This is a genomic window from Streptomyces sp. NPDC031265 (assembly GCF_055570295.1).
The window spans coordinates 1-54713 of the sequence record NZ_JBVIHM010000018.1 but is presented as its reverse complement, the minus strand read 5'-3'; the positions used below and the strand labels follow the sequence as shown (position 1 = coordinate 54713).

Sequence of the window (54713 nt, the reverse complement as noted above, 5' to 3'; positions counted from 1 at the left end):
CAGGAGGGTGCCATTTAGGGTTCCGCGAGGTCGTTGAGCCAGTGCAGAGCCCAGCTCGGCGTTCCTCGCCCCGGCCCGGAGCGTCGGGAGAGGCGGGCCACGTCCTCGTCCTTGATGTCGTGGCCCTCGGCGCGGAGCTGGGCGACGGCGGCATCCAGGTAGCGGGTGTTCCACAGGACGACGGCGTTGAGGACCAGGCCGAGGGCGGCGAGCTGGTCCTCCTGGCCCTCCCGGTACGCCTGGCGGGTCTGGCCCCAATCGCCGTGGCAGATCGCGCGGGCGAGCCGGTGGCGGGACTCCTGGACGGTGAGCTGCCGGTTCATCAGACGGCGGTAGGTGTCGTCGACCGGGTCGACCGGGTCGAGGAGGTGCATGGTCTTGTCGATCCCGCCCGTACTCGGCGAACGCCGCGCCGGGCGGAGTGCGGTGGCCCTCGCGGCCGAACATCCGCAGCAGGCCGTAGGCCCGGACCTGGTTGGTGATGGGCGATCCGGCGACCCGGAGCATGTCCGGCCAATGCGTGGCGATCCGCTTGAGGTTCACCTTGTTGCAGGCGACGGCCTCCGGCGGGCCGTACCCGTCCGTGGGGCCGTCCTCCTCGGGCAGGTCGGCCCGCCAGAACGGCTGGTCGTCCAGATCGCGGAAGCGCGGCGTGAAGCGGAAGGCGAGTCAGCCCCCTCGGTCGCCTGTCTCACAGCCTTCCGCGACGCCTGGGACCTGTGACAGCGGGCTCCTGGCCCGCACTTCAGCCAGCCGTGGGGCATTCGGCTGCCGCTGGCGTCAGCGCAGTCAGGGGGCGCTGCTCTGCCGTCGCCGGGCTCGGTGCGCCCGCCGCTGGATTGGCTTGGCCGCGTACCCGCATCCGGTGTGGGGGCGCCTCATCCGCCTTGTGTCAGCTCCCGTTCGGCGACCGTCCGGAAGCTGTGCGGCGGTCGGCCGGTGAGGCGTTGGACGGTGTCGGTGGTGCGGTCCTCGGCTCCCTCGGAGATGGCGCGGTCCATGGCGGCCAGCATCGTGGCGAACTCCGGCGGCATCAGCGTCGCGAGATGATCACGCATGTGCTCGAAGGACAGTCGGCGGTGGGTCACGGGGCGGCCGGCGGCCTCCGTGACGATCGTCGCGATGTCGTCGTAGCTGAGTGTCTCCGGTCCGGTCAGGACCAGTTCGGACTGCGGTGCGCGGTCGTCGGTCAGGGCGTGGACGGCGACGGCGGCTATGTCCTCGGCGTCGACGAATCCGACGCGGCCCGTCCCCGTCGCTGTCCAGATGGTGCTGTCCTCCCGGATGCTGCGGGCGTGTGCGTGGGCGCCGGTGAAGTTCTGCATGAACCAGGAGGGACGCAACACCGCCCACTGGTCGAAGAGGCTGGGCAGGGCCTGGTGCACTGCTCCCACTGCTGGGCCGCCTTCGGGGATGGCTGAGGAGCTGAGGAGGACCGCGCGGCGTGCACCCGCGGCACGGGCTTGTTGGAGGAAGGGCAGCATGACCTCCAGTGGGTCCGGGTCGCCCAGGGGCGGGACCAGGTAGATGCGGTCGGCCCCGGCGAGCGTGTCGCCGAAGGTGGCCGGGTCGTACCAGTCGAAGCGGACCGGTGCTGTGCCCGGGAGCGGGGTGGCGCCACGGCTGGCGGCTTTGACCTGATGGCCGGCGGCGACCAGCTGCGCGGCCGTCATACTGCCGGTGGTGCCGGTGGCGCCGATGACCAAGGTGGTACCGGTGGGGGTCATCGGGCGCTGCTCTTGGCGAAGTTGGTGCCGGGCGCGAGGGCGGCGAGAGGGTTCCAGTAGTCGCGATAGGAGGTGAAGCGCCCGTCCTGGACGGTCACGACGGCGATGTAGGTCATGCCGAAGGGGGCATCGGTCTCGACCAGGCGGCCCACGCTGCGCATCTCCACCACGATGACCTCGGGGTCGGTGGTCTGGTGGATCTGCACCTCGGGGAAGTCGTGCAGGTCGACGTGGTCCGGATACGGGTGCATGTAGGCGGCGATGGCCTCCTTGCCCGCCAGGCGCTCGGGCCAGCCCGGGGGAGCGAAGGGGAACTCCATGGTGCCGTGCTCGGCCCAGAGGTCGATCCAGGCGGGAATGTTCTTGTCGAGCAGCAGGCGCAGGCTGTGGCTGTAGAGGTCTGCCGGTGCGGCGTTGGTGGGCATGGGCTTCTCCATCTCGTACGATACGGACCAGGGGTCCGCTTCGAAAACGATACGGACCGCCAGTCCGTTTTGTAAAGGGAGGGGCGCCACATGACCGAGCGCAAACCACGCAAGGACGCGGTCCGCAACCGGGCAGCCCTCTTCGCCGCCGCCGACTCGCTGTTCGCGCGCTGCGAGAGCCCCGACGAGGTCACCATGGCCGACATCGCGGCAACAGCCGGCGTCGGCAAGGCATCACTCTTCCGCGCCTTCGGTGACCGGACCGGGCTGATCCACGCCCTGTATGAGGCGCGGCTGGAACCGATCAGAGAGGCCGTCGAACAGGGACCGCCCCCGCTGGGGCCCGCCACCGCGCCGCCGGAGCGCGTACCGGCCCTGCTGGATGCCCTCTTGTGCTTCAAACTCGACAACCGCCACCTCGCGCTGGCTCTGGAAGGAAGCGGCGCGGACAGCCCCTACCGGACGGAGCACTACGAGCGATGGCACGCTCTGCTCCGGGACTTGCTGGAGCGGATTCCGGGCCCGGCCGACAGTGATTTCACGGCCCACGCCCTGCTCGCCGCTACCCGGGCCGACCTCGTCGAATACCTGGCCGGGGACAGGCGCATGTCCCGCGAGGAGATGCGGGAGCAGCTGGCCGGCTTCACCGCCACCGTCATCGGCACCCGCATGTGACGGGGAGAGGGCGCCGAAGACTGATCACCGGCCGGGAGGGCGCCGCCAGGCGCCCTCACATGTCGTGGTTCGCCTTGGTGGCTCTGGGATCGGCCCTCCATGGCGGCGCGCATGTGTCGGTTCCATGGCACCTACCGCCCTCGGCCCCGCGCCGATCGGTGCGCACAAGCAGGCGCGCAGCCGCCGCTGCTCGGTGAACCGTCGGGTGCCGTGCGATGTCGCTCCGGAGTGAGGGAGAGTCGACGTCCGACCGCCGCGCCCAGGTGCTGATCCAGCGGCCCGTACTGCTCCAGTCTCCCGCCGAGCTCGACGAGCTGGTCGCCGACCTCGAACCCATTACCGCGACGCTGGTGGCGGCGGGGGCGCAGTGACGAGCAGTGACTGACGGGACGAGGAGCCCGTCGTCCGGTACGGCGAGCCCTCGGCCCGGTGTCGCCCGAGGCGCTCGACCCGACCGTCGGCTTGCTGGCCGCATCCCGATGCCGACGAGTTGGTCGGCCTGAGTACCGCCGGGCCCGACCGCATCTGCGTGCCGCCACACGGAGCGGATCCGAGCGCTCGTTGAGCCAGGTCCCGGCACCGCGATTGTGGTCCCCCGGGGGGGTGCTGGCACTGCCTCGTCGTCGACGAGCCGTGCGATCTCGCCGCCGGTCGTGACGCTACTCTGACGCAACATGCCACCCGAAGCACGAGGACGGACCCCCCTGGGGCAAGGCAGTGGGCTGCTTCATCCTGATCCTCCTTCCTTTTGCGTTCTGGTTCGTGGTGTCTTTCCAGCGCTCGGACGTCCTCCGCTGGTGAACTCGTCGTTCCGGGCCGCAACACCCCACCCGTACCGGCGAAATGCCCCGCACCAAGCCTTCTGCAACACGCTTGAGCGCGGTGTCTGACCGGGCGCCGTTATGCTCGCCTTCGTGGGCGAGATCGTGGTGGTGCGCGCGGGCTGTGGGCCGGAGGTCCTGCTGGTACATGGCGGTGCCGGCCCGCGGACGACGTGGGGCGCTATCGCTCCGCTGGCCGACCGGTGGACGCTGGCATACGTCCATCGCCGTGGCTATCCGCCGAGTCCACCACCGCGGGAGCGTCAGGACTTCGAGGTGGATGCCCTGGACCTGGCGCCGCTGCTCGTCGGCCGCCCGCATGTGGTCGCCCACTCCTACGGCGTCCTCGGGACGTTGATTGCGGCCGCTGCCGCGCCGGGCAGCGTGCGCTCGCTCACGTTGATCGAGCCGCCGCTCAACTACCTTGTTCCTGACGATCCCGAGGTGGCGCGGCTCGAGCGCATCGGCGATGCGGTCCTCACCCACGGGATGGACATGGACCCGGCCGAGCTGCGCGAGTTCCTCCGTCTCGCGGGCGCGCCCATCGGCGACGGTCCGCTCCCCAAGGAGGTGGTCGCCGGCGTTCGGCGGGCGCACGGTGGTAGGCCGACCAGCGAGGCGCGCCCACAGCTCGACGCGATCCGGGACGCCGGCGTCCCGGTGCTCGTCGCGTCCGGAGACCACGCAGATCCGCTCGAGAGGATCTGTGACGCACTCGCGGATGCCCTCGGTGGCAAGCGCAGCGTGCATCCGGGCGCCGGTCACTTCGTCGCCGCAGCACCGGGCTTCGCCGAACAGCTTGAGACCTTCCTGCGCAAGAGCGACACGTGGCGAGGTTCTTCCCGCAGATGAGTGTGGCGGCGAGGGTGAGGGAGACGGCGGACAGGTTGGCCGAGTGTTCATAGCAAGCGATAGCGCGTTCGATACACCAATCGGCACCGCTCTATGCCGTGGGCAAGACCGTTGAGCGCCCGCATGTCTCACGCGGCGTACAGGCAGGGGAGATCGGGACCTGCGGGCCCAGCGCGGTCACAGGCCAGGCTCGGCCGGACGCGCGGTGTACGCGGACCAGGTTCGCCATCCGGTTCGTCTCCCTTGGCAGTCCCCGTCTCAACTTCTGTCAGGTTGTAGTCCAGGGGGTGGTAGATACCGGAGACCGAGTGAAGAATGACCCAGCAGGCGGATGGTCCACCCCAAGGGCGTGGCGCGGGAATCGGAGGCCATAAGACGGGTCTAGGGCTGGGGCTGCGGTGGGGAAGGGGCCCTGGACAGGGTTGTCAGCGGATGTTGGGAGGATGCGTACGTGAGTTCCAGGGTGTTCCAGCGAACGACGGTCGATGGAGTCGGGACCGCTTACCTCACGTCCGGCGAGGGCGAACCGCTGGTTCTGCTGCACGGGGGTGAGGGGCACCGCGGCCAGTTCGACACCTTCCGGCCATGGTTGGGCGACGGTATCCGCGCGATCAGCTACGACCAGCGCGACACCGGCGACACCCGCAACGGGCCCGAGCCGTACGACATGGCCCGGCTGGCCGACGACTGCGCCAACCTCGTTCAGGCACTGGGCCACGAGCGCGTACACGTCCTGGGTGCCTCGTTCGGCGGAATGATCGCCATGCAGCTGGCACTCCGCCACCCGGGACGCATCGCCTCGCTCATCCTGGCCGGGACGACCCCGAGCCTGGCCATGACCGAGAGCCTCACCGACCGCATCGCCGCCCTCCAACCCGGCGAGCACACGCAATTCATACTGGACCTGGTGCTCACCCCCGAGGGCCAGGCAGCCGAGCCGGAACTTGTGGCCGACCTCAGGCGCGCCCTGCGCAGCCGCCCCGCTGACGCCGACGCGCGCCGCGCGGCAGCGGCGCACGGCCATGACTGCACCGCCCGCCTGGCGGAGATCACTGCTCCCACGCTCGTTCTGCACGGGGCGGACGACCCGGTCATCCGGCCCACGGTCGCGGAGTTCACGGCGGCCCGGATCCCGGGGGCGCGCCTGGAGATCCTGCCGCACACTCGGCACGGCGTCACCTTCGAGGATCGCCGACGCGTGGCAGCACTCGTGCGCGATTTCGTCCTGGGCCATCCCGTCGCATAGAGGCGCGGCACCGTCCACGTCTGACGGTGCCTTTGGTCTGGTCGACGCTCTCAGCTTCGCCCGTACGAGCTACCGGCGCATGGGACCGGCTTCTGTACTTCAGCACCACACGTGACCGTACCGAGGCGTACCGCGCCGACGTCGATGTCCAGGCTCAGTTCCCGCCGCTGCCGACGTACTTGGGGCATGTTGATCCGGTCTTGGCCCACCCGTACCTCCGACATATGACCGCCGATTCTTTGCCGCCCGGGTTTCTTCTCGCCGTCGAACAACTCGGCGTCGACCAGGCCTGTGGGCGAGGCCTCTGTGATCCCGGGCTATCCGCGCTCGGGCTGACTGTCTCCGGCCGGCAGCCAGTTCAGCCTGACCGCGCAGGATGAGTGCTCCACTTCGCACGGCGTCCCGTCTGGCCGATGTGCCGGCCGTTTCCCCCCGCCGCCTCGGTGAGGAACGCCACCCGCGCCGCCTGGCCGCTCAGCTCGACGCCCTCGGTTACGACGTCACCCTTGAACACCGGGAAGCCGGTCCTGGCGGGCAGTCAGCGGCTGACTTCCCTCGGGCCGCCGCTGTTGCCAGGGCGTGGGGCAGCCGGGCCGGATGCGGCCCGGTCGCCCCGTGCCCTGTGCGGGAGAGGTCACCTGCCCGGTTTCGGCAGCGAGCAGGTGGCCTGGGCTGTCTTGGCCGGGTCGCTCTCCGAGCGGGCGGTGAGGATGACGGCGCCCGTGCGTTCGGCGCCCGGCTTCGCGGTGACGGCGACGTCGATGGGGACGGAGGTGCCGGCGGCCGCGGCGGCGAGGCGGTTGGGGAGCCAGGCCGACCAGCCGCGTTGCGAGGTGGTGGCGGTCAGGCGGTAGATGTCGGAGGACAGGTGCGGCTGGTTGCGCGGGTCGGGCTGCCCGGTGTTGGCGAGGCTGAAGGTGCACACGGCCCGGCCCGTGGCGGGCGCGCTGGTGACGGAGCCCTTGCCGAGGGCGACTGCGCGGGCCTGCGGGCCGACTCCGTCCATGGACTTGATGCCGATGTCGTAGGAGAGTACGCCGGTGGCGTCGCGTCGCACGTTGAGGATGTAGAAGTGCAGCCGGTTGGCCGCGTCGACGTACTCGTATGAGCTGCCGGAGTCCGCCCCCGCGTGGAATAGCGCGTCGCTGAGCTGCCGGTAGTCGCCCGTCGTGATCTTCTGCGGAGTGCCGTCGGGGCGGGTGAAGTCCACCAGGCCGATGTCTTCGGGGTGGGCGTCGACCACCCAGGCGAACGGCGCGAGGTCGGCGTTCTTGGTCTTGCTGAGGAGGACGCCGCTGTCCGGTGTGAAGGAGTCCATGCCCATGCGGTCGACGACCTCGACGGTGTAGTTGTCGTAGCCGCCGCCGTCGCACAGCGGGTCGGTGGCCCGGTCGCAGGCCGGCGACAGGTCGCGGGCCATGGTGATGTTGACGCCGGTGAGCCCTTTCTCTCCGGGCGGGGCGGAGCGGGCGGTGACGCGGGCGACGACGGGGCCGGAGTCCTTGAGGGCGTCGCGGTCCAGGCGCAGGATGTTCCTCTCGTCGACCATGCCGAGTTTGAGCTTGTCGCGCAGGACGTGCTGGGCGCCCATGGAGCCGCCCGCGGTGGCGGGTACCTGCCAGCGGGTGTGCGGGCCGCCGGGGCCGTTGAACGAGCCGCGCGAGAGCATGCCCCAGATGCCGGTGTAGGAGCGGCTGAGCGGTGTCCCGTAGGGGTTGTTGTAGTTGTCGCCGATGCCCAGGATGTGGCTGAGTTCATGGGCGAAGGTGGCCATGCCGGAGCTCTCGGCCTGGGTGGAGGAGCCGTTTGCGGCGTTGGGCCAGATACGGGCGGCCGCCTGCCAGGACGTCCATGGCACATAGCGGGTCCGTGCCGCGTTCTGTCCGGAGGCGATGGGTGACGGGGGTCCCCAGGCGGCCGGCACGTCCTGGGCGGAGGCGAACTTCATCGGCCCGAACTCCTGCCAGGCGGAGGACTCGTCCACTCCGGCGGTGAGGTAGAAGACGAAGTCGAACTCGCCGGCTTTGCCGGCGCCCACGTCGGCGACCCAGGCTCGTTTGCCGTCGGCGCGGATGTCCTTGCCGCAGGTTTCGCCCACGGGGCAGGCTCCGGGGTTCATGCCGGGCTCGATGCCGTACTGGTAGGACTTGCCCGGCATGCGGTAGGCGCCGAAGGCGGTCAGGCCGACGCCGAAGCGGCCGCCGGAATCCTCCATCCAGTACTCGTTGATGGTGTGGCCGTGGTTGAGTGTGCCGGGCTTGTTGAGGAAGTCCTCGTAGAACTTGGGGAGCTGGGCGCGGGGGATGCCGGACGCGCTGGGCAGTGGATTGCCGAACTTGGCGGCGCCGACGGCCTTGGTGACGGAGAACTCCTCGTCGGAGTAGTCCAGCAGGACGAGAGCGCCTTTGAACTTGCGCCGGGTGGGCTGGCGGTTGGGGTTCGCCCAGTCCGTGCCCGGGACGGAGCGGTATTCCGCCCAGGTCATGTCGTCGGGGTTGCGCCAGTGCTGAGGGTCGACCGGCCGGACCAGGGGCGGCCCCCAAGGCGCGGCATCCGGCGTCGCCCGGGCGGGCCCGGCTGCGACGGCTGCGACGACGCCGAGGAGCAGGGTGACGATACTGAGCCGACGCAGTCGACGTGGTCGTTGCAGGCGTCTGCGGTGCACGAACATGGCTCACCTCTTGCCTGGAGTCATCAAGGTCACGGTGTGCGGTGAATGACAGGGCAGGGAATGGCGCGTTCATGACAAATGTTACGAACTGTGGTGGGGGTGCGTCCCCGGTGCCACGGTAGAGCCGTGGACAGGCATGACGCCAGAGCGCCTGCGCGGCCCCCGGCCGGAGGCGCGCCACCGCGGCCGGAACACCACCTGCCGGGCAGACGGTGCTCCGCGAAGCGGTCGCGAGGCCGCGAGCGTGACCGGTCCGGAGCCTGGACGCTGTCGTACGCCGGTGGTGTCCTTGAGGCGCGCCATCGTCCAAGCGGCCGGGGGATGGAGCGGCAGGCACTGCGCGGCTGGTCGGGCGGGTGCGCGAGGTGGCGAGGCTGGACCGGGCGGTCCAAATACACGAGGCGTCGGTGTGCAACGCGCAATGGAGGGTGGCAAGTTGCCCCGGTGTGATCGAGAAGGTCTCGTTCGCGGGGACGCTTTCGGTCTTTGGGAAGGTGAGGTCGTATCGGTACGGTGAGCCGGTGCCGGCCGGGCTCTTACCGGCCCATATCACCTGGTGGTCAAGCTGTCCGACCGCCCGCACCGAGCCCCGCGTCGGGCGCTGCGCCCGGCAAAAGCCCTGGTGGCGCGATTACGGTGGGTCCCAGTCGCGGTGCGTCTAGGGTCGGTTGCTTCGGCATGATCGCCGCGCAGTGCCCCAAGAGATGGAGTTGAATGTGGAACCGTCGCCGCCTACCCGTGCAGCCGACCGAACGGGTAGCACCGTGGGCCTCTTCTGGGTCAGCGGGGAAAGGGTGTACCTGGGCACGCCTCCCGCAACAGGGGAACCGGGTGTGCTGCTCTCCCCAGTGGGCGTGCGGATCACCGGCCCCGCTCCGCAGGCGTGGCGCTGGTCGGCTGTGATGGATCTCCAAGTGACGGAAGCCCCGGTCCGCTCCACGCTCGTGCGGTGGGCGACCCGCGGACTGTCCGTAGCCGCCGCAGCCCTCGACGCGTGGGTACCCGGCAGCCCGGCCGAGATGACAGTCGCCATCACCACGACGCAGGGGGACCGTATCGAGTCCCCGGTATTCTCCGGCGCCGCGACCGCCTATACCCAGCGAGAAGTCGATCTGTCTTTGGGGCTGCTCGCCCGTTTCACGCGCGGCGAGTCCTCGCCTGCCGCCCTGACGAACTGGTGGAACGACGCCCAGCCCGGTGAAGTCCTGCGATCCCGTGAGCGCGAGGCCGTGCTGGAAGGCTGGCTGGGCATGGCATGACTCCCGCGAACCCAGGTGCAGGCCATCCGGTGCTCCGAGGCAATGGCGGTGCGCAACGCTTCCTCAGCTGCAGCCAGTTCTCCGAGTGTCAGCGTGAGTCGGCCCAGACAGGTGTGGGTCTGGGCACTCACCCTCGCGTCGCCTGCGGCCTCGGCTTGTTCGTAGGCGGCGACCGCGCCACGGTGAACGGCGACACGTCGGTCCGCCGCCTGTGGATGTACGCGGCGAAGGGCAACAAGGGGGGTGTACCGCAGCATCAACGCCGCCATTTCGGCCTTGCTCTCGTCTGGTCTACCGTCAGGTGGCGTGTAGCGCTGAGTAACTGCTCGGGACCGTCATCGCGCTGGTGGAGACCGCGCGGAGGTGCGCCTGCAGCAGGTTCTCGTCGGCTCTGTGGATCACGCTGCGGATCGGGGTGAGTTCTTGGAGGTGCGCCGCATCGGCTGCGGTGGCACGCCCCTCGGGAGAGTCGAAGGCCGCGCGTAGTTCCTCCATCGGGTCCCATTCCAATTCGGCGACCAGGTAGTACGGTTCGCCGCCGCGGACGGCGACCACTTCGCGGCCGAGCGTGCAGCGGCGCAGTCCCGTGACTGGGCTGTCCATCGGGCGGCCGCCCCTGTGACGCCCGGTCAGGTCAGGGATGGCTGTGGAGATCCATCGAGCATGTGTGGGGTAACTCCCGATCAGGGGCGGCCGCATTCAAAGCCTGGGCCGCTATTCCGTGACGCTGCGGACGCATGCCGTCAGCTCTCCCAGGGACCAGTGGCCGAGGCCTGTCTCATCGTCGGATACGAGGTCGAATACGAGGGTGATCCCCTCGATCCCCTCTTCGACGACGCCCACTTCTGATCCGCACCTTGGAACGGACCCCGATCGCGCCGCGCTCGCGCTTGACCTCTCGGAGCGTGCCCTTCAGCGACTGCTCGCATGGGCCCCGGCCATCCCGAAGGACCTCGTGAACTCCTTCGGGACAGGTGGCGATCACGAGAGTTACTTCCGGGACCAACCTACCGACTCCCTGCTGGCGTGTGGTCGCGCCTTCACCAGCCTTCTTCGTGGAGAGCTCCCGCCCGGATACGACAGTTCGGCGTGCTGATCTCGCTCGGGCAGAGACTCACACCTGGTTGAGGACGGGCATCCGGAGGAGTCGGAACGACGCCCAGCCGATGCAAGGCGCGCCCGGTACTGCGGGACGGGCACGCCGAGGCGGCGGCCTGGATCGAACCGGTGGTGGTCGCGGCGGTCGTCCTTGTCCCGGCGGTCCTCTCGGTGGTGCCGGACCCGCGCGGGCTGGTGCTCTGATCGGCGGGGGAGGACAATGGGAGGTATTCCCCCCCAATCCCCCTCTCCCTCATGTTCTCCGCCGTGCGGCTGGTGCGTCGATTGTTGATGGCGGTACTTCTGAGCGCCGCGATCAGCGTGGGACCCCTCGCTTTTACGCCCCTGGCGGTGGTCGGCACGCAGCTGAAGGTGGAGGAGCTCTCCCTGTCCACCCATGAGGGCGATCCCGGAACAAGTGTGTCGGTCACCGGCACCGGCTTCGAGGTCTGTGGCAGGGCGACGCTCACTTTCGACGGCCAACACGCGACACCCGCGACGGTGAACGTCCCCCAGATCTCCGGCACCATCGTGGTTCCGCAGGACGCCACCGTGGGGCCGGATCACACGATCGAGGCGGCCTGCGACCCGGACGTCGACTCCGGAAACGCCTACCACGCCCAGGCTCCTTTCACCGTGACCAGCGGTGACGGCACCACGCCCGCCGAGACCCGGACGCTGACGCTCGACCCCGACCACGGGCCGGTCGAGACCCGGATCGACGTCCAGGGCAAAGGGTTCACGCAGTGTTCCGCCAAGAGCGTCGACCTCTACGTGGTCGACGACGGCACCCTCATCAAATCCAGGATCGCCGTGGCGGACAACGGCGACTTCTCGTACACGGAGGTCGTCCCGAGCGAGGCGATCCCGAAGACGTACACCTTCCGGGCTGAGTGCACCGGCGAACGGGACATCTACGCGGACGCCGACCTCGTCGTCGAGAGCCCCGCGAACCCGGTACTCACCCTCGACCCGGCGCGGGGCGCGAAAAACGCGACCGTACAGGCGGACGGCACCGGGTTCAGCTGCCCGGACGTCGACTTCCAATGGGACGGCGGAGAGCCGCCGTTCGCTACCGTCCCAGCCGCGGACTCCGACACCTTCACCGCCGAGATCACGGTCCCAGCCGACGCACAGCCGGGCGCGCACACGGTGCGGGCCGTCTGCACGGCCTATCCCGAGCAGTACGCCGAGGCCCCGTTCACAGTCACGGACGAGGGTGGTACGGAGACCGGTGGTACGGAGACCGGTGGAACGGAGACCGGTGGAACCGAAACCGGTGGTACGGAGACTGGCGGTACGGAGTCCGGCGGTACGGGCACCGGCGGCACCGACACCGGTGGTACGGGCACCGGCGGCACCGACAACACCAGCGCCGTCGCCTGGGTCGTCGGCCCTGCCTCCCTCGGCGGCGCACTGATCCTGGCCATCGCGGCAGCCGTCTACTTCGGTCGGCTGCACCGCGGCCCGCGCTGGGTCCGCGGCCACGTCCGCGCCACCCTCCGCCCGGCCACCGCAACCGCCGACCTGACCGAACAGAGCCCGTCCGGCGAACCCCCCACCCGCACGATCCGGCTCGACCCCCACGCGGACCCCGGCTCTTCGACCATCGACGAGGTGGACCGATGACGACCTTCACGACCGCGACGACGGCCCCGCCCCCCTTGACCGTCCGCTCGTTCCTGCTCGGCGCGGGCGGGGATCTCGACACCCCGCTGCGCGCCCATGGAACGGCTGGTCCGCTGCTCGGCCCCGTGCGTGGCAGGACTCCCGCCGCCGACCGGGCCGTCGAACACGAGCTGGCCACCGTCATCGACGACTTCCTCAGCCTCGACATGCTCGACCTGGTGGCGGACGGCTGGCGGAGGTACGCCGCCCTGTGTGATGCCGCGCGCCGCACCCGAGACGCCCCGGGCAGCGAGGAGGTCGTCGCGCTGGCGACCCACCGGGTCACCTCGGTGCACCGGCCCTACGTCGATGTCTTCGTGGACAGCGTGAAGATCGGCACGCTGGAGGTGGAGCTGACCGTGGTCTTCTGGATCTCCGGTCTCGTCTGCGTCATCCGCGATGCCCACCTCACCGGCGTCCGGTCGGGGGAGTGCGGGATCGACGCGAGCCTCGCGGTGCAGGGGGTCACGCTCACCGAGCAGCGGGGCGGCCGGCTCGACCTCCCCGGCGCCTTCGCCCTGCGCGCCCCGGTGCCGTTGCTGCGGGACGAGCCGGACCCCCGTCAGGCGCCGACCGTCCCGGGTGCCGGCACTCGATGAAGTTCGCGACGGGATCCGGCGGCGCAGACCGAGCAGGACCTTGATGCCGATCACCGTCGACATCGACGTGATGCTGGCCAAACGCAAGATGTCCGTCGGCGAGCTCGCGGACCGCGTAGGGATCACTCCCGCCAACCTGGCGGTACTCAAGAACGGCAGAGCCAAGGCGGTGCGCTTCGCCACGCTCGCCGCGCTCTGCGAGGTACTCAAGTGCCAGCCGGGCGACCTGCTGCGCTGGGAGACCGAGGACGCCGCAGACCAATGACGTGCCCTTCCAAGATCATGGAGTTCTCGGCGCCCCGTGATCTTGGTGGTGCCTCTGTCCCGGCGGCCGGGCGGCGTGCACGCGTTCAAGATGATCATTCCCGCTCAGCCGAGACCCCGAACCGACCCTGCAGACCCACGAGGGTTTCGAATGGCTGGTACGTACTCAACGGTCGCCTGCGGCTCGTGCTCGGCGAGCGCGACTTGACGTTGCCGCCCGGTGAGGCAGCCGAGTTCGACACGTCCTTGCCGCACTGGCTGGGCAGGGCCGACGGCGGCGGGGTCGAGCTTCTCATCCTGTTCGGCCTGCACGGGGTACGTGCGCACGTGCCCACCGACCCTCATCGCAAGTCGCAGGCCGGGAACCAGCGGTAAATCAGCGTGCTTGTGTGTTCGCGCGGGCAGCGAGCCCTCATCGCCCCATAGCCCGGTCGACAACGCCGCGTCCCCGGAGACCGACCAGGTCGAACGCGGTTGGAGGCCTCAACGCTGCACTCAACACCCTGGCCGCCGGACGGGCGGACAGGGAAAACACCTCGTGGAGCGCAGGCAAGACCGAAAGCCCCGGCGCCGCGTGATGAAGCAGGAACACACCGAGACGGCCAGGCGACCGTGGCAGGAATCTCCGGCCTTTGGGCCGGGCCAGCCTCGGGCGGTGCTGTCAAGGTCAGCAACCGGCAGTCCCGAATAGTCGTAAACCCCCGCTCTCGGCGTGCGGCTTCCTTTTGGCAGACGGACCATGAAGCCAATGAGCGGAGTAGCCGTGACCAAGGAAAGTCCCACCCCGGCCACGGGCGATCTGGTCGTGCTGAGCAACGTCAACAAACACTTCGGCGAGCTGCACGTCCTCCAGGGCATCGACCTGACCATTGCCCGGGGTGAGGTTGTCGTCGTTATCGGGCCGTCCGGGGGCGGGAAGTCCACGCTGTGCCGCGCCATCAACCGCCTGGAGACCATCGATTCCGGTGAGATCGTCATCGATGGAAAGCCCCTGCCCGCCGAAGGCCGCGAGCTGGCCGCGCTGCGGGCCGATGTGGGCATGGTCTTCCAGTCCTTCAACCTCTTCGCGCACAAAACCGTGCTGCACAATGTAACGCTCGGCCAGGTCAAGGTACGCAAGAAGGACAAGAAGGCCGCCGAGGAGAGGGCGCGCCAACTACTCGACCGGGTGGGTGTCGCCTCCCAGGCGGAGAAGTACCCCGCGCAGCTCTCCGGTGGCCAGCAGCAGCGCGTCGCGATCGCCAGAGCGCTGGCCATGGACCCGAAGATCATGCTTTTCGACGAGCCGACCTCTGCGCTCGATCCCGAGATGATCAACGAGGTGCTGGAAGTGATGCAGCAGCTCGCCCATGACGGAATGACCATGGTCGTCGTCACTCACGAGATGGGATTCGCCCGTTCGGCCGCCAACCGCGTGGTGTTCATGGCGGATGGCCGCATCGTGGAGGAGGCGACGCCCGCTCAGTTCTTCAGCAACCCGAGCAGCGAGCGGGCCAAGGATTTCCTTTCGAAGATCCTTCACCACTGATCCGGGGCCCTTGAGCACTAGGAATGATCACCATGAAGCTTCAGAAGGTCACTGTCGCGGCCGCCGCTGCGCTCATGCTGTCCCTGACCGCCGCCGGCTGCAGCTCAGACGACGGCGGCGACACGAGCTCGGGCGACAAGAAGGTCACCATCGGGATCAAGTTCGACCAGCCGGGCATCGGCCTGAAGACCCCTGACGGCAAGTACACGGGCTTCGACGTCGACGTGGCCACGTACGTCGCCAAGGAGCTCGGCCATGATCCGGGCGACATCGTGTGGAAGGAAGCCAAGAGCGCCGACCGCGAGACGCTGCTCCAGCGCGGCGATGTCGACTTCATCGCCGCCTCGTACTCGATCACCCCCAAGCGCGCGGAGAAGGTCGATTTCGCCGGCCCCTACCTCCTTGCGCACCAGGACGTCCTGATCCGGGCGGACGACGACTCCATCAAGAAGCCCGAGGACCTGAACAACAAGAAGCTCTGCTCTGTCACCGGCTCGACCTCGGCGCAGAACGTCAAGACAAGGATCGCGCCGAAGGCTCAGCTGCAGGAGTACGGCGGCTACTCGGAGTGCCTGACCGGGCTGGAGAACAAGGTCATTGACGCCCTGACCACCGATAACTCGATCCTCGCGGGTTATGCCGCGCAGCCCGAGTTCAAGGGCAAGTTCAAGCTCGGCGGCTTCAAGATGAGCAATGAGAACTACGGCATCGGCGTCCAGAAGGGCAGCGATCTCAAGGCACAGATCAACACCGCCCTGGAGAAGATGGTCAAGGACGGCTCCTGGGCCGCGGCCGTCAAGAAGAACTTCGGTCCGGCCAACTTCCAGAGTGGGCCCGCACCCAAGATCGGCGTCATCGTCAGCTGAAGCGGGTGACCCACGGACGGCGCGCCGCCCTCGAAGCGGCGCGCCTCGCCCTTCACTCACGCGGAAGGCCGGGAGACCGTGTTCGATTTTCTTGAGGGCTACAACCTGCTGGGAGCCTTCTGGGTGACGGTGCAGCTCACCTTCTACTCCGCCGTCGGCGCTCTGATCTGGGGAACGGTGCTGGCTGCCATGCGCGTCAGCCCGGTGCCCCTGATGCGTGGCTTCGGTGCCGCCTACGTCAACGTGGTCCGGAACATCCCCCTCACCGTGATCATCGTCTTCACCTCGCTGGGCTTGTTCCAGACGCTCGGCGTCACGCTCGGCGCCGACAACTTCACGACGATCAACTTCCGGCTCGCCGTGCTCGGGCTGATCGCGTACACCTCGTCGTTCGTCTGCGAGGCGCTGCGGTCGGGCATCAACACGGTGCCCGTCGGTCAGACGGAGGCGGCGCGTGCCATCGGCCTGAACTTCCCCCAGGTGCTACGGCTCATCGTCCTTCCGCAGGCCTTCCGTTCCGTGGTGGGCCCGCTGGCGAACGTGCTGATCGCCCTGACCAAGAACACCACGGTGGCCGCCGCGATCGGTGTCGCCGAGGCTGCGGCGCTGATGCGGGAAATGATCGAGAACGAGGCTCAGCTCATCCTCATTTCCGCCATCTTCGCGTTCGGGTTCATCTGCCTCACCCTCCCGACCGGGCTGTTCCTCGGCTGGGTGAGCAAGAAGGTGTCGGTCAAGCGATGAGCTCCTCGTCCGCCCTGTACGACGCACCGGGGCCGCGTGCCAAACGGCACAACGTACTGCTCACGGTGGTGTTCCTGTTGGCCCTCGCCGCCCTCATCTGGTGGGTGGCGCGGAGCCTCGCTGACAAGAACCAGCTCGAATGGGTCAAGTGGCGGCCCTTCTTCACGGACTCCCGCGCCTGGCAGACGTACCTCCTGCCGGGGCTCAAGAACACGCTCATCGCCGCCTCACTCGCCATGGTCATCGCGCTGCCGCTCGGAGCGCTGTTCGGCATCGCCCGGCTCTCCGACCACTGGTGGGTGCGGGGTGCGGCCGGCACGGTCGTGGAGTTCTTCCGCGCCATCCCGGTGCTGATCCTGATGCTGTTCGCGAACGCGGCGTACTCCGAGTACACCGATGTCAGCTCCGACAGCCGGCCGCTGTACGCCGTGGTCACCGGTCTCGTCCTCTACAACGCCTCCGTGCTCGCGGAGATCGTACGAGCAGGAATCGTGTCCCTCCCCCAGGGCCAGACCGACGCGGCCCAGGCGATCGGTATGCGCAAGAACCAGGTCATGCGCTACGTGCTGCTGCCGCAGTCGGTCACCGCGATGCTGCCGGCGATCGTCAGTCAGCTGGTGGTCATCGTGAAGGACACCGCGCTGGGCGGTGCGCTGCTCGGCTTCTCCGAGCTGCTGGCGTCGGTCCGTCCGATGAGCGCGAACTACGGTGCGAACACCATTGCCAGTTTCACCGTCGTCGCGGTGATCTTCGTCGTGCTGAACTTCGCGCTCACGTCCTTCGCGAGCGGGTTGGAAGGCAGGCTGAGGCGGGGCAAGAGGTCCACCGGCGCGGTGGTCGGCGCGGACGCGGTCGACCAGCTGGCGACGCCGGGCGAGCACGCGAGCCATGACGATCTCGGCGGAGCGGGCGGCACCTCCGGTAAGTGACGACCGGCCGCGTGATCCACAAGTTCAACGAGATCGTGTTCGGACTTCGACGCCAAACTCGAGCAAAGCGAGTACGCGATCAACGAGCGGCCCGACCGCACCTTCGCCTTCGACGAGTTCGGGCCGCTCGGTAGCCGTCCGAGCGCGGGGTCGTGCTGGGCCGAGCGCCGTCACCCCGACCGGCTGTCGGTGACTTTCACCGCACCCACGGCCCCCACCTAGTTCCACGGTGGGTCTTGGACACGTATGGCATCCGGCTCCGGCCGGAGCAGACGCTCATGGGGTGTCAGCTGAGGGCTGAGCGCCGAGGGGCGGAATGACCCCGAGCTGTTGCAGGAGGTGGAGGTTGTCCTTGTCGGACCACTTCTCGACGAGCCGGCCGTCCTCGATGCGATGGATCACGGTCGCCGTCATCTCCAGGTGGTTGCCGGTGGCCGGGATGCCCGGGAGATCGCCCTCGTGCACACCGCGAGCCGTCATACGGGTGACCACCTTGTCGCCCTCGGCGATCTGGTCCTCGATGTCGTGGGTGCCGGGCGTGGCGTCCCAGAAGAGCCGGAACGCCTGCTTGACGCCCTCCCGGCCGGGTGGGACGGTAAATGGCGGCGGGCTGTGGTCGATGTAGTCCTCGGCCACCAACTCGTCCATGGCATCGATGTTGCCCTCGTCGATCTCGCGATAGAAGCGGCGGACCAGCTTCTTGTTGTCCTCGGTGGACATGGGGGAATGCCTCCTGGGATGGCTGCGGCGGTTGCCCCCGGTCAGCAGCCGCCGGTGGCGAGCTTCGCGGCTCGTCCGCCACGGCCGTGCGAGACACGCATGTGGTGCTTGTGACTTCACTCCCATGCCGAGCGACCGTGTCCGTGGGGCTGCGGAAATTCGGGTGCGCCGGGGCCGGGTGTCGTACGACGATCGGGCATGACCTGGCATCTCACCGACGACATCGACGCCTTCCAGGCGGCCGCGGACCCCTTCCTCGCCGCCGACCCGGCCCGCAACACGGTGCTGCTCACCGTCGCCGAGCAGGCGCGCGGCGGGCACTGGCCGGGCGCGCGGTTCGGCTGGTGGACCGGACCCGGCCCGGCGGTGGGCGGTGCGTACGTCCAGACCCCGGGGATGCCCCTGGTGCTGGGCACGATGCCGGACGGCGCGGCCCGGGAGCTCGCCGGGGCGCTGCGCGGCGACGCCCTGGTCGGGGTGAACGGCGCGACCGCCACCGCCCGGGCCTTCGGTAAGGCCTGGGGGCCCTACCGGGTGGACCGTCAGGAGCGGCTGTTCCGGCTCGCCGAACTCGCCGACCCGGCACCGGTGGCGGGCCACGCCCGTCTGGCGACCGAGGCGGATCTGACGCTGGTCACCGCGTGGCTGACCGCGTTCCTCGACGAGGTGGCGCTGCCGCCCGGCCTCGGCGCGGCGGCGGCCGCCTTCCGGCGCACGGCGGCCGGGCAGCTGATGCTGTGGGAGACGGACGATGGCCCGGCGTCACTGGCCGCCGCCTCCGGGGTGCTGGCCGGCCAGTCCCGTATCGGTCCGGTCTACACCCCGCCCGCGCGGCGCGGCCACGGCTTCGCGGGCGCCGCCACCGTGGCCGCGACCCGGCTGGCCCTGGGGTGGGGAGCCGCGGAGGTGGTGCTCTTCACAGACCTGGCCAATCCGACGAGCAACGCGCTGTACCAGCGGCTGGGGTACCGGCGGGTCCAGGACCACCTGGTGCTGGACTTCACGGACTGAGGCGGCTACGGCGGCTGGGGGCTGGGCAGCTGACGGACCGCGGCTCACCCCCCAGCCGCACGAGACATCCGAAGCTGACTCGCCGACTGGAACTACAACCCACGTCCCTTCGTCTGGACGAAGACCACCGACGACAACCTTGACAAAGTCGCCGCGTACTGCCAGCGAATTGCTGAGCCCGCAGGTGAGCGACCAACTCACTGTCGGATCACGGCCATCGATGAGGCCGTGGCGGCGGCCGGAAAGCCAATCTCGCCTCCACCACGTCGTGTTCACCGTTTATGGGGCATCAGCCAACCACACGCCCAGACCAACGATCAGATGATCCGAAAGAAAATGATCGAGCTCAGTCGGAGTGCGCGAGCGGGGACCATGCGCCGAACCACTGCTCGGCGCCGTTCTCCTCGAACCGCTCCATCTCGGTGAGTGCGAACGAGCGGCGGAGCTGCGGTGCTGACCAGTCGGCGGGAATGCCTTTCGGGCAGCCCAGCACGTCACCATGGCCCGTACAGGACCGCTCTGGTGCCCCGTCAGGGGCGTCTGCCGGCACGGGCGGGACCACTGCTCGGCGCTCTCGGCCAAGGTGTGCGCCACCAGGGCATGTGACTCCACGCCCGCCCTCTTCCAGGCGGAAGCAGGAGCGGCGGCGAGGAGCACGGCGGCACCAGACCGGGGAGAGGACGCAGCACGTCGCAGGGGAGGAGCGGCCAGGGTCACTAGGTGTTGCTCCACCCGGCCGTGCTGGAATACGAGTCGAGCAGGTCCACCACGAAGACCAGGGTCGAGCCCGCCGGGATCAACGGCGAGGGCGACTGATTGCCGTAGCCGAGACGCGGGGGAACGATGATCTCGCGCCGACCGCCGACCTTCATTCCCCTCACCCCCCGGTCCCAGCCCTTGATGACCCTGCCACTGCCCAGGGCGAACTTGAACGGCTCGCCCCGGTCCCAGGTGGCATCGAACTCTTTCCCGGACTCGAAGGTCACCCCGACGTAGTGGACCCTGACCACCATGCCCGGCTTCACCTCAGCCCCGTCCCCGACGACCAGGTCCCGGATGGTCAGCTCGGTAGGAGCGTCACCCTCCGGAACGTTGACCGCGGGTTTCGTCAGTTCACTCATTGCAGCCTCTTCACTCTCCGTCGAGCCCGCGCACGGACCAGCCGGACACATGGTGTCGTTGTCGCTGACCCCCTCATGGCCAGCGCCCTCCGGTCCGCTGGAGTCTTCCCCGGCAAAGACAAGAACGCTGCCGCGAGACAATGGCTGTGACAACGATCCCAGGCCGCTGGGTAAGTCGGTTGCCGCCGCACGATAACCCCAGCCATGATCGACCTGGCACGAGGAAGCTCTGCGGAGGAGCGCCCGGCTCTGATCCCGGGTGGACGTAGGTTCGAATCCTACCCTCGTCGTCTCTTTAAGACGTGTCAGAGGAAGCCTCAACGAACGACCGTCTCAAGGGCACCGGCTCCCTCTGGTCGATCGGGTCGGTGAGCGTACAGACCCAAGCCCGGACGGCACCCTGGTCTCCGCGAGGGCCGGGCCTGCGCCTCTGTCGGGGGCCGACATGTGGAGGGATCTCTGACGAGCGGTCAAAGCCGTGCTCTTGAAGCCACCGCGCCAACGAGCGGGTCAGCCGTGGTCAGGGTGGGCGGTGGCGGAATAGCCGTCGTGCCAGGCGGCCTTGGCGCCGGAGTCGCCGATCCGGTAGACCTGCACGCCGGCGCCCACCCCGATGGCGAGGGACAGCACCGCGGCGGCGATGCGCAGCGGTGCGGCCACCGCGCTGCTGGTGGAACCCGCGGCGTCGGCGGCGCGGTGGGCGGTGCGGCGGTGGGACCACCACTGCGCCGTGGCCATGAGGAACAGTGCGACAGCCCAGGGAAGCAGTCCGTCGCCGAGTTCGGTGTGCTTGCGGACCAGGGCGTTGCTGTCCACGTGCCGCTCCAGCCACTCGCCGGCGTGGGTTGTCAGCGGCACGCTGAGCAGGGACACCAGGGCGAGGGCCGGGAGTGCGAGACCGAACCGGCGCATCACCGAGGGGAGGGCGGCGCACAGGATCAGGGCGAGGGCGGTGAGGGGTACCAGGACTACGACGACGTGTACGAGCAGGATGTGCGCGGGTATGCCGTTGATCAGATTGAGTCCCACAGAGGGCTCCTTCGGGGTTGGTTCCACGCTGGACGCTGGATGAGGGACGCCCTGGTTCGGGCGGCGCCTTCGACGGGCGGCCCGCGGCCGTGAGGGAGAGGCGCGGTCGCGGGGGCGAGTCACAGGCCGGCGAGGGAGGTGCCCGGTCCCGGCGGGTGGGAAGGAGCCCACGCCTCTTCTCATGGTCCATATCGGTGGAATCCCGAGGTGCGCCACTCCCGGCCGTCGGGCAGGACGGCGAGCGCTTCGTAGCCCTCCAGCGTCTCCAGCCACTCCCGCGCGCCGTCGCCCCTGGCGAAGGCGGCGGTGGCGTAGGTGTTGGTCAGCGTCAGGCGCGGGCCGATGAGGGTGAGGGAGGCGAACGCCGTCACGGGTGTGCCGTCGTGCGGGTCGAGGATGTGGGCGCCGCGTTCGGCGGTGCCGGAGGTGGCGACGGCCAGGTCATGGTGTGCGGTGATGGCGGTGGCGAGTTCGCCGGGGCGCAGCGGGTGGGCGATGCCGATGCGCCAGGGGGTGCCGGGGCCGGCCTGGCCGCGGAGCTGGAGGTCGCCGCCGCCGTTGACGCAGGTGTGGTGCGCGCCCGCGTCGTACAGGAGTCGGGAGGCGGCTTCGACGGCCCAGCCCTTGACGAGTCCTGAGGGGTCGAGGGCCGCGCCGGGGACGATGCTGAACCAGCCGTCGGTGGCGTGGGTGGCCCGGGCGCAGAGGGACAGGACCTCGTGGACCTCGGGAGGGCAGTCGTCCAGGCGGATCTCGCCGCGGTCGAGGCGGCTGATGTGGCTGTCGGCCCGGTAGGTGGAGAACACGGCGTCCACCCGGTGGAGGTGTTGCACGGCTTCTGCGAGGGCGCGGCGGATGGCGGTGGTCGGCTCGTCGCGGATGTCGAAGGAGAAGACGGTGCCCATGACGTGCTCGACGTGGCGCAGTCCGTGTGCGGTGTCAGGCATGGGCCTGGTCCAGGGCGCTCTGCAGGGACTGGATGTAACCCTGGCTGGTGTAGCTGGCTCCGGAGACGGCGTCGATGCGCGCGCTCTGCGCGCCGATGGCCTCCTGGGTGAGCAGGGGCAGCGCGCGGGCGGCGATCTGCCGGTCGCGGCCGTTCTGGTCCGGTGCCCGCAGGACGTCGACCGAGGTGATCCTTCCGTTGGCGAAGGTGGCGGCGACCTGCACGGTCCCGTACTGGGTGTCGACGGGATCGCCCGTGAACGTGCCCGTGCCAGAGGAGGGGCCCGGTGCGGCGGACCGGCCCGGTGCGGTGTCCGCGGGGGTGCGGGGGGACGAGGGGACCGGGGTGGAACGGGGCGCTGGCCCGGCGACGGAGGGCAGCCGGTGGGGTTTGAGGGCGAGCAGCGCGACGACGAGGGCGCTGATCGCGGTGGTGGTGAGGACGGCTCGGCGCACGGTGGTTCTCCTCAGAACGCGAACGACTCGTGGTGGATGCGCCGTGTCGGCACACCTGCCCGGCGCAGGGCCCCGATCGCGGCCCGGGTCATGCCGGGCGGCCCGCACACGTACACGTCGTGCGCGGCCAGATCCGGCACCAGGGCGCTCAGGCCTTCGGCGGTCAGGGGCGAGGCGTGGCGGGCCGGTTCGTCGACGAGGTAGTGCACGACGGCCCGTCGGCGGGGGGCGATCGCGTCGATCTCACCGCGCAGCGCGAGGTCGTCGGCACGGTGGGCCCGGTAGACGAGGGTCACCTGCCCCGGCAGGGTCTCGAAGAGCGTGCGAAGGGGGGTGATGCCGACGCCGCCGGCCAGGAGCAGCACCTTGGGGGAAGTGCGGCGGCTCGCGGTGAAGCCTCCGTAGGGGCCCTCTGCCCACACTCGCGTGCCGGGCGTGAGGCGGGCGAGCGCCGCACTGTGGCTGCCCGTGGTCTTGACCGTGATACGCAGATGGCGGGGGTGTGCGGGAGCGGAGAGGGAGTAGGGGTTGGCGGTCCACCACAGTCCGCGGGCCAGGAAGCGCCAGCGAAGGAACTGCCCCGGCTCACCCCCCAGCTCGTCCAGGTGCTCACCGGTGAGGTGGACGGAGAACACCCCCGGCGCCTCGGGGCGGACTGCGGTGACGCGCACGTGGTGGCGCAGTCCACGCCGGACCGGGGAGGCGAAGCGGTGCCAGGCGACCAGTGCCGCCACGCCGATGAAGAGTGCGTACCAGGCTGCCTGGGCGGTCCGGTTGCCGACGAAGTCGGCTCCGTTGGAGAGCTGGTGGCCGAAGGCGAGGAAGACGGCCAGGTAGGTGGCGAAGTGCAGGTAGTGCCAGGTTTCGTAACTCATCCGGCGGCGGGCCGCGCGGGCTGAGAGGACTCCTGTCGCCAGGAACAGCAGGAAGCCGGCCGTGCCCTTGAGGAGGTCGGGGTAGTGCAGGACGAGGGTGGCCGTCTGGCCGACCACGTCCGTACGGGCGGCCACGGAGTATCCCCAGACGATCAGCAGGGTGTGGGCCAGGGCCAGCGAGACGGTGCAGCGGCCGCCCAGCGCGTGCCAGCGGGCGAGGCGGTCGGTGCCGATGGCATGGTCCAGCAGCGGCACGCGCGCCATCAACGCGAGCAGGACCGCGCAGGCGTAGCCGGCCAGCAGCCCCGTGATGCGGCCCGCGCCGGTCAGCCAGTCCGCCGGGCCGACCACCGCGGCCGTGTCGCTCCACCACAGCGCGAGCACCCCGGCGGCGCCGGTCCAGATCGCCAACGGCGCGAGGACGGGGACGACGCTGCGGCGTCGGCGCCGGTGGCGCAGACCGGGGCTCGCATACGCGGCGGTGGTGAACGAGGTGGTCATGAGGCTGCTCCGGATGGGACTGGCTCCGGTGATGGGCGGCCAGCCTCACAACCCAACCTCTGTGTACCTTCTGAAAACGCGCCGCCGACCGTCCTCAGCGCGGATTCAGAGGAAACTCAAAGACGCGGCTCACCCCCGGGCGGTCCGCCCCGGGGGATGCTGAGGGGACCATGGACGAGCAGCACACCACCCCGCCTCTGCACCGCCCCGACGGAGGACCCGTACGGATCCTCGTCGTCGACGACGAACCGGACGTCACCGACGTCCTGGCCGGGGTCATGACCGGCGAGGGCTGGCAGGTCATGACCGCCGCCGAGGGCGCGACCGCGCTCGCCACGGCCCGTGACTTCCGCCCCGACGCGGTGGTCCTGGACTGGATGCTGCCCGACCTGGACGGGCTGCAGGTCCTGCGCGCCCTCAGACGCGAGGCACCCCGTGTGTGCGTGCTGTTCCTGACCGCCCGCGACGCGGTCGAGGACCGCATCGCGGGCATCACCGCGGGCGGCGACGACTACGTCACCAAGCCTTACAGCCTCGAAGAGGTCCTGGCCCGGCTGCGCGGACTCCTGCGGCGGGCCGGGATGACCGCCGAGCCCGGCGCGCACCGCCTCACGGTGGGAGACCTGACCATGGACGAGGAGGCCAGGGAGGTCAGACGTGGCGGGAGCACGGTCGACCTGTCACGGACCGAGTTCGAACTCCTGCGGTTCCTCATGCGCAATCCGCGCCGGGTGCTGTCCAAGGACCAGATCCTCGACCGGGTCTGGGCGTACGACTTCGGCGGCCGCGCTCATATCGTCGAGCTCTACATCAGCTACCTGCGCAAGAAGATCGACGCCGGACGCACCCCGATGATCCACACGGTGCGCGGCGTCGGCTACGTCCTCAAGCCGGACTCCCCGTGAGATGGCCGCCGCCGCGCACCCTGCGCGGCCAGCTCACCGCGGGGCTCGTCACCCTGCTCGCCCTCGCCTGCATCGCCGTCGGCATCATCACCGCCCTGGCCCTGCGGGGCTTCTTGATGGGGCGTCTCGACGAACAGCTGTCCGCATCCGGCGGCAGGTTCGCCGCCAGCCTGGAACACGAGGCCCGGCCCGACGCCGACAACCGCCCCGACACCCGGGGCCAGGCCGAAGCGACCTTCGGCGCTCGCCTCCTGAACGGCACCGTCACCCAGGCGGCCGTCGTCGACGACGCCGCCGACCGCCCCCTCTCCCTCACTCCGGGGGACCGCCGCGCCCTGGCCGGCATCCCCGCGGACGGAAACGGGCACAGCATCCGCCTGTCCGCTCTGGGTGTCTACCGCGTCACCGCTGTCCTCGGCGACGACCGGGACACCCTGGTCACCGGCCTGCCCCTGCACCCGGTGGAAGAGACCGTCCACCGCCTCGAAGCGGTCGAAGCGGTGCTGTTCGGCGCCGCCCTCGTGGTCACCGGCACCGCCGGAGCCCTGTGGGTACGGGTCTCCCTGCGCCCCCTCCAGCGGGTGACCGCACGGGCGGTGGAGGTGGCCGGACTGCCGCTGGCCAGCGGCGAGGTCGCCATGCCCGGACCCCTTCCCGACACCGACCCGCGCACCGAGGTCGGCCAGGTCGGCACCGCCCTCAACCACATGCTCGGCCACGTCGAGGACGCCCTCACCCGCCGCCAGGCCAGCGAGGAGCGGCTGCGCCACTTCGCCGCCGACGCCAGCCACGAGCTGCGCACCCCTGTCGCCAACATCCGCGGCCACGCCGAGCTCGCCCTGCGCCACCACGGCCCCGTCCCCCCGGACGTCCGCCACGCCCTGGAACGCATCGGCAGCGAGTCGCAGCGCATGACACGCCTCGTCGACGACCTGCTCCTCCTGGCCCGCCTGGACGCCGGGCGCCCCCTCGAACACGAGCCGGTCGACCTGACCCTGCTGATCCTCAACGCGGTGGACGACGCACGCGCCGCGGGGCCCGGCCACCGCTGGCTCCTCGACCTCCCCGAGGATCCGGTCACCGTCACGGGCGACGCCCACCGGCTCCAGCAGGCCATCGGAAACCTCCTTGCCAACGCCCGCACCCACACCCCGCCCGGCACCGAGGTGACCATCGCCCTCGCCACCGGACCGGCCGGCGCCCGCGTGAGCGTGAGCGACAACGGACCGGGCATCCCCGAAGACCTCCAGCCCGAGGTCTTCGGCCGCTTCGTCCGCGCCGACCACGCCCGCTCCCGCAGCACCGGCAGCACCGGTCTGGGCCTCGCCATCGTCCACGCCGTCATCACCGCCCACGGCGGGACCGCCGCCGTCACCAGCCGCCCCGGGCACACCACCTTCCGCCTGACACTCCCCACCTGACGGTGTCCGGCGGTTGTCGGTCGCCATCGCGTGGCCGAGGCCACGCGATGCCCCGATGACGAGTGCGGTCGGCGTGTGCTGATCTGTGCCAGTCGATGACATACGGCGTCATCTCCGTTCTTTCGCGGCGAGCTGACTTCGTGCACCGGGGTGCCGTGGTCAGCGTGCTGCTGGGCTCCTGAGCAGTGCTTTGCAAGTCTGTTCGCCGCGCTGTTTCCGGAGCGAATCGTCGGACCCCTTTCGTGGGATTCTCCTCATGCAAGGGATGTCAGTGTGTGCATCTGGCGTGGTGCAGCCCGATGATGTGCGAATCATTCGCGCACTGCAGGTCGCCCCGCGGGCTTCGTTTGCCTCGATGGCGAACGCGCTCGGCCTCACGGAGGGCTCGGTCAACCGCCGCTACCGGCGCCTGCGCGCCGACGGCGTCGTCCGCGTCGCGGGCATGGTGAATCCGGGCGCGCTGGGACACAGCAGGTGGCTGGTGCGACTGCGCTGCCGCCCCGGCAGCGCCTCAGCGATCGCCGACGCACTCGCCAAGCGCGACGATGTCAACTGGGTCGCCGTGAGCGCAGCCGGCTGCGAAATCACCTGCGCGCCCCAGTCACGGACTCGTGAGCAGCGCGAAGACCTGCTCGGTCAACGGCTTCCGCGCACAGTGGCGGTAGTCGACATCAATGCCTTCGCCATGCTCCGTCAGTTCATGGGAGGACGCGGCCACTACTGGGCTGCTCTGCGAGGCGCCCTGTCCCCGGAGCAGGAGGCCATGTTGGGCAGTGAAGGTTCGCCCTTCACTGAAGCCCCGGTCGTCACCCGCGATCCTGTGCACCTCACCGAGGAGGACGAGAAGATCCTCGGCTCTCTCGCCGCAGACGGCCGCGCCAGTCTCGTCGACCTCGCTGCAGCGGCGGACTCCACTCCAGGGCGGGTGTCACGCCGCCTTCACGCTTTGCTCGAGCGTCGGGTCGTCCACATCGACGTCGAGATCGCCGCGGCCGCTCTGGGCTGTCACGCTCGGGCGAACCTGTGGTTGCGCGTGCATCCGTCGGCGGTGAAGAGCGTCGGACGCACGCTTGCGCAGGAACCCGAGATCGCCTTTGCTGCGGCCGTGTCCGGGCCCCACAACATCCATGCCGTCGCGCACTGCCGAGACCTCGGCGAACTGTTCGAGTTCACGACAGACCGCGTCGGCTCCCTGGCAGGCTTGCAGAGCATGGAAGTCTCACCTGTGCTCCAGCACGTCAAGCAGGCCGGCACCCTGCTCTCCGGCGATCGCCTCGTCGAGACGCGACGTACCCGGGCGTGAACCTCCGCGCACCCGGCCCGAACCGAGTACGGCGGCGGCCGCGTGCCCGGCGCGGCGCCCGGCCGAGAAGGCGCAGGGTGACGCCGTCCACCCCCGTTTCCCCAGGCCGACAACACAGGGTCACCTCCGTGTTGTTGGCGAGCTGGCGGGTCAGTTGCCCGTGCCGGGTGTGGTGAGTGAGGTGAGGGCGGCATCGAGGCGGCGGGTGGCCTCTTCGGCGACCGGGCGCAGCGCGTCGAGTTCCGTGAGCGCGATCATCGTGTTCGGGTCGAGGACCTGTACTGCGGTGTGGTCGCCGTCGCGGCGGACGACGACGTTGCACGGCAGCAGCAGGCCGATCGAGCGGTCGGTGTCCAGGGCGCGGTGGGCCAGGGAGGGATTGCAGGCGCCGAGGATGACGTAGTCCTCCATATCGTGGTCGAGCTTGGCCTTGAGGGTGCCGGTGACGTCGATCTCGGTGAGGATGCCGAACCCCTGCTCCGCGAGGGCGTCGCGGATGCGGGCGACGGCGGTGGCGAAATCGGTGTCGAGCTGCACGGTCCGGTCGTAGCGCATGGCGTTCGGCCTTTCTCGTCGTGGGGGGGGGGGGGGGGGGGGGGGGGGGGGAGGGGGGGGGGAAGGGGGGGGGGGGGGGGGGGGGGGGGGGGGGGGGGGGGCGGAGGGGGGGGGGGGGGGGGAGACCCCCCCCCCTCCCCCCCGCTCCCCCCCTCCCCCCCCCCCCCCCCCCCCCCCCCCCCCCCCCCCCCCCCCCCCCCCCCCCCCCGCGCACATGGGGTGCTTCCAGGGCTCTGCGGATCGCGGTGGTCGACCAGGACGAGGACCGCGTACCAGCCCGGCCTGATGTCCGTGCCGCTCGAACCGACCCTGCCACATCACCCACTGCGAACTCGCCCCAGATCCCGCTCGGTCTCCGTCACCCCGTCTGCCCGTCGTCCTCGGCGCTGACGTTCGGGTGCGCGCACCGAGCGGTGCCACCGATTCCGGCCGCCGGTCTCGCTCCTTCGGTGTCGAGAACGTCGGTTACCGTCACAGCCACGCCTTCCGTAGCGCACAGACGTGACAGGGCGGCGCCGATCCCGCCGGCTCAACCGATGACGATCGCCCACTCGTTCGCGGAGACCTACCACCACGACCTCCTGAACCAACGTTCGACGAGGATTCGCCGTGATGACAGGCCGGTCAGCGTGCCGCGCAGACCGCTTCGACGAAGTGGCCCACCTGATGCTCGGGCAGGTGACGTGCCAGGTCCGCCTCGCTGATCATGCCGACGAGGCGATGGTTGTCGGTCACCGGCAGTCGGCGGATCCTGTGCTGCTCCATGGTGTGCAGGATCTGGTCGGCATCGGCTCTGGCGTCGATCGTGATCGGCTTGCCCTGTTCGAGCTGGCCGGCGGTCATGGTCCTGGGGTCCTTGCCCTTGGCGAGACACTTCACCACGATGTCACGGTCCGTGATGATCCCGTGGAGCCGGTCGTCGGGCCCGCAGATCGGCAGGGCTCCCACGTTCAGTTCCTTCATCTTGCGCGCCGCGTCCTGAAGCGTTTCGCTCTCCTGAACGCAGGTGGCACCGGCGTGCATGATCTCCTGGGCAGTCGTCATGGTCGTGTCCTCCCGGCGTCGGTGCCGGCCAGGGAGGACACGTGGGCTCTGACCCGCCCCGGCCGGTCTCGTCCTCATGACCAGTGTCGGCGCCTCGCTGCCCACGCGCATGCCGGGCAACAGCCCTGCGCATGCCGGAGAACAGGTGGTCACGTCGTCGCGTGGCGGTGCGTAGGTGTCCACCAGCAGGGTCACCGGGCCGGGGTGGCACCGGGCGAAGGCGCGGAACGCGTCCTCTTCCGAGGCGAACGCCTCCACGAAGGAGTGGGCCATCGTGCCGACGGCGGGGATGCCCTCAGCGGTGGCCGCCGCCACGTTGCTGGTCCCGGCGAAGCCGACCATCGCACCCAGACGCGCGGCTTGGAACCCCGCCTGCGGACCGTGGGTGCGCCGCAGGGAGAAGCCGACGACCGGGTGACCGGCCGCCGCGAGCACGCAGCGTGCGGCCTTCGAAGCGATCGCCGTCTGATGGCTGAGCAGGTTGAGCACATACGACTCGACCAACTGTGCTTGCGGAAAAGGTGCGGTCACCTCCAGCAGCGGCTCACCCGCGAATACGATCCGCCCCTCCGGGACCGCCCGCACCTGGCCGGTGAAGGTGAGGCCGAGCAACGGCTCCAGGTCCCCCGGCGGCCTGTGCAGCGCGGAAGCGAAGGCGTCGACGTCCTCGGGGCCGACATGAAGGCCGGCCAGGTAGTCGAGTGCCGACTCAAGCCCCGCCGCCACCAGGAAGCCGCGCTCAGGGGGCAGGTCGCGGACGAAGAGGCTGAAGGTCGCCGGGCCGGTCATCCTCCCGCAGGTAGGACATGGCCATCGTGACCTCGTACAGATCGGTGGTCGTCGCGTCCGACATCGGTGTCACCTCCTGGGCCTCCATCCGGTCTCCTGCTCGTCACCGGCGGAACCGCGCGGACCACCGCGGTTCCACCAGGTCCCACTCGGCGTCCCACTGCGCACACCTTCTCCGGTCCAGGACCAGGCGCATGCCCGCCCAGGCCGCGCAGGACCCGGCGGCGACGCCGAACGCCGTCATGCCCCCCACCATCCAGCCGCTGGTCCTCGCGTGGAACGTGCTCGCCGGCGCACTGGTGACCGTTCCGTGCCGTGTCACCCACACACGCACGGTGGCGCCCTTCGGAGCTCCCGGCTTCACGAGGGCCGTGCCTGTCCGCACGACACCGCTGGTGTCGGTCCAGCGGACCTGCGCCGGTCGCCTCGCCCAGTCGTCGCCGTTCCTGACGCCCGCCGTGAGTCGGGCGGTGACCTGGTGCCGCTCCGCTGCCTGGGCTCGCACGGTACGCATCGACGCCTCGTACGCCGTCAGCCCCGCGCCGACTGAGGCTGCCGGCAGCCCGAGGACGAGAACGACCATCAGGACGCGGCGGAACCAGCCTTCGAACCTGTCGGACGTACGGCTCAGGGGGTTCGCGCCCTTGGGCGCGTTATCGCCGCGCCCGGGCGGCGGACCGGATGCGGACGGCGAACCTTGTGCACTCATGACTCCGGTCCCAGCCACTCGTCGGCCGTCCCCCACCACCTGCTCCCACCGTCGTCCGCCAGCGGGTGCGGGGCACTGGGCCGAAAGTCCCTGTCGGAGCGGTTTCCGGCCTGGTTGGTCTCCGCGGACCACGTGTCGGTCATATCTGGGGTACGACCGCGGCGGGGCACGGCGCGTGATGCAGCAGTGCGTGATTGATCAGGCCCAGCTGCAGGCCCGGGTGGCCCTGGCGCCTGCGGGCGCCGACGACCAGCAGATCCGCTTCCGACGCCGCGTCCAGCAGCGCTCGGCGGGCCGGGCCCTCGATCACCCTGGCGCTCACCCGGGCGTCGGCATACCGCTCCGCAAGGCCGCGCAGCGCGTCGTCGAGGACCTGGGACGGCGGGCGCCGATGGGCCTCCATGGCGTACCACGAGGGAGCCGGCCGCGTGCTGAGAGCTCTGGACGACGGATTCCAGGCGTGCACCGCCGTCAGCCGGCAGCTCCGCACGTGAGCCTCCCGCAACGCGAACCGCAAGGCCGTGCCGCTGCCCTCCCCCTCCTCGACACCGACGACGATGTTCCCGAACCGGCCGTCCCGGTGCTCCGCGCCACCGCGCACCACGACGACCGGGCAGTCCGCTCGTGCCGCCACGGCCAGGCTCACCGCGCCCAGGAGCATTTCGGCGAGGTCTCCGAGCCCTCTGGACCCGAGCACCAGCGCGAAGGCGTTGCGTCCCTTGTCGACGAGGGCAGCGGCGGCGTCCTCGTGCAGCACCTCGCTCGACAACCGCACCGTGGGCGCTCTTTTCCTGGCGCGTTCCACAGCGGCACTGATCACGTCGGAGGGCTCGCGATCGTCGGCCGCCGCATGCAGGAGGTGGAGCGACACGCTGTGCCGGACCGCCTCGTCGGCGGCCCAGTCCACCGCCTCCAGGCTTGGTTCGGACCCATCGACGCCGACCACCAGGGGAATCGCCACGGCACCTGTCTCCTCTCGTGGCGGGTGCCCTGCGCCCGGCTCCCCCTCCATGGCTCCACATGCGCCGGAGAGGGGATTGGGGTACTCCTCGAAGAGAAGCACCGCGCTCGGCACGTCGGCGACGTCCGGAGCACGCGCGCCTTCGGACTCGTTCACCATCACCCACCGTCGTATCCAGCTTCGTACGAGACGGAGGCCGCCGCCATGCAGCCAGTCATCACCGTGGGCCTCGACGGCTCACCCGAGAGTCTCGCCGCCGCCCGCTGGGCCGCCGACGAGTCCGAGAAGCGCGGGCTCATGCTGCGCCTGCTGCACGCGTGGCCCCTGCTCGCGCCGGAACCCGCCCACGCCCACTCCGAAGTCGATCAGAACTACTGGGCGAGGCGTCTCGTGCACACCGCGCGGGCCGAACTGCAAGCCCGCCACCCGGGCCTGACCGTTGTCGGAAACCTGGTGGCCGACGACGCCCGGAACGCCCTGCTCCAGGCGGCGTCGGAATCCGAGATGACCGTGCTCGGCTCACGGGGGCTGGAGCCCGTCGAGAGCTACTTCCTGGGCGACGTCAGCATGCCGGTCGTGGCCCGGGCGGAGCGGCCGGTGGTACTGGTCCGCGCCGAAGCCCGCGTGGAGGGAGCACCTCCGGCACCCGCGGGCCGCGTGGTCGTGGCCCTGAAACTGAACGGATCCTCCGACGGCCTGCTCGACTTCGCGTTCCACACCGCCGCGGCCGGGGAGGCTCCGCTGGTGGCCGTGCACGGCCGAAGCGTGCCGCTCCACGCGCGCGTGCCCTGGGGGTTGGAACACGACGTGACCCAAGAGATGACGCGGGACGCGCAGAAGGAGCTGACCAAGGCCCTCCACCCCTGGCGCGAGAAGTATCCGGAGGTGGACGTGTCCGACAGCATCCGTCTCACAAGTCCCGCCAAGGCCGTCGTGCGGGCCGCCGAAGGCGCCGCGCTGCTGATCGTCGGCCGGCGGGCACACCGGCACGGTGTGGCGCCCCACCTGGGTCCGGTCGCCCAGGCCGCCATCCATCACGGGAGCTGCCCCGTCGCCGTCGTCCCCCATGACTGAGCCCGGCCACCGCGGGCCGCCGCCCCCGCGCGCGGAGGTGTGCGAGACCCACACCGCGATCGTGTTCTTCGCCGGGGACCGCGCCTACAAGGTGAAGAAGCCGGTGGACCTGGGATTCCTGGACTACACCACGCGGGCGGCGCGCCAGGACGCCTGCGAACGCGAAATCGCTCTCAACCGCCGCTTCGCCCCCGACGTCTACCTGGGTCTGGGCGAGTTCAGCGGCCCCGACACGGAGGCGCCCGAACCACTCGTGGTGATGCGCCGCATGCCCGCGGACCGGCGTCTCTCCCGCCTGGTACGGGAAGGCGCCGTCCTGGACGACGTCCTGCGGAACGTCGCCCGGCACCTCGCCGCGTGGCACGCGGACGCGCCCCGCGGTCCGGACGTGGACGAGCAGGGCACCCGAGACGCGCTGTCGTCGCGCTGGGAGGCAGGCTTCGCGCAGATCCACGCGTTGGCCGGCGAGGGCTTCGTGCCCGAGGGGACGACGGAGACCGAACAACGCGTGCGCCGCTATCTCGCAGGCCGCGAGCGGTTGTTCGCGTCCCGTATCGAGCAGGGGCGGGTGGTCGACGGCCACGGAGACCTGCTCGCCGAGGACGTCTTCTGCCTCGACGACGGCCCTCGCGTCCTGGACTGCCTGGAGTTCGACGACCGGCTGCGCTACCTCGACGGGCTGGACGACGCCGCCTTCCTCGCCATGGACCTGGAGCAGCTCGGAGCCCCGGAGGCCGCCGCGTACTTCCTGGCGCGGTACGGCGAGTACTCCGGTGATCCGGCGCCCGCGTCACTGTGGCACCACTACGTCGCCTACCGCGCGTTCGTCCGCGCGAAGGTCTCCGTGATCCAGGCCCGTCAGGGCGCGCCCGGCGCGGAGGCGGCGTCACGAAGGCTGGTCTCGACGGCGCTTCGCCACCTGCGCACCTCCGCCGTCGGCCTGACCGTCGTCGGCGGGATGCCGGGCAGCGGGAAGTCCACCCTCTCCGGTGCGCTGGCCGACCGGATGGGGGTCACCCTGCTCAGCAGCGACCGCGTCCGCAAGGAACTGGCCGGTATTCCCGTGGAGCAGGCCGTGGCGGCCGGCTACGGCGAAGGGCTGTACACACCCGCGTGGACCGCCAGAACCTACGCCACCCTCCTCGACCGGGCGGCCGCCCTGCTGTCCGCCGGCGAGTCCGTCGTTCTGGACGCCACCTGGTCCGACACGGCACAGCGTGAAGAGGCACGGCGCGTGGCCGAACGCACCAGCGCCGACCTGGTCGCCCTGCACTGCCATGTCCCGGACGACGTGTCGGCGGGCCGCCTGAGTACGCGCGCCCCCGGCCCGTCCGACGCCGACCTCGGCATCGCCACCGCCATGGCCGCCCGGGAACCCGCGTGGCCCGAGGCCGTCGCCGTCGACACCAGTGGCCCGTTGGATGCCGCGGTCACCCGGGCGCTGGCAGCCGTACGCCCCTGGGGCACCGGACAGGCCCCGGTCTTCCGCCGCCCCTCCATGGAGCCGGACTGACGGGAGGCGCACGACGACGCGGCGGTCCGTGTTGCCGGGGTGTTCCGCCGGGGTGACCGTGGAGGTGGGGGAGCGAGGAAGTGGGTGCCGTGCGAGCACTCGTCTATCACGGCCGGAGCACATCTCCTGGGACACCGTCCCGGACCCTGTGATGCAGGAGGCGACCGACGCGATCGTGCGCGTCGAGGCCACCACCGTCTGCGGCAGTGATCTGCACATCCTGCGAGGAGACCTCCCCGAGGTGGAACCGGGGACGGTCCTCGGCCACGAAGCCGTGGGCGAGGTCATGGAGGTCGGCCGTGATGTCCACGACCTGCGCCCCGGCCACGAGGTGATCGTGTCGTCCGTCTCGTCCTGCGGCCGCTGCCGGCCGTGCCGGGACACCATGTACGGGCAATGCCGCGGGGGCGGCGGCTGGATCCTGGGAAACCAGATCAACGGGACCCAGGCCGAGTTCGTACGGGTCCCCTTCGCTGACCACTCCACCCACCGACGGCCTCCCGCGATCCCGCTCGACGACGCCCTCCTGCTCGCCGAGATCCTCCCCACCGCCTTCGAGGTCGGGGTACGGAACGGACACGTCGGCCCTGGAGACGTTGTCGTCGTGGTGGGCGCGGGTCCCGTCGGTCTCGCCACGGTCGCCGTCGCGCGACTCTACTCACCCCGCCGGATCATCGTGGTGGACCTGTCCAGCGCCCGGTTGGAAGCCGCCGCCCGCAGGGGGGGGCCGACGCCGCCGAAGTGCCGGGGAAGATGATCGCCGAGCTTTCCGAAGGACCGGGCGCCGACGTCGCCGTCGAGGCATCGGGCGAACCGGATGGCTTCGTCCTGTGTACCCGGGCCGTCCGGGCGGGAGGGCACATCGCCAACATCGGGACGCACGGCAGACCGGCCACGCTGCACCTCGAATCCCTGTGGCGGAAGAACGTGACGATCAGCACCGGCCAAGTGGACACGTCCTCCACACCGTGGCTGCTGGAGCTGCTGAGGTTCGGACGCCTGCCCGTCTCCCAGCTGGTCACCCACACCTTCCGTCTCGACCGGATGGAGCACGCCTACGAGGTGTTCTCGCAGGGCGCCACCACAGGTGCCCTCAAGGTCGTGCTGCACCGGGAGTGAGCGGAGCCCGGAAGCCTGAGCCCGAACGGGCCGGCCGGTCCATGGGACGTGGGAGCCGCGTTCCGTCGGCCGAGGGGTGAGTGAGAGACGTGCCCGACCACGTAGTGACCCCTACCGACTGCCGACTACCGACGCGGGCCCCTTTCCACCCCGGCCGCGAGGCACGCATGGTCCAGCCTTCACTGCACGCTCTCTGGTCCAGCCGGAGCGGCGGACTCGCCGACGAGTTGGGGATCGACGTCCACGACGCCCTCCACGGCGCGCACGAGGCGCACGGCGACCGAGATGAGCGAGGTGTCGCGGATGTGTCCGCGGAGGGTGACGACTCCCTCCTGCACATTCACGTGGATGGCGTGGCTGAAGGCCGGGAAGAGGTAGGACACCACAGTGCGGCGGACTTCCTCCTCGATGTCCTCGTCCGGCCGAAGGAAGACCTTCAGCAGATCGGCACGGCTGACGATGCCCTGGAGCATCCCGATGTCGTCGACCACGGGCAGACGCTTGACGTGCCGGACGGCCATGATCCGGGCAGCCTGGGCCAGGGTGACGTCGGGGTGGACCGTGATGGCGGGGGTGCTCATGAGCTCCTCCGCCCTGGCTGCTCCGGCCTTGGCGACGTCGGACAGACGTCGGCCTTGCTCGGAGAGGCTCGGGTCGCTGTCCCGGAACTCCTCCTTGGGCAGCAGGTCGGCTTCGGAGACGACACCGATCACGCGGCCTTCGCCCTCAAGGACGGGCATGGCACTTACTTTCCACTGTTCCATGGTCCGGACGATCTCTTTGAACGGCGCGTCGCGTCCGACAGCCACGACCGTCCGGGTCATCACATCGCTCACGATGTGCGGGGTCTGCGGCACTTCGAAGCACCTCGTCTCGCCTTGTCAGGGAACCTCGCCCGCACCGTAGGGGGCGTACAGGTCGAGCAGTCGCACCCGGGCCGACCTGAGCCGGCGCGCGAGCACGCCGGAGACATACGTACACAGCTCGTGATCCAGCCCCGGGTCCTTCGCGCACATCTCACGAACCGCCGCCGCGTCGAACTCGTAGGCACGCACCGGGCTGCCGGCCTCGGCCCCCAGATGCCAGTGATAGGGAGGGACCAGCCAGGACCAGCCCAGCAGCCTTCCGGCGCCGAGGGTCTCGATGACCGCTGCCTGCCTGCCAGGCACTTGAAGGTCGAGAGCGACCGTGCCCGTGTGGATGATCCAGCAGCGGTCGGCCTTGCCACCCTCGTTGAAGATGCGCTCGCCTGCCGCGAACGACACCTCACGGGCGAGCGACATGAGCTGTTCGCGGTGCTCCTTGGTCAGGGCGCCGAAAACGCCGGTCCTCGCAACCACGGTGACCGTCCTTTCTCCGTGACCTCGAAGTGGAGACGGGCTCCTGTCCGGTCACGGACGTCTCAGCACGCGGCGATGCGAAAGTTGTGGCGGGGCCGGGACCCGGCGGCGTCTCGCTCCCGGCCGCTGACTCCACCATCGCCGCAAACCGGCGTGGCGCAACCCGGGCGGAGGCACTCCGCGAGTCGGAGCGCGTGTCGCGGTGGGCCCGGGGCGGTGCGACGGTATTCAGAGGGGCCCTCGCAGTGGCTCGACAGGCTTGCGTGAGGAATGGCTGCCAAAGCCATGAGAGGAGGCGGACCGTCATGCTGAGCAAGGTGCTGGTCGCCTACGGGACGACGAGCGGGGCGACCGCGCAGATCGCGGAGGCCATTGCCGATGTCCTGCGCGAAGAGGGAGTGACGGTCGAGGCGATGCCCGCCCGGTCCGTGACGGATCTGGAGTCGTAGGACGCCGTGGTGGTCGGCGGCGGCCTGTATGCGGGACGGTGGCACAAGGACGCGCGCCGCTTCGTCCGGCGGCACGCCCGCGAACTGTCCCGGCGTCCGCTGTGGTTCTTCAGCAGCGGTCCGCTGGACGCTTCGGCCTCGGAACGCGACATCCCACCTGTTCCCGGCGTTCGCCGCGCCATGATCCGGCTCGACGTCCAGGAACACGTCACGTTCGGCGGTTGTCTCGAAGAGGGAGCGAAGGGATTCATCGCCCGGAAGATCGTCTCCTCCGGGAAGGGCGGGGACTTCCGCGACTTCGATCGGATCAAGGCGTGGGCGGCGCGCATCGCCGGCGAAGTGAACGAGTCGCCCAGGATCTGAATCGGACAGCGGGCACCGTCGCCGTCCTCCACGCCCTCGCCGGGTGACCAGGGCGTGGAGGGAAATGGACAGGAACCCGAGTGCGGCCGCTGGCGCGGCGACTACGCCGGCTCCTGCGCAGTGGTGGTCTCCGAGCCGCCCAGGTCCAGGCGGAACGGTGGGTACTCGTCCGTCATCAGAGTGGCGTACGCGGTGACTCGCAGGACCCACCGGTTGAGGCCGATGATCAGGTCGAAGAGATCTTTCGGATACTTCTCGGTGAAGGCCAGGACCACGGCCGCGATGACCGTCAGCAGGACGATCAGGCCACCGGACCACCAGCCGAGGTGGGCGCCGCCGAGGAAGAAACCGATGACCATGTAGTGCGGGATGGCCAGGAGCCACCACTTCACCAGCACCAGGCCGCGGGAGAGCCTCTCCGGGTAGGCGATGTCCAGCCGTGCCGGGTAGTCCGGTTCCTCGCCCAGGCTGAACGGGGGATATCGGTCGGTGCCCAGGGCGTCGTACGAGTAGTACGAGACCCGCCAACTCCAGCGCAGTACTCCTAGGTTGAAGTCGAACAGGGCGCGGGGATAGCGCTCGGTGAACAGGATGGCGAAGAACGCGATCACGGTCACCACGGTGAAAGCGATCCAGAGGAAGAACAGCACCACGTAGTGCGGAATGGCGAGGAGCCACTTCACGAGCCACAGCCATCGGGACAGTGGCGAGTCGATGTGCGCGTGCACCTGGACCGGGCGGTTGTGGAATCCCACCGGCGTCGTCATGGTGATCAGCTCCCTTCCCCCGGCGTGTGCGTCGCCGGGAGGGCTCATGACCAGCCTGGCTGCTTCCGCCCCACCCCGCGAGGGCAGGTGGGTCCATTCCCGTGGCCCATCGGCCTACGCAGCCGCCGGCTCGGGGGAGGAAGTGCAGGCCCGGGGCCGTGCGCTGCGGCGGCACTGCGTCCCGCGGCTGCGCGACGGCCCTGCGGGGCCGATCTGGCGGCGGAGCCGAGTGAGCATGACGACGGGGTCCGGCGGCGTTGGGCCACCGGGCACCTGCTCGCCCGGGGTGATTCCAGTCGGTCCTTCCTGAGAACCTGACAACCGGTGGCCGCACGCCCGGGACCCCACGGCTGTCATTGGAACGCTTGGATCCCCTGCTCAGTGGCGGTGTGGAGACCAGGAAGAGGTGGTCGTCGGCTCGGAGTGCGAAGGCCGGTGCGGGGACGGTCGCTTGTCCGTCGCCGATGACGGTGTCTTTGCCTATCGGCAGCGGCACATCGGCGGGGGTGTGCCGCTACCAAGCGGTAGACCTTCCTGGAACTCGGCGCCGACCGGACGCGGGTCTGCTCCTGCCACCCCGGTGTCGTACGTATCGCGATGACAGCCGACATTCTCCGGACAGCCTCTCCTGCGTTTCGGGGAGCTGGACGAGGTCGCCCGCATGGTCGTGTGCATCGGCGCCGAACGGCCTACTCCACGGGCACCGAGTTCGTCCTGGACTGCGGCGCGACCTCCGGCACTCCGGCTGTTCCGCCGTCCATCAGTCGACGAGAAGCCGGGCTCCGCCGAGCCGGCCGCGTGGGGCGGCGGGCGAGCCCGTCCGAGGAAAGAATGGAACGGGGCAGGACGCATGCAGGACCTTCGGCCTGCGGACGGAGGCTTGCCGGACCTGGCTCTCGTGCGGCCGCGATGACAGCGTGAACGGTGTGCCCTGTCCAAGCGTCACTGGGCGGGGCATGGCCGAGGGCATTACGGCGATGCCGAGCCCACTCGTTGCAGTGCGTCCCCGACGACGGCATGAGGCGGCAGGAGGAGCCATGAAGAACACCGCTGTACGCAACGAGGTGATTGTCGGGATCGACCCACGCCAGCAGTCCGTTCCGGCGCTCGCCTGGGCGGTCGACGAGGCTGTCCGCAGGCGGTTGTCCCTCCGGCTGGTGGCGGCGGTACCGCCCCTGCCCGGCGGGCAGCACATCGACGCACCCTGGCGTCGCACGACGCTCAGGGCTCAGGGCGAAGACGCGCTTGCTGAGGCGGTCGCCACGGTGCGGGCACTGCACGCGGAAGTGCCTCTGGCGACGGAACTGCTCGACGGCACGCCATCGGCGGTGCTCTGCCAGAAGGCGGCGCGGGCCCAGATGATCGTCGTCGGTTCCCGTCGGCTCACTCGACCGGAGGAGCTCTTCAGCGTGGGCTCGGTGGCCGTTCCGGTCAGTGCCCAGGCGGACTGCCCGGTCGTTGTGGTCAGGGAGCCGGAGCAGGCGGGGGAGCGGCACCCCCATCTCGTCGTGGGCGTTGACGGCAGCGAATCCTCCAGGGCTGCCGTGGAGTTCGCTGTGGAAGAGGCAGCGCTGCACGGCGCTGCCCTGCGGGCCGTGTGGGTGTGGCGGCGGCCCGTCGTGTCCTTCGGCGACGAAGCGGCGGGCCTTGAGGAACGGCGCCGGATGCTGTCCGAGACCGTGGCGGGATGGGCGGACAAATACCCGGATGTGCAGATCACCCATGAAGTCCTGCGCGGCCATCCAGTGGAGGAACTGGCACTCGCTTCGGTCAGCGCGTTACTGGTCGTCGTCGGCAGGCAGGGGCGTGGCGGGTACTCCGGCATGAAGCTGGGGTCGGTGGCTCATGGCCTGCTGCACCGAGCGGAGTGCCCGGTGATCACCGTGCCCGAGTCCGGGCACGGCTGAGCCGGGACTCGGACCGACGCGTGAACCGGAACCGGACGGGAGAAGCCGTGTCACCTCGCCGGACCGACACCGCTCCGGTGTCGGGCGCCGGTGGCACCGGGCCCAGCCATGAAAGGTGCGCGTCGCCTGACTCGGTACGGTCCCGACGAAGTGACCGCCGAACGCGCTGTTCGCCTGTGAACACCCGTTGTGGCGCAGCTCCGCGATTCGCTGATCAAGGCGTCGGCCGAGGTCGCCATGGGCGGCGAGCCCGTGTCACCGGGAGCCATGGGCAGAACACCACGTCCTCCTGGCCAGCACGTGCTGGTGACGGACCGTGGCAGCGGATGCTCTTCCTCGCAGCGGTGGTGACCGCCGGGTCCCTCACGGCGGGGCTCGCGGCACGCGCCATGGACGTGCCCTGGCAGAGCGTGCTGTTCCTGTCTCCGCTCGCGGCGACAGCTGGGCGTCGTGCTCGGGCTTGCGGGACCGTCTGCTGACCTGGGGGAACCGGGTTCCTGCCGGTGGCAGTGGCCGTCTCGGCCGGGCTTGCGGCCGCTGCCCTGTGTGTGCCCTTCCTCCGCGCGGTGCTCAGCACGGTCGCGCTCGACCGGACAGAGACCGCCCTGGCGGCCGCGGCACGCGGACTCGGCCATCACACCGCGCGCGAAGGCGGGCGTGGGCAAAGGAGGTGGTCGTCGATGTGAGGGCGACTTGCGGTGAGGCGCTCCGAGCCAGTGGTGAGGGATCGACGCCGATCGGATCCATGAGGTCGGCAGGTCAGCGGGCCGGACTCGCTCGGGACGGTTGGGGCGCCGACGGAGTGTGGCCGATGGGCGTTGGGACCGGACGTTCATGCCGACCATTCCCACTCTGCTCCAGCTGACAGCTGACAGCGGTGGGCGGTGATGGCGTCGCGGGCGATGATCGCGGCGCCATCTGCCCATGGAGAGTTGTGTCAGTTCCCCTCCTTCACATGAGTGTGGGCGAGGCACGTGATCTCGTTTACACCGAACGAGTGTTGGTGTTTGCCTTGGAGGGCGTGCCCCGCCGCCCTTGGTGTGAGACGAGGTGCAGGCTGCTGGTATGCCCGATGACGAGGCGCAGCTGACCCCTCCGGAGTCACTGCTGCAGGTGATCGACAACCTCTCGAAGTTCCATCGCGAGCATGAGGAGTACTACGCGCAAGCGCCCTTGCAGCAGGCGGGCGAGCTCCAGGCGCGGTCTCGGGCGCTTAAGTCACTGGCGGACCGGTGGAGTGTGGTCGAGGCCGGTGAGCAGACGTCGCCGATCGCGTTCGCCGGCACGGAGGACCTGAACGCGCCAGGGGTCGTAGCGGGGTCGGGAATCCTCTTCATGGAAGGGGAGGGCGAGCCTGCCGAACTCCAGAGACTGAAGAGTGAAGTCGCCCTGCTCGCCGATGAGACCCAGCAGGGCGGTGACTGGCTGGCCCGGGCGATGGAGCAGGCGTGGGGCATGGCGGGAGACCTGGCTGCCTATCCGGCCCTTGCCGACCTGCTGGGAGAGCGGCACCGGATCATCGCCAATGACTGGCAGTCGGCGGGCATGCAGGCTCTGGTCGCGCGACTGCTGCGCCGGGCCCTGGACCTGCTGGCCCTGGTCGACTTCTCGCCGACAGCACTTCGGGCCGACCTGCGAGGCGAGCGGAAGGCCCCCGCCTACCTTTATTCGGCTTCCGAGCTGCTCGACAGGGCTGCCGACCTGATGGCGGAATCAGCAATTCTTGTGCATGAGAACGAGAGGCGCTGGCGCGTGTTCCGTGCCCGAGTTCGTGAGCTGCAATCCGAGTAGGCCGACGACCGCGGTAATCCCATTCCCCAGTTTTGGGACCGCGGCTGTCCCGCAAGCTGACCCCACGGCGCCAGGGGGTGGATTCAGGCGGATAGGCCATACCTGCATGCCTTGCCTGGCAGGCCGAGGCTTGGGGGGGGGGGGGAGAGAGAACACCAACACGAACCTCACACCGAGAGCCAACGGGTGAAAGCCATACCCGGACGACATACGCGCAGTTCCCTCCGTCGCAGCCCCTCCATGATTACAGACCGCCGCACGGGAGGCTCAAGAACCAGATCAGACATCGGACTTACGAGTCGGTGCGTGGAGCGGGCGGAACATGCTCTGATCGTGAGGGGCATGGCTGATCGGGCGGTACTGGCACATCCGTTGTTCACGGACGTCTCGATGGCGCACCTGGCCGCTCTGGTCGAGAAGTTGGCTCGCCCTTGACGGCGGTAGCCGGGAGGGCGACGTCTCCAGGCACGCGGCGTGCACCGGGTGCGGGCGCCCGGTATCAGTAGGTGTTCGTGGACCGGCTGGTGGCCACGCTGATCCAGCCCAAGGCCGTCCGGGCGCACTGCTCAGAACTCGACGCCCTCACCGGCCACGTCCGCTCCTTCTCGACCATGCTCACCGAGCGCCAGGGCGAGCGCCTGCCCGACTGGCTCGACGCCGTCCGGCGGGACGACCTGCCCAGCCTCCACGCCCTTGCCGCAGGCATCGACCGCGACCGCGACGCCGTCATCGCCGGCCTGACTCTGCCCTGGAGCTCAGGCGTCGTGGAAGGCACGTCAACCGGATCAAGATGCTCAAGCGCCAGATGTTCGGCCGCGCAGGCTTCGCCCTCCTACGGAAGCGCGTCCTCATGTCCTGATCACCGACGACGGGAGGAACTCGATGGCAGCGGCGGCGGATGTGCAAGCCTTCCCCTTCCAGATGCCGACGGAGAAGACCTTGATGACCAGCGCCAGCGACGACGCCCTCGATCAGTTCAGACACATCGCGCGTGAGAGGGCACTTGGCAGGCATGTCGGGTCGGACCGGCTCATTCAGGCAGGTCTGGACGCGCTGATAGCTGGGGTCGAGAGCCCGTCCCTGGCCATGCTGGCTGGACTCCTCCGGAGCGAAGAGCCCGAAGCGCCAGACCTCTTCGACCGAGTACTGGAGGAGCTGGGACTGCTCTTCCACCCGCCCGCGGACCCCCGGGCCGCAAAGTGGGCGATGGCCTACTGGATCGCCGGTCAGATCGCCGACGGATCCCTGGATCCCGCCGCTGGCACTCACCTCATCTGGGCAGACATCGCCTATGACCTCGGCTACCCCGAAGAGCTAGAACCCCTTGTGCACTGCGCGCACAACCTAGACGGCTGGGAGGAGAGCTGGGGAGTCTCCGTCGAGGAACTCAACGGAGAAGCGGTTGAGGCAGCGAAGCAGTTCCTTAGCAAGAGGTCTGCAGCCGAGGCGGGGGACCAACCCGGGGTTCGTTCTCGCCATCGGGATCGGTCAACCGCGAGCTGATCCGCTCACTCAACGTGGCCGCACCACAGAACCTGAGCCAGAACCGGTTCTCGTTGCCCGGGCCCCGTGCGCTGCTCAATGCCGGTCTGAGTCCGCCTGGGAACCAATGTCCTTTGTTGAACGTGTCCTTGGTGAAGATGCCGCAGTCGGGAAAGGGCATGGCAGTCTGGTCGTGGTCATAGGGAAGCCGATGGACTGGAGGCAGTGAATGTTGGCTGAGGGGTTGGTGGCGCTCGCCGCAGCGGGGGGTACGGCGGTGGTACAGGCCGCGGGTACCAGTACATGGCAAGGGTTCCAGCAAGCCGTGGCCCGATGGTTCGGCCACGGGAACGAGCAACGGCTGAGCGTCGAGCTGGACCGCAGCGCGAACGTCTTGGCGGCCGCTGACGATGCCGAGGCGGACGGCGTCAGACGAGCTCAACAGGCTGTGTGGCAGGCGCGTTTCGAGGCGGCGCTGGAGAGCCTTGGTGACCGTGAGCGGCAATTGGCTGCTGAGGGACTGCGTGCTCTGCTCCATGCGCATTCCCGTGCTGATGGGGTATCGGCGGCCGGTGGTGGACAGGCGGTGGTAGGTAACATCGATATCCGGGCTGATCACGGGTCCGTGGCTGCCCTGCGCATGGGAGATGTCACGTTGGGAAACCCTCCGCAGCCGGGCCCGCCTCAGGGCTGAGCGCGCCCGACGGCACCTCGGCCCTGCACGTCAGTGCCCAAACTGCTATCACCGCCTCCAGCGGAGGGGTGGCGGTCGGTCACGCTGACCAGGTCACCTTCTACGTCTTACCGCCGGAACTGCCAGGCGTCGCCTGTGGACGCGATGCGCGGTTCGAGTCCTACCTCCGTGCCGCCTCGCGTAGCGCCGAACGCCATCCTTATCCCAGCCTCGTCGAGGGTCCCACTCCACTACCACTGGCCGAGGTCTACGTCCGTCAACTGGCCGAAGACCAGCACCCCGGCACCCCGGACTTGGACAGCTCCGATTCCCGCACGCCGACCGCGATCAGCCTTCCGGTGCCTGCCGATACCGTCTTCGCGGGGGACAGCCGCGTACGGGTGCTCCTTGCCGCCGCCGGCGGCGGCAAGTCCGCCTTGTTGCGCCGCCATCTGGCCAACGGAGCCAGCCATTGGCTGACCAACACGAGCAGCAATGGGGTGCATACGGCGGTCCCGGTCCTGGTCCGCGCCGCGGCCCTGGCCAACGCCCCTCTCCTGGTCCGGGCCCTCGAGACCGCCGTCACCGAAGACCTCGGCCCCTACGGGCTGCGCGACACACCAGCCGCGGACGTCTTCGGCCAGCCGCCGTCCCCTCAAGTGCCCTGGCTGGTCATGGTCGACGGCCTCGATGAGGTCCCCGACCGTGCCACCCGCGTCGCCCTTCTGGAACGACTGGCTCGTGAGGCCGATCAGGAACGGTCGGCGTACCGGTTCATCGTGGCGACCCGCCCCCTGCCAGCCGGAGAACTCGACCGGCTGGGCCCCGACGCCGACCGCTTCGAGCTACAGCCCTTCACCCCGGCCGACCTGCGCACGTACGCCCGAAGATATTTCCGCGACCTGCCAAACAGCGCCCGTCACGTCAGAGTGTTCACGGCGCGACTCAGCAACTCCGGGCTGGCCGACCTGGCCCGCACTCCGCTGGTGGCCTCCATGCTGTGCCAGCTGCATGCGGCCGATCCCTCCCGGTACCTGCCCGAAGGCCGCGCGGGGGCCTATCAGTCCTTCGTCGAGCTGCTCTACGAGCAGAACACCCACAAGAGCATCCGTAGCACCCACGACGAGGTCATCCGCGTCCTGAAGGACCGCCATCAGATCCCCCGGGACCAACGGGCCGCCGAGCAGGCCGCGCAACTGGTGCGCGATGACCTGCCCGGGCTGATCGACCACCTGGCCCACGAGAGGATCAACGGAAACACCGCCCCAGTCGTCGAAATCCTGGCCCGACATCTGGACGTCCAGCGCCCGGCGAAAGTGAAGACACCACTCTGGAACGCCTTCCTGGGCGACCTCCTGCGACCCACCGGCCTCCTGTCCGAGCGCTCCGGCGACTTCCACTTCCTCCACCAAACCCTCCTCGAATACCACGCAGCCCGCCACGCCACCCGCGACGAACAGGCCCGCGCCAAACTGCTACAGAGCCTGTTCCGCCGTGAACATGCCTCTGCTGGCGGCCATGCGTCGCTCCCTGACGTGGAGTCGTCCTACCTCGGCTTCCTCCTCGACGGACTCCTCGCCCCCGCAGACCACATCGCGGCGGAAACCCTCCAGGCACTGGACGACCTCACCTCGCGCAACCCAATCGCCGCCTGCCGTCTCTTGGCCACGATGGTGAAGCTGCGGACCAACCTCCCTGCTGACCGCACCGCACACCAACTCGCCAAACTCGCCCTCCTTCAAGACCTGGCCGGCTGGCGCCTGGTGGCCGCCAAGTACCTGGTCGCCGTGGACGGGCACTGGGAGGAAGGTGCCGGGCTCCTCGCCCGGCTCGTCGACGACACCACCCTCAGCTTCAAGAATCGCGTGAAGGCAGCTTGGACTCTGGCCCAGTTGCGCGGGCACCGGCCAGAAGCCGCCGGGCTCCTCCTGCGCCTCGCGGGCGATAAGTCCCTCGGCTATCAGCGCCGGTTGGATGCGGGCTGGGCCCTGAGCCAAATGAAGGAGTGCCGAGAAGAGGTCGTCCGGCTGTTCGCCCCCTACGCGTACAGCACCTGGAACCACCACCACGATCGAAGGGATGCGGCCGGGCTCCTGGCCGCGTTCGGCGAAGAACGCGCCATCGAAACGCTCTTCCGTGAGGCCACCGGAGGTACCTTCGGTACCTCCGACATCCGCAACCGCGCGAGAGCTGCTCTTTACTTGACCGCGCTCGGCGACGAGCGTCTCGCCGAGCCCCTCGCCGCCATGACCGAGTATGACCCCGAGGGCGACATCCTTGGTCACGCGCTCGCAGCCAAAGCACTGTCTCAGCTGCCCCGGCACCGAGAGGAGGCTGCCGAGGTGCTGGCCAGAATCGCCAGCGACCCGGCTGTCTGGGCTGGCCCTTATCGTGTAGAGGCCGCCGAGTACCTCGCGGAACTTGACGGGTACCGAGGGAAGGCGGTTGAACTGCTCACACTCCTCGCCGAGAACAACATTTCTCGCAACCATGCTGACCAGGCACTGGCCAAACTCGGTGCGCCTCGGCACCCCACTGTCGGGGACCGGCGATTCTGATCAGAGGGGGAGCCCGTGACCTGGAGTTGTTCAGTTGTACTGGGCGGCGCTGAGTCGCAGTTGCTCGGTGAGGGTGGGCAGAGGGCGGCAGTGGCATGTCTTTGAGTTGGTGCGCCGTGTGTGGTGCTTGAGCAGGATGAGTTGGCGGGTGCGCATCGTCACTGGGGTCGGGCACCTGTTCAACCCGCCGCGCGGGTCACTTTCATGATGACGCGGCCGCGCCATTCGTTGCTGCTCTCACCGACCTCGTACAGGCCATGGCGGACCGCGTGGACGACGGCCGGTTCCTTGGCCTGCCTGAACGGATGGAGATCCGGCAGCGCCACCTCCCGCCCCAGCCGCGGCCGGCCGAGTGACGTTCGCGCTGTCTACAACCTGGGAGAGGAAGAGCGTGAATGCAATGGAGCCGATCAGGACTGGCTACACCCCGTCGTCGGAATGGAGCTCATCATCGCGCTGGCGGAGACCTACGCACGTGCCAGGCCAACGCTACTTCTCCTGGACGGCGTGATGGAGAACCAGGTACATCATCAGGCGTTCCACTATTTCAGCAAATTGCTTAGCTCACCAGCGAGGACCTTCCAGACAGTGGCAGTGAGCGCGTACCAAGGGGCACTTCAGAATCCGGACTGGACGGTGACACATTTCATCCCAGGCAACAGCGATCTCTGCCGTAGCGGCCGCATGATTCCCGCTCAGCTGCTGCAGGACGACGATCCACTGGACACCTACGCTGCATGGCAGCGGGGTGAGGGGATCGGCGATTGGGTAGCGCGCCGTTCTACCGGACAGAGGGCCCGAGGTCGTCCGGGCTCTCGCGCCGCTCACGCCTTTTTAAGCGAAGTCGATGGCGGCCAGCGCGGGGCCGGCGAACGCCAGCACGTATTGCAGCCTGACGGCCCTGCGCCGCGCTGCGTGGCTCACCGTGGTGCTGGGCAGGCAAAGCGCGAACAGCCCCGCTACTGCGGACAAGCCCATCGACCATTGGGCTGCGTCCACCAAGGGCCCGCTTGCCCCGTCTCCGCTGTATGCCTGATTGAGGACGATGACGAGGAACGCCCCGTAGGCGAAAGCGAGCGAGAGGAGGCCGAGGCCCGCGAACACGCGCACCGCTGCCGTGGACGGCGCGAACGGGTCGGTCGACGCCACGGTGGGGGCGGTGGTGGGGTACGGGTCGGGTGCAGTCATGACCACCATCCTGGCCTGCGCGTGCCGGCCGGTCATCGGGGCGAATACCTATGAGCGCAGAGAGCACATACTCAAAGGTCAACTGCGATCTGGAGCTTATGGCGAGGCGCTGACATCGTGATCGGCCTGGGTGCCTTCCTGCCACCCCTTTACTGGCGCGCGGCCAGGTCCTCGCCCTGAGCCTCCTCCATCGCGGCACGGAACTGCGATGCCGGACAGCCTCGTGACCTGGGCGAAGACATACCTGAACCTGACGATCAAGACCGTCAGCCGCCCGAAGAGCACCCCTGGGTTCGTCGTCCAGCCCCGGCGTTGGGTCGTCGAGTGCTCCCACGCCTGGGTCATGCCCGCCCGGCGGCACGCCCGCGACTACGAACGGCTCATCCAGCACTCCGAGTCGCTGATCACCTGGGCCGCAATCACCCTTAGAGCTCGCGCGGAATGGTCCGGCGGTGAGGCATGGGCGGCGCTTGGCCGATCGGGCACGGTGTGCCACCGTAGGGCGACATGAACGATGATCACGAGAGGGCCGCGGCGCTGGCGCGAGCGGTTCAGTTGCGGGAACAGGGTCAGGCTGGGCAGGCCCGGGAAGAACTGGTGGAGCTGGCCGGGCGGTATCCCGAGGATGCCGAGATCGCCTACCAGACCGCTTGGGCACACGATGTTCTCGGCTTGGAGCGCGAGGCTGTGCCGTTCTATGAGCGGGCCCTGGGCGGTGTTGGCCTGTCTCCGGAGGATCGTCACGGAGCTCTCCTCGGGCTGGGGAGCACTCACCGGGTCCGGGGCTCCTACAGGGAGGCCGTGCAGACCCTGCGGCAAGGACTCGATGAGTTCCCGGACGATCCTGCACTGCGGGCTTTCCTGGCCATGGCGCTGTACAACGAGGGTGAAGGCCGCGAGGCGGTGCGGCTGCTGCTGAAGACGCTGGCCATCACCAGCAGCGACCGTCGGGTGCAGGACTATCGGCGGGCGATCGAGCACTACGCCGATGATCTGGACGGCGTGCAGCAGACGAACGAGGAGTCGCAGGAGAAGAGTTGAGTCACGGGCGGCGGCGCGGGCGGCCGTCCCAGCGGTGAGTGGTCCACGCCCGTCGGATCAGACTTCGGACGGTGATGACGGTGTCGGCGAGGTCAAAGAAGGCGTTGATCACCATGGTGCGGCGTTCGTAGCAGCGGGCCAAGCGGCGGAAGGCGTTCTGCCAGGCGTGGGTGCGCTCGACGTGCCAGCGCCGGCTGGCCTGGATCGGTGCCTTCTCGCCCTTGTGGGCGATCTGTCCGTGCAGTCCTCGCCGGTCCAGTTCGGTGCGGGTGCTAGCGGAGTCGTAACCGGCATCCAGGTGCACGGTGATGTCGTCCGGGAGTGGTCCCCGTCGAGCAGGTCGAGGGTCGGGGCCAGGAGCGGGGAGTCGTGACGGTTGGCACCGGCCAGGACGCGGCCTATCGGGATGCCGTAGCCGTCGGTTATCCCGGAGCGTTTCATGCCCTGCTTGCCCCGGTCGACAGGTGACCGTCCGGCCGCCTCGCCGCCGCCCGGGGCCTTGGTGCTCGCGCCGTCCACCGCGATCTGGTCGAGGATCAGGCCGACGATACGGTCGTAGGCCTCCAACGCGATCTGCTTCAACCGGGCGAACAGGCCCAGTCGTATCCACTCGCCGCGGCGGCTTCGGATCGTGGTGGCCGAGCAGGTCGTGTCCGCAAGCGCCTCATAGGAGCAGCCGAAGCGCAGGACCTGCAGCAGCTTGTCGAACACGATCCGGTCGGCGACACGGCGTCGATGACAGCCCAGCGGATGGGCCGGATCGAACTCCGACCGCGGCGGCAGCAGAGCAGCGAACTGGTTCCATAGCGGTTCGGTCAGCCATGATGGCAGCGCAGGCACAGGTCTCCTTGATGATCACGAGCGTCGCAACTCCATGATCACTGAACCTGTGCCTGCCTCATCTGCCACCCCGCCGCACGCCAATCCGCGCGACCTCTTATGACCAGGCGAATCACCCGCCGGAGTTCCCGCAGAAGCGGACAGCCGGCCTCCCGCGAGGCACAACGCGACTGATCGTCTTGGCGTTGTCGGTCAGCAGCCCCACCAAGAGGTCACCGGGCCCTCAAGCCGCCTTGGTTCTCAGACTCCGTCGCCCCATCCGAAGGTGACGTCGTACGCGCGCTGGAGTGCGTGCCGGCCATGGTCCCCGTCGGCGTAGGCCCATGCGAGAGCTGCGGCGAACCAGAGCAGAAAGACTCCGCTGACGACGCCCAGAGCGACCAGCTTGCCGTACCAGCTGAGGAGGACCAGGGCGATGGTCACAATGGCCGCACCGACGTGGGCTCCCCGCGAGTCGAGCGACGCAGCCTCGCGTGCCGCTCTGCTTTCGGCTCGTTCTGCGGCGAAGCGTTCCTCTCGAACAGACTGCGGTTCGTTCTCGTCGAAGTTCATCTCAGCCCCCTGGCGCTGACGCTACATGGACCCGGACCGCGTCGGCAGAAGAGCACCGCAGGGAATATGGAACAGGTACTTACGTTATCCAGTGTGATGCGCCAGAAATCCTGGTGATTAGTTCTGCTCTGTTATCTGGCCGGTGGTTGCGACCTTGGTGAGGTAGTCGGCGAGGGAGTTGAGGATCTCGTCGGCTGTCTTGGTCCAGGTGAACGGCCGAGGGTTCTCGTTCCAGGTGTCGATCCACGCAGTGATGTCGTCCTCCAGTGCCTTCACGGAGGTATGGACGCCGCGGCGGATGAGCTTGTCGGTCAGCAGGCCGAACCACCGCTCCACCTGGTTCATCCAGGAGGAGTCGGTGGGAGTGAAATGGAGCCCGGCCATCCGCGCTGCGGCGAAAGCGCGACGCCACTTGCCCACCGTCTTGGCCTGGACGCCGACGACTCGCGCCACACCCGCGTTTGACATGGCGTCAGCGCACGCCAGGATGATGCGGGCCTTCTCGGCCGAGCGCCGGTGCGGCATTTTCGTCCGGCGCACCAACTCAGCGCGCTCAGCCCCGGACAGCGTGATCTCCACAGCAGAAGGCCCGGGATGCGACATGACAACAGGGTATTGGCTAATCCCCAGGATTTCTGGCGCATCACACTAGTGATGGACCGTCATAAGCGTTCAGAGACCTCGAAGGAGACGGCCAAGAAAACGAGTCTGGACGGCACGCCGGACCAGGGTTCCGATCAGGAGGGGACTCCGATTGACCGCGGCGGGGCCCGTGGTGGTGGTCTGCCGGGTCGATGACGCGACGGCGGGCATGGTGATCGAGGAGCTGATGGAGGCATCGTCGCAGCACGCTGAGAGCCGGGCCACAGGGTCTTTCGTCCGTTGCGGGGCCAGAGCGCCACGGCGTGGAACATCAGCTCCAGCGCGAACGGGCCGCCAGCGACGGGCACGGAGCCGTGCGGTCGCTCCGTCCGATCGCACGTCGGTGGCTCGTGACATCGAAAGAGGTTGGTCCGGCCGCGCCGCAGGGCGGCGAGGAGCTGAACTCGGCCGGAGCGTCGAGCCGTAGCGGCCCGGCCCTCTACGCACCTCGTTCCGGCGTCTGCGTCGGCTGCGGGGCTGTCCAGCTGGTGAGGAGTCGCAGAGCCTGGGTGGTGTCGGAGCCGGGTTCGACGTTGTAGACGCACAGCGTCTGGTCCGTGTCACCGGGCACTTGGAAGGACTCGTAGGAGAAGTACAGGTCGCCGACGAGGGGGTGGTGGTAGTGCTTGGCGCCGTGCGTCCGGCGCAGCACCCGGTGGTCGTTCCACCATGTGGAGAACTCCGGGGACTTCAGCGTGAGTTCGCCGACGAGATCAGCGAGCTGGCGGTCATGCGGGCTTCGGCCGGCTTCCAGGCGGAGGATGGCGACGGTTTCGGCGGCGATCTGTGCCCAGTCACCCACCCGTTCGCGGGCGTCGGGGTCCAGGAGGTAGTAGCGGGCCAGGTTCCGGCGGGGCGCGGGCAGGGCGTCGAAGTCGGTGAGGACCTCGCGGGCCAGGCGGTTGGAGGCCAGGACGTCGGTGCGCCGACCGAGAATGAACGCGGGCACGTGGTCGAGGGTCTGCAGCATCAAATGCAGTCCGGGGCGCACGCGCTGAGGGCTGGCCGGAGCGCGACGGGTCGATGTGGGACGTGCCAGGAGGTCAGTGAGGTGCTCGCGCTCGGAAGCGTCAAGGCGCAGGGTGCCGGCGAGGGATTCGAGCACTTCGGGGGAGGGGTTCTGCGCCCGGCCCTGCTCGATGCGGGTGTAGTACTCGGTACTGACTCCGGCCAGTCTGGCGACCTCGTCGCGGCGCAGCCCGGGCACGCGGCGGGCCCGGCCGTCATCGGGCAGCCCTGCCTGGTCGGGGGTGACCCGGGCACGGCGGGTGCGCAGAAAGTCGGCGAGCTCGTTACTACGGTCATCCATACCCCCAGTGTGGCGGGTGCGAGCGGGCCATGCCTCGGGCTGGGTGGTACTGCCAGTACCTTCCTTGCGGATACCTGCCTGGTCAGGGCCTTCTCCGGCGCCCCGTGAGGCGTCTGTGGGTGGTGTTCTTGTGATGGAGCCGATGGCGACAGGCCGCGGTCCCGAACCCCTCAACTCACCCACCTTGAAAGGTGTGCCTCATGACCACGCAGACTTCCCCCCGCCCCCTCTCCAGCCGTGTCGCGGTCGTCACCGGTGCCTCCAGCGGTATCGGCGAGGCGTCGGCCGAGCACCTGGCCCAACTCGGCGCCCGTGTTGTCGTCCTGGCCCGGCGTGCGGACCGGCTGGAGCAGCTGGTGGCCCGGATCGGGAAGAACGGCGGCCAGGCCCTGGCCCTGGCTGTCGACGTGACCGACGCGGCGGCGGTACGGGCGGCAGCGGACCGGGTCGCGGGCGAGTTCGGCGGCGCCGACCTGCTGTTCAACAACGCGGGCGTCATGCTGCCCGCCCCCATCGAGGAGCTGGCCACCGACCAGTGGCAGCACCAGATCGACCTCAACATCACCGGCCTGATGAACGTCATCGGCGCGTTCACGCCGCAGCTGGTGAAGGCCGCCGAGGAACGCGGTGTTGCGGACCTGATCAACACGTCATCGATCGCGGCGCAGAACATCTTCCCGAACTTCGCCGTCTACTCCGCGACCAAGGCGTACGTCACCCACCTCTCTCGGCACCTGCGGGCCGAGCTGGGTGCGAAGAAGGTACGTGTCTCGGCGATCGAGCCCGGCATCGTCGCCACTGAGCTGCAGAGCCACGTCACCGACGACGGTGCTCTTGCCTGGCTTGAGGGCTCGAAGGAGACCATCGAGTGGCTCACGCCCGAAGACATTGCGCAGACCGTCGCCTTCGTTGCCTCCCTCCCCCCGCGGGCCAACCTCCAGCAGGTCACCATCATGCCGACCGCCCAGGCCGTCTGACCGTTCCCTGCCGGTCCACCCCGGCCCGGGCCGTTACGGCCCGGGCCGGCTGGTCCTGGGTCTCCGCGCCTGGGCGCGCGGTGACAGACGAACTACGCGGCCAGATCGAGCACTTCACCGCCGCCCTCGCCGAGACCGAAGCGCGTCTCGCGGACCTGGCCACCACTCGAAAAATCATCACGGAGGTCGCACCACCAGGAGCCGAACCCGATCCACCCGAGGCGAACACCGCCTACCAGGACACCGTGAACGCGTTCAACCAGCACCCCGACCAAGTGTTCCGAGCTCGCGAGCTGCACGAACTCCTCGACATGCCCACCGACGAAGCGTCCGTCAACATCACCCGCAGCCGCCTCGGCCGCCTCACCCGCCAAGGCTTCCTCACCCAACCCGGACGAGGCCGCTACCAGAAACGGACTTAACAACCTCTCAGGCGCCGCCCAGCCCTGCATCGACAGACGCATACACTCCAGCCGTATCCGCTCGATCGACGTCAGGTCCCGGGCCCTCAACCGGCGCCCTCAGTCGGTCTCTTGCTCCGACGAGAGCTCCACCCACAACGGTACCGCTATGCCAACCCCTCTGGCATGACAACAACCCAAACCACATCACACATCACACATCCCCAAGATCGCCTAGACGAATAGACGAATAAGTCCGGTGTCTGAGCTGGTTCTTGAGTCTCCCGTGCGGTGGTCTGTAATCATGGAGGGGCTGCGACGGAGGGAATTGCGCGTATGTCGTCCGGGTATGGCTTTCACCCGTTGGCTCTGGGTGTGAGGTTCGTGTTGGAGCTGGTGGCTCTGGTGTGCTTCGGGCTCTGGGCATGGGTTACCGCGCCTGCTTCCCTGCGGTACGTCTGGGTGGTTGCCGTTCCCCTGGTCGTGGCTGTGCTGTGGGGGGTGTTTGCCACCCCGGACGATGCATCCCGGTCCGGAGGGACGGTGATTGCGACCCGTGGTCCGCTGCGGTTCCTGCTGGAGCTGGCTGTGTTCTTCGGCGGGGCGGCGGCGTTGTACGCGGCGGGATCCCGCACTCTCGCCGTGATGCTCGCCGGTGCGCTGGTCGTGTACCACCTTCTGTCGTGGGACCGGGTTCTGTGGCTGCTCCGGCATTGAGCCCGCCCCGGCCGTATCAGGCCGGCGATGCGTTCGGGAACACAGAGAGGGTGTCCAAGATCGTTGCGTGACGAATGACCTGGACACTGAGCCTTTTCCAACCTGAGCGTGGGGCCGTGGTGTTGGTCGGTGCGGGCTGTACGGAGCGAGGAAGCTCCTGGTAGATGGGTTCTCGACCAAGATCACCCGTGTCTGCCAGGAGCTTCGCGTGCTTGTCTGCCCGTCGTCGATCGATCTGTCCAGCCGTACCCTGCGGTGCCTGACCGAGCAGCTCGCCGTCCGGCAGCGGGAGT

At 69.2% G+C, this 54713-nt stretch carries 54 protein-coding genes, 1 tRNA gene and 8 pseudogenes (1 of these 63 running past the window's edge); 35 read left to right on the top strand and 28 right to left on the bottom strand.

The annotated features are described in order from the left end of the window. Positions 1-18, top strand: the 3' portion of a protein-coding gene (locus ACZ499_RS25500; RefSeq protein WP_468678226.1) for an MFS transporter. 1269 nt of this gene lie to the left of the window's left edge; the window shows 18 of its 1287 coding nt (coding positions 1270-1287); its start codon lies off the left edge, out of view; its stop codon occupies positions 16-18. Positions 19-86: 68 nt separating this feature from the next. On the opposite strand, the pseudogene ACZ499_RS25495 reads toward ACZ499_RS25500, so the two are convergent. The 3 genes and pseudogenes from ACZ499_RS25495 to ACZ499_RS25485 form a co-directional block, all read right to left on the bottom strand. Continuing rightward, positions 87-669: pseudogene (locus tag ACZ499_RS25495) on the bottom strand (Tn3 family transposase); the annotation flags it as partial. Between the two features lie 209 nt (positions 670-878). After that, on the bottom strand, positions 879-1727 hold the full coding sequence (locus ACZ499_RS25490; RefSeq protein ID WP_468678225.1) for an NmrA family NAD(P)-binding protein: 849 nt from the start codon (positions 1725-1727) through the stop codon (positions 879-881). Next, positions 1724-2152: a nuclear transport factor 2 family protein gene (locus ACZ499_RS25485; protein WP_468678224.1), complete on the bottom strand. Its 429-nt coding sequence runs from the start codon at positions 2150-2152 to the stop codon at positions 1724-1726. Before ACZ499_RS25485 ends, ACZ499_RS25490 begins: the two co-directional genes overlap by 4 nt. 90 nt (positions 2153-2242) lie before the next feature. Here ACZ499_RS25485 and ACZ499_RS25480 point away from each other — a divergent pair, with 90 nt between their 5' ends. From ACZ499_RS25480 to ACZ499_RS25465, 4 genes are all read left to right on the top strand, one after another. Then, complete coding sequence (locus ACZ499_RS25480; protein ID WP_468678223.1) at positions 2243-2827, top strand: TetR/AcrR family transcriptional regulator; 585 nt, start codon at positions 2243-2245, stop codon at positions 2825-2827. Positions 2828-3042: 215 nt separating this feature from the next. Next, positions 3043-3198: a hypothetical protein gene (locus tag ACZ499_RS25475; RefSeq protein WP_468678222.1), complete on the top strand. Its 156-nt coding sequence runs from the start codon at positions 3043-3045 to the stop codon at positions 3196-3198. A gap of 543 nt (positions 3199-3741) precedes the next feature. After that, a complete protein-coding gene (locus ACZ499_RS25470; RefSeq protein ID WP_468678220.1) occupies positions 3742-4500 on the top strand; it encodes an alpha/beta fold hydrolase in 759 nt (252 codons plus the stop codon). Between the two features lie 451 nt (positions 4501-4951). Then, complete coding sequence (locus ACZ499_RS25465; protein ID WP_468678219.1) at positions 4952-5746, top strand: alpha/beta fold hydrolase; 795 nt, start codon at positions 4952-4954, stop codon at positions 5744-5746. Between the two features lie 634 nt (positions 5747-6380). Here the strand turns inward: ACZ499_RS25465 and ACZ499_RS25460 are convergent. Then, positions 6381-8417 (bottom strand): M6 family metalloprotease domain-containing protein, encoded by a 2037-nt coding sequence (locus tag ACZ499_RS25460; RefSeq protein ID WP_468678217.1) that lies wholly within the window; start codon positions 8415-8417, stop codon positions 6381-6383. 833 nt (positions 8418-9250) lie between these two features. On the opposite strand from ACZ499_RS25460, the gene ACZ499_RS25455 reads away from it, so the two are divergent. Then, positions 9251-9676 (top strand): hypothetical protein, encoded by a 426-nt coding sequence (locus tag ACZ499_RS25455; RefSeq protein ID WP_385533737.1) that lies wholly within the window; start codon positions 9251-9253, stop codon positions 9674-9676. 297 nt (positions 9677-9973) lie between these two features. Here the strand turns inward: ACZ499_RS25455 and ACZ499_RS25450 are convergent, their stop codons facing one another. After that, positions 9974-10279 carry an EthD family reductase gene (locus ACZ499_RS25450; RefSeq protein WP_468678214.1) on the bottom strand — a complete coding sequence of 102 codons (306 nt, stop codon included), beginning with the start codon at positions 10277-10279 and terminating at the stop codon, positions 9974-9976. Positions 10280-11029: 750 nt separating this feature from the next. On the opposite strand from ACZ499_RS25450, the gene ACZ499_RS25445 reads away from it, so the two are divergent. From ACZ499_RS25445 to ACZ499_RS25405, 9 genes and pseudogenes are all read left to right on the top strand, one after another. Then, positions 11030-12403, top strand: a complete 1374-nt coding sequence (locus ACZ499_RS25445; RefSeq protein ID WP_468678212.1) for a hypothetical protein — start codon at positions 11030-11032, stop codon at positions 12401-12403. Then, on the top strand, positions 12400-13041 hold the full coding sequence (locus ACZ499_RS25440) for a hypothetical protein (RefSeq protein ID WP_468678211.1): 642 nt from the start codon (positions 12400-12402) through the stop codon (positions 13039-13041). Before ACZ499_RS25445 ends, ACZ499_RS25440 begins: the two co-directional genes overlap by 4 nt. Before the next feature lie 43 nt (positions 13042-13084). Further along, positions 13085-13306 carry a helix-turn-helix domain-containing protein gene (locus ACZ499_RS25435; RefSeq protein WP_468678208.1) on the top strand — a complete coding sequence of 74 codons (222 nt, stop codon included), beginning with the start codon at positions 13085-13087 and terminating at the stop codon, positions 13304-13306. Between the two features lie 45 nt (positions 13307-13351). Beyond that, positions 13352-13680 (top strand): annotated as a pseudogene (locus ACZ499_RS25430) (cupin domain-containing protein); the annotation flags it as partial. Positions 13681-14053: 373 nt separating this feature from the next. Further along, entirely contained in the window at positions 14054-14833 is a 780-nt protein-coding gene (locus tag ACZ499_RS25425) for an amino acid ABC transporter ATP-binding protein (RefSeq protein ID WP_468678207.1), read from the top strand. 32 nt (positions 14834-14865) lie between these two features. Then, on the top strand, positions 14866-15699 hold the full coding sequence (locus ACZ499_RS25420; RefSeq protein WP_468678205.1) for a glutamate ABC transporter substrate-binding protein: 834 nt from the start codon (positions 14866-14868) through the stop codon (positions 15697-15699). 78 nt (positions 15700-15777) lie between these two features. Further along, positions 15778-16443, top strand: a complete 666-nt coding sequence (locus ACZ499_RS25415) for an amino acid ABC transporter permease (protein WP_468678204.1) — start codon at positions 15778-15780, stop codon at positions 16441-16443. Next, positions 16440-17372 (top strand): amino acid ABC transporter permease, encoded by a 933-nt coding sequence (locus tag ACZ499_RS25410; RefSeq protein WP_468678202.1) that lies wholly within the window; start codon positions 16440-16442, stop codon positions 17370-17372. Before ACZ499_RS25415 ends, ACZ499_RS25410 begins: the two co-directional genes overlap by 4 nt. A gap of 39 nt (positions 17373-17411) precedes the next feature. Continuing rightward, positions 17412-17584, top strand: a pseudogene (locus ACZ499_RS25405) (IS630 family transposase); the annotation flags it as partial. Between the two features lie 64 nt (positions 17585-17648). On the opposite strand, the gene ACZ499_RS25400 reads toward ACZ499_RS25405, so the two are convergent. Continuing rightward, a complete protein-coding gene (locus ACZ499_RS25400; RefSeq protein ID WP_468678200.1) occupies positions 17649-18092 on the bottom strand; it encodes an ester cyclase in 444 nt (147 codons plus the stop codon). A gap of 198 nt (positions 18093-18290) precedes the next feature. On the opposite strand from ACZ499_RS25400, the gene ACZ499_RS25395 reads away from it, so the two are divergent. Further along, positions 18291-19103, top strand: a complete 813-nt coding sequence (locus ACZ499_RS25395; protein ID WP_468678199.1) for a GNAT family N-acetyltransferase — start codon at positions 18291-18293, stop codon at positions 19101-19103. A gap of 346 nt (positions 19104-19449) precedes the next feature. On the opposite strand, the gene ACZ499_RS25390 is transcribed toward ACZ499_RS25395, so the two are convergent. Together ACZ499_RS25390 and ACZ499_RS25385 are read right to left on the bottom strand one after the other, a co-directional pair. Continuing rightward, positions 19450-19596 carry a hypothetical protein gene (locus ACZ499_RS25390; protein WP_468678196.1) on the bottom strand — a complete coding sequence of 49 codons (147 nt, stop codon included), beginning with the start codon at positions 19594-19596 and terminating at the stop codon, positions 19450-19452. 223 nt (positions 19597-19819) lie between these two features. After that, positions 19820-20224, bottom strand: coding sequence for an FKBP-type peptidyl-prolyl cis-trans isomerase (locus tag ACZ499_RS25385; RefSeq protein ID WP_468678194.1), 405 nt, complete (start codon positions 20222-20224; stop codon positions 19820-19822). A 218-nt stretch (positions 20225-20442) separates the two neighbouring features. Here ACZ499_RS25385 and ACZ499_RS25380 point away from each other — a divergent pair. Further along, positions 20443-20514, top strand: a tRNA-Gln gene (locus ACZ499_RS25380). Between the two features lie 220 nt (positions 20515-20734). Here the strand turns inward: ACZ499_RS25380 and ACZ499_RS25375 are convergent. From ACZ499_RS25375 to ACZ499_RS25360, 4 genes are all read right to left on the bottom strand, one after another. After that, positions 20735-21253 carry a DUF2231 domain-containing protein gene (locus tag ACZ499_RS25375; protein WP_468678191.1) on the bottom strand — a complete coding sequence of 173 codons (519 nt, stop codon included), beginning with the start codon at positions 21251-21253 and terminating at the stop codon, positions 20735-20737. A 179-nt stretch (positions 21254-21432) separates the two neighbouring features. Then, positions 21433-22200 (bottom strand): FAD:protein FMN transferase, encoded by a 768-nt coding sequence (locus ACZ499_RS25370; RefSeq protein ID WP_468678188.1) that lies wholly within the window; start codon positions 22198-22200, stop codon positions 21433-21435. Further along, positions 22193-22654: an FMN-binding protein gene (locus tag ACZ499_RS25365; protein WP_468678187.1), complete on the bottom strand. Its 462-nt coding sequence runs from the start codon at positions 22652-22654 to the stop codon at positions 22193-22195. The genes ACZ499_RS25370 and ACZ499_RS25365 overlap by 8 nt, the downstream gene beginning before the upstream one ends. Positions 22655-22665: 11 nt before the next feature. Further along, positions 22666-24030, bottom strand: a complete 1365-nt coding sequence (locus ACZ499_RS25360) for a ferredoxin reductase family protein (protein WP_468678185.1) — start codon at positions 24028-24030, stop codon at positions 22666-22668. Positions 24031-24200: 170 nt separating this feature from the next. On the opposite strand from ACZ499_RS25360, the gene ACZ499_RS25355 reads away from it, so the two are divergent. The 3 genes from ACZ499_RS25355 (at position 24201) to ACZ499_RS25345 (ending at position 27659) form a co-directional block, all read left to right on the top strand. Beyond that, complete coding sequence (locus tag ACZ499_RS25355; protein ID WP_468678184.1) at positions 24201-24935, top strand: response regulator transcription factor; 735 nt, start codon at positions 24201-24203, stop codon at positions 24933-24935. Next, the gene (locus tag ACZ499_RS25350) at positions 24932-26356 is read left to right on the top strand and encodes a sensor histidine kinase (RefSeq protein ID WP_468678183.1); all 1425 of its coding nucleotides are present in this window, start codon (positions 24932-24934) and stop codon (positions 26354-26356) included. Before ACZ499_RS25355 ends, ACZ499_RS25350 begins: the two co-directional genes overlap by 4 nt. Positions 26357-26612: 256 nt before the next feature. Continuing rightward, positions 26613-27659, top strand: coding sequence for an Lrp/AsnC family transcriptional regulator (locus ACZ499_RS25345; RefSeq protein ID WP_468678181.1), 1047 nt, complete (start codon positions 26613-26615; stop codon positions 27657-27659). A 150-nt stretch (positions 27660-27809) separates the two neighbouring features. On the opposite strand, the gene ACZ499_RS25340 is transcribed toward ACZ499_RS25345, so the two are convergent. The 5 genes and pseudogenes from ACZ499_RS25340 to ACZ499_RS25320 all read right to left on the bottom strand — a co-directional run bounded on the left by ACZ499_RS25340 (position 27810) and on the right by ACZ499_RS25320 (position 31717). Beyond that, positions 27810-28214 carry a DUF302 domain-containing protein gene (locus tag ACZ499_RS25340; RefSeq protein WP_468678179.1) on the bottom strand — a complete coding sequence of 135 codons (405 nt, stop codon included), beginning with the start codon at positions 28212-28214 and terminating at the stop codon, positions 27810-27812. A gap of 624 nt (positions 28215-28838) precedes the next feature. Further along, the gene (locus tag ACZ499_RS25335) at positions 28839-29441 is read right to left on the bottom strand and encodes a CBS domain-containing protein (protein WP_468678300.1); all 603 of its coding nucleotides are present in this window, start codon (positions 29439-29441) and stop codon (positions 28839-28841) included. Next, a pseudogene (locus ACZ499_RS25330) lies at positions 29430-30111 on the bottom strand (nicotinate phosphoribosyltransferase); the annotation flags it as partial. The gene ACZ499_RS25335 and the pseudogene ACZ499_RS25330, both read right to left, overlap by 12 nt. Positions 30112-30150: 39 nt before the next feature. Then, complete coding sequence (locus ACZ499_RS25325) at positions 30151-30756, bottom strand: Rv1733c family protein (RefSeq protein ID WP_468678178.1); 606 nt, start codon at positions 30754-30756, stop codon at positions 30151-30153. Positions 30757-30895: 139 nt separating this feature from the next. Next, complete coding sequence (locus tag ACZ499_RS25320) at positions 30896-31717, bottom strand: universal stress protein (RefSeq protein ID WP_468678176.1); 822 nt, start codon at positions 31715-31717, stop codon at positions 30896-30898. Positions 31718-31921: 204 nt separating this feature from the next. Here ACZ499_RS25320 and ACZ499_RS25315 point away from each other — a divergent pair, with 204 nt between their 5' ends. The 3 genes and pseudogenes from ACZ499_RS25315 (at position 31922) to ACZ499_RS25305 (ending at position 35423) form a co-directional block, all read left to right on the top strand. Then, complete coding sequence (locus ACZ499_RS25315) at positions 31922-32791, top strand: universal stress protein (RefSeq protein WP_468678175.1); 870 nt, start codon at positions 31922-31924, stop codon at positions 32789-32791. Beyond that, positions 32784-34304, top strand: coding sequence for a bifunctional aminoglycoside phosphotransferase/ATP-binding protein (locus ACZ499_RS25310; RefSeq protein WP_468678173.1), 1521 nt, complete (start codon positions 32784-32786; stop codon positions 34302-34304). The genes ACZ499_RS25315 and ACZ499_RS25310 overlap by 8 nt, the downstream gene beginning before the upstream one ends. 89 nt (positions 34305-34393) lie before the next feature. Next, positions 34394-35423: pseudogene (locus ACZ499_RS25305) on the top strand (alcohol dehydrogenase catalytic domain-containing protein). 179 nt (positions 35424-35602) lie between these two features. Here the strand turns inward: ACZ499_RS25305 and ACZ499_RS25300 are convergent. Beyond that, on the bottom strand, positions 35603-36280 hold the full coding sequence (locus ACZ499_RS25300) for a CBS domain-containing protein (protein WP_468678171.1): 678 nt from the start codon (positions 36278-36280) through the stop codon (positions 35603-35605). Positions 36281-36304: 24 nt separating this feature from the next. Next, entirely contained in the window at positions 36305-36706 is a 402-nt protein-coding gene (locus tag ACZ499_RS25295; protein ID WP_468678297.1) for a Crp/Fnr family transcriptional regulator, read from the bottom strand. 362 nt (positions 36707-37068) lie between these two features. Between ACZ499_RS25295 and ACZ499_RS25290 the strand changes: the two are divergent. Then, a pseudogene (locus ACZ499_RS25290) lies at positions 37069-37575 on the top strand (flavodoxin domain-containing protein). Between the two features lie 101 nt (positions 37576-37676). On the opposite strand, the gene ACZ499_RS25285 reads toward ACZ499_RS25290, so the two are convergent. Then, positions 37677-38342 carry a DUF4389 domain-containing protein gene (locus tag ACZ499_RS25285; RefSeq protein WP_468678169.1) on the bottom strand — a complete coding sequence of 222 codons (666 nt, stop codon included), beginning with the start codon at positions 38340-38342 and terminating at the stop codon, positions 37677-37679. Positions 38343-39379: 1037 nt separating this feature from the next. On the opposite strand from ACZ499_RS25285, the gene ACZ499_RS25280 reads away from it, so the two are divergent. From ACZ499_RS25280 to ACZ499_RS25255, 6 genes are all read left to right on the top strand, one after another. Beyond that, positions 39380-40249 (top strand): universal stress protein, encoded by an 870-nt coding sequence (locus tag ACZ499_RS25280; protein ID WP_468678168.1) that lies wholly within the window; start codon positions 39380-39382, stop codon positions 40247-40249. Between the two features lie 1065 nt (positions 40250-41314). Further along, a complete protein-coding gene (locus ACZ499_RS25275; protein ID WP_468678167.1) occupies positions 41315-42040 on the top strand; it encodes a hypothetical protein in 726 nt (241 codons plus the stop codon). A gap of 512 nt (positions 42041-42552) precedes the next feature. Next, on the top strand, positions 42553-43035 hold the full coding sequence (locus tag ACZ499_RS25270; RefSeq protein WP_468678308.1) for a hypothetical protein: 483 nt from the start codon (positions 42553-42555) through the stop codon (positions 43033-43035). Continuing rightward, the gene (locus ACZ499_RS25265) at positions 42983-43543 is read left to right on the top strand and encodes a hypothetical protein (protein ID WP_468678295.1); all 561 of its coding nucleotides are present in this window, start codon (positions 42983-42985) and stop codon (positions 43541-43543) included. The genes ACZ499_RS25270 and ACZ499_RS25265 overlap by 53 nt, the downstream gene beginning before the upstream one ends. A gap of 208 nt (positions 43544-43751) precedes the next feature. After that, complete coding sequence (locus ACZ499_RS25260; protein WP_468678165.1) at positions 43752-44216, top strand: hypothetical protein; 465 nt, start codon at positions 43752-43754, stop codon at positions 44214-44216. Between the two features lie 68 nt (positions 44217-44284). Continuing rightward, a complete protein-coding gene (locus ACZ499_RS25255) occupies positions 44285-46753 on the top strand; it encodes an NACHT domain-containing protein (protein WP_468678163.1) in 2469 nt (822 codons plus the stop codon). A 30-nt stretch (positions 46754-46783) separates the two neighbouring features. Here the strand turns inward: ACZ499_RS25255 and ACZ499_RS25250 are convergent, their stop codons facing one another. The 3 genes from ACZ499_RS25250 to ACZ499_RS25240 form a co-directional block, all read right to left on the bottom strand. Next, positions 46784-46915, bottom strand: coding sequence for a hypothetical protein (locus tag ACZ499_RS25250; protein ID WP_468678162.1), 132 nt, complete (start codon positions 46913-46915; stop codon positions 46784-46786). Positions 46916-46932: 17 nt separating this feature from the next. Next, positions 46933-47079: a hypothetical protein gene (locus ACZ499_RS25245; RefSeq protein ID WP_468678160.1), complete on the bottom strand. Its 147-nt coding sequence runs from the start codon at positions 47077-47079 to the stop codon at positions 46933-46935. A 508-nt stretch (positions 47080-47587) separates the two neighbouring features. Then, complete coding sequence (locus ACZ499_RS25240; RefSeq protein WP_468678158.1) at positions 47588-47941, bottom strand: hypothetical protein; 354 nt, start codon at positions 47939-47941, stop codon at positions 47588-47590. A gap of 202 nt (positions 47942-48143) precedes the next feature. Here ACZ499_RS25240 and ACZ499_RS25235 point away from each other — a divergent pair. Both ACZ499_RS25235 and ACZ499_RS25230 read left to right on the top strand, forming a co-directional pair. After that, a pseudogene (locus tag ACZ499_RS25235) lies at positions 48144-48407 on the top strand (IS5-like element IS4811 family transposase); the annotation flags it as partial. Positions 48408-48448: 41 nt separating this feature from the next. Then, positions 48449-48982, top strand: a complete 534-nt coding sequence (locus ACZ499_RS25230) for a tetratricopeptide repeat protein (RefSeq protein WP_468678157.1) — start codon at positions 48449-48451, stop codon at positions 48980-48982. A gap of 1 nt (position 48983) precedes the next feature. Here the strand turns inward: ACZ499_RS25230 and ACZ499_RS25225 are convergent. The 4 genes and pseudogenes from ACZ499_RS25225 to ACZ499_RS25210 form a co-directional block, all read right to left on the bottom strand. Continuing rightward, positions 48984-49822, bottom strand: a pseudogene (locus tag ACZ499_RS25225) (IS5 family transposase). Positions 49823-50062: 240 nt separating this feature from the next. Next, positions 50063-50374 carry a hypothetical protein gene (locus ACZ499_RS25220; RefSeq protein WP_468678156.1) on the bottom strand — a complete coding sequence of 104 codons (312 nt, stop codon included), beginning with the start codon at positions 50372-50374 and terminating at the stop codon, positions 50063-50065. Between the two features lie 117 nt (positions 50375-50491). Beyond that, complete coding sequence (locus tag ACZ499_RS25215) at positions 50492-50899, bottom strand: helix-turn-helix domain-containing protein (protein WP_468678293.1); 408 nt, start codon at positions 50897-50899, stop codon at positions 50492-50494. A 556-nt stretch (positions 50900-51455) separates the two neighbouring features. Beyond that, the gene (locus ACZ499_RS25210; RefSeq protein ID WP_468678153.1) at positions 51456-52325 is read right to left on the bottom strand and encodes a helix-turn-helix transcriptional regulator; all 870 of its coding nucleotides are present in this window, start codon (positions 52323-52325) and stop codon (positions 51456-51458) included. Positions 52326-52525: 200 nt separating this feature from the next. Here ACZ499_RS25210 and ACZ499_RS25205 point away from each other — a divergent pair, with 200 nt between their 5' ends. The 3 genes from ACZ499_RS25205 (at position 52526) to ACZ499_RS25195 (ending at position 54420) form a co-directional block, all read left to right on the top strand. Then, complete coding sequence (locus tag ACZ499_RS25205) at positions 52526-53302, top strand: SDR family oxidoreductase (protein WP_468678151.1); 777 nt, start codon at positions 52526-52528, stop codon at positions 53300-53302. Positions 53303-53382: 80 nt separating this feature from the next. Further along, positions 53383-53724: a hypothetical protein gene (locus tag ACZ499_RS25200; protein ID WP_468678150.1), complete on the top strand. Its 342-nt coding sequence runs from the start codon at positions 53383-53385 to the stop codon at positions 53722-53724. A 315-nt stretch (positions 53725-54039) separates the two neighbouring features. Beyond that, entirely contained in the window at positions 54040-54420 is a 381-nt protein-coding gene (locus tag ACZ499_RS25195; protein ID WP_468678149.1) for a DUF2568 domain-containing protein, read from the top strand. Between the two features lie 16 nt (positions 54421-54436). Here ACZ499_RS25195 and ACZ499_RS25190 read toward each other — a convergent pair. Next, the coding region (locus ACZ499_RS25190; protein ID WP_468678148.1) for a hypothetical protein at positions 54437-54713 on the bottom strand (277 nt) is incomplete at its 5' end.

Excerpts from the sequence above, each read along its gene's own strand:
- ACZ499_RS25490 (WP_468678225.1), bottom strand. The coding sequence starts at position 1,727 with ATGACCCCCACCGGTACCACCTTGGTCATCGGCGCCACCGGCACCACC.
- ACZ499_RS25485 (WP_468678224.1), bottom strand. The coding sequence starts at position 2,152 with ATGCCCACCAACGCCGCACCGGCAGACCTCTACAGCCACAGCCTGCGC.
- ACZ499_RS25480 (WP_468678223.1), top strand. The coding sequence starts at position 2,243 with ATGACCGAGCGCAAACCACGCAAGGACGCGGTCCGCAACCGGGCAGCC.
- ACZ499_RS25475 (WP_468678222.1), top strand. The coding sequence starts at position 3,043 with ATGTCGCTCCGGAGTGAGGGAGAGTCGACGTCCGACCGCCGCGCCCAG.
- ACZ499_RS25460 (WP_468678217.1), bottom strand. The coding sequence starts at position 8,417 with ATGTTCGTGCACCGCAGACGCCTGCAACGACCACGTCGACTGCGTCGG.
- ACZ499_RS25450 (WP_468678214.1), bottom strand. The coding sequence starts at position 10,279 with ATGGACAGCCCAGTCACGGGACTGCGCCGCTGCACGCTCGGCCGCGAA.
- ACZ499_RS25445 (WP_468678212.1), top strand. The coding sequence starts at position 11,030 with ATGTTCTCCGCCGTGCGGCTGGTGCGTCGATTGTTGATGGCGGTACTT.
- ACZ499_RS25440 (WP_468678211.1), top strand. The coding sequence starts at position 12,400 with ATGACGACCTTCACGACCGCGACGACGGCCCCGCCCCCCTTGACCGTC.
- ACZ499_RS25435 (WP_468678208.1), top strand. The coding sequence starts at position 13,085 with ATGCCGATCACCGTCGACATCGACGTGATGCTGGCCAAACGCAAGATG.
- ACZ499_RS25425 (WP_468678207.1), top strand. The coding sequence starts at position 14,054 with ATGAGCGGAGTAGCCGTGACCAAGGAAAGTCCCACCCCGGCCACGGGC.
- ACZ499_RS25420 (WP_468678205.1), top strand. The coding sequence starts at position 14,866 with ATGAAGCTTCAGAAGGTCACTGTCGCGGCCGCCGCTGCGCTCATGCTG.
- ACZ499_RS25410 (WP_468678202.1), top strand. The coding sequence starts at position 16,440 with ATGAGCTCCTCGTCCGCCCTGTACGACGCACCGGGGCCGCGTGCCAAA.
- ACZ499_RS25400 (WP_468678200.1), bottom strand. The coding sequence starts at position 18,092 with ATGTCCACCGAGGACAACAAGAAGCTGGTCCGCCGCTTCTATCGCGAG.
- ACZ499_RS25395 (WP_468678199.1), top strand. The coding sequence starts at position 18,291 with ATGACCTGGCATCTCACCGACGACATCGACGCCTTCCAGGCGGCCGCG.
- ACZ499_RS25385 (WP_468678194.1), bottom strand. The coding sequence starts at position 20,224 with ATGAGTGAACTGACGAAACCCGCGGTCAACGTTCCGGAGGGTGACGCT.
- ACZ499_RS25370 (WP_468678188.1), bottom strand. The coding sequence starts at position 22,200 with ATGCCTGACACCGCACACGGACTGCGCCACGTCGAGCACGTCATGGGC.
- ACZ499_RS25360 (WP_468678185.1), bottom strand. The coding sequence starts at position 24,030 with ATGACCACCTCGTTCACCACCGCCGCGTATGCGAGCCCCGGTCTGCGC.
- ACZ499_RS25355 (WP_468678184.1), top strand. The coding sequence starts at position 24,201 with ATGGACGAGCAGCACACCACCCCGCCTCTGCACCGCCCCGACGGAGGA.
- ACZ499_RS25345 (WP_468678181.1), top strand. The coding sequence starts at position 26,613 with ATGCAAGGGATGTCAGTGTGTGCATCTGGCGTGGTGCAGCCCGATGAT.
- ACZ499_RS25340 (WP_468678179.1), bottom strand. The coding sequence starts at position 28,214 with ATGCGCTACGACCGGACCGTGCAGCTCGACACCGATTTCGCCACCGCC.
- ACZ499_RS25325 (WP_468678178.1), bottom strand. The coding sequence starts at position 30,756 with ATGAGTGCACAAGGTTCGCCGTCCGCATCCGGTCCGCCGCCCGGGCGC.
- ACZ499_RS25315 (WP_468678175.1), top strand. The coding sequence starts at position 31,922 with ATGCAGCCAGTCATCACCGTGGGCCTCGACGGCTCACCCGAGAGTCTC.
- ACZ499_RS25310 (WP_468678173.1), top strand. The coding sequence starts at position 32,784 with ATGACTGAGCCCGGCCACCGCGGGCCGCCGCCCCCGCGCGCGGAGGTG.
- ACZ499_RS25295 (WP_468678297.1), bottom strand. The coding sequence starts at position 36,706 with ATGTCGCTCGCCCGTGAGGTGTCGTTCGCGGCAGGCGAGCGCATCTTC.
- ACZ499_RS25285 (WP_468678169.1), bottom strand. The coding sequence starts at position 38,342 with ATGACGACGCCGGTGGGATTCCACAACCGCCCGGTCCAGGTGCACGCG.
- ACZ499_RS25280 (WP_468678168.1), top strand. The coding sequence starts at position 39,380 with ATGAAGAACACCGCTGTACGCAACGAGGTGATTGTCGGGATCGACCCA.
- ACZ499_RS25275 (WP_468678167.1), top strand. The coding sequence starts at position 41,315 with ATGCCCGATGACGAGGCGCAGCTGACCCCTCCGGAGTCACTGCTGCAG.
- ACZ499_RS25265 (WP_468678295.1), top strand. The coding sequence starts at position 42,983 with ATGACCAGCGCCAGCGACGACGCCCTCGATCAGTTCAGACACATCGCG.
- ACZ499_RS25260 (WP_468678165.1), top strand. The coding sequence starts at position 43,752 with ATGTTGGCTGAGGGGTTGGTGGCGCTCGCCGCAGCGGGGGGTACGGCG.
- ACZ499_RS25240 (WP_468678158.1), bottom strand. The coding sequence starts at position 47,941 with ATGACTGCACCCGACCCGTACCCCACCACCGCCCCCACCGTGGCGTCG.
- ACZ499_RS25230 (WP_468678157.1), top strand. The coding sequence starts at position 48,449 with ATGAACGATGATCACGAGAGGGCCGCGGCGCTGGCGCGAGCGGTTCAG.
- ACZ499_RS25220 (WP_468678156.1), bottom strand. The coding sequence starts at position 50,374 with ATGAACTTCGACGAGAACGAACCGCAGTCTGTTCGAGAGGAACGCTTC.
- ACZ499_RS25215 (WP_468678293.1), bottom strand. The coding sequence starts at position 50,899 with ATGCCGCACCGGCGCTCGGCCGAGAAGGCCCGCATCATCCTGGCGTGC.
- ACZ499_RS25210 (WP_468678153.1), bottom strand. The coding sequence starts at position 52,325 with ATGGATGACCGTAGTAACGAGCTCGCCGACTTTCTGCGCACCCGCCGT.
- ACZ499_RS25205 (WP_468678151.1), top strand. The coding sequence starts at position 52,526 with ATGACCACGCAGACTTCCCCCCGCCCCCTCTCCAGCCGTGTCGCGGTC.
- ACZ499_RS25195 (WP_468678149.1), top strand. The coding sequence starts at position 54,040 with ATGTCGTCCGGGTATGGCTTTCACCCGTTGGCTCTGGGTGTGAGGTTC.